The sequence below is a fragment of the Dictyobacter formicarum genome (assembly GCF_016587435.1).
In genome coordinates this window covers 1-57,671 of the sequence record NZ_BNJJ01000032.1, presented here as the reverse complement: position 1 = coordinate 57,671, position 57,671 = coordinate 1, and the positions used below count along the sequence as shown (strand labels likewise).

Sequence of the window (57,671 nt, the reverse complement as noted above, 5' to 3'; positions counted from 1 at the left end):
ACAGGATTCCATTGTAAGTCCGAAAAAAGTCAGGGTGAGGATTAATGTATGCTTTCCGTCATAACTGGCCTATCAGTGTGATTTTAACGAAAAAGGACGACGTACCATATAATCGTTAAGATCACACTGATAGGCCAACTGTAGAAAATTCTTAACGTAAGTTGAACATGCAGGGGATATGAACCTCCTCCATGTCGTCTACCAGGTCTGTATGGGGTCAAATGGCTTTGTCTGTTCTGCGGGCAACAGCAGATGCTCCGTACACACAGCACGATATCGATCATGCGGACGCAACCCTTCGGGCAGAAGATCAGGTAAGGTCTCCATGTCAAATGCTCTGTTGTCACGGACATCATAGATTTGACTATTGCGGGCGACACGTCCGCATTTTGGATCGCGTTCACCATTCACTGGATATGCACACTTGGCCGTACAAACGACCACTTTTGCGCCATATCTACGGGCATCTACCAGCAGGCCAAATTGATTGCCGCTTGCTCCTTGATCAAGTCCTGCCGCATACACTCGCTCAATACCAGCCAAAGCCCACCATCCCATGATTTCACGATAGAGACCTGATATGGGCCGCCGCTGATGATCAAAGCCAAACATGAACCACTCTTCCAGAAAAAGAGTCTTGATGCCGCGCAGCACAAGCGCCTCAACCGGAATATCACCAAGCGATTCGACCGTTGTACAATTTGGAGTGAGAGCCGCGTTGGCACTCACGACATAGCCACGAGGAGCTATAATCACGTCTCGAACATCTACTCCCGGCCTATATGCCTCATAAGGAATACCGAGGTGAGTAAGTTCGCCCATCTTGCCATAGAGTCGCGTCGTTTTACCAGCACCCATAGGCCCAGTATAAACGGTTACTTCCGGCAATACCCTCATCATTGATAAGAACCTGACTACTCAAAATTCAGAGCTTTCGCATCTGTTATCTGCAAAATGGCGAAGTCTTTACAGTATAAGCATAAGAAAATGCAGCTCTACCAATGTTGCGATCCGTCAGGCTGCCTCTTTCTCCATGATAAACGTCGCTACTGATCAAAACCCGCACGCGTAGTATATCACCTCAAAGATGAAATGCCTACCTGTGCTGACTATTTCGGTTATCCTTTCAAAAACATGTCCATCTTTGCTCACGTCAAGCAAAATAGTATAATCTGGATAATCCAGAAACAGCAGTATGAGCGCATTAAACGAGCACCTACTATTTTCGAACTTACACTGGAATCGCTCACTTTTTTCGGAGCTAGTATGGAATATTTCGGAGTTTTCAAGGGCTTTCTGGGTACTGCGTGCTCATTTCATTTCGGAGTTATGGTGGAATGCTTACTATGGCTCGCAGGTGGCTTTCCACAATCATTCAGGACGCTAATTATAGGAACACAGATAATTCCTTTCGGACATTTCTTCGGACACTCCATATGAGAAACTCCCATGAGTATGCTAGAATTGGTCTACACGAGTCTGCAATAGATCAGAATGGAGGCATTATGGGTAAATTGAGTGATACAGAAATCAGGAGGATTGTGAAGGGTGGCGAGACGAATAAGATTGAGCTCAAATTAGCGGCTCCTCGTGCTGTTGATCTGGCGGAAAGACTGTGTGGAATGGCCAATGCCAAAGGAGGGATTGCGATTATTGGGGTGGAAGATGCGACCCACAAGGTGGTAGGAGTCCCCGACGAGCGGATTAGGGAAACCATGGATGTTATTTTATGCGCGGCTCGTCAGGTGATCAAGCCAGAGCTAGTACTTGATCCGCCCGAGCCGGAAGTCTATGACTTAGCGGGGAAAAACTGCTTATGGCCACTATCGCCCCAACCTCCGGGCCTGTTTATCAGGCAGGAGGTATTTTTTGGTTACGCCAGGGAACGCAAACCAGAGCGTTAAATATGGTCGAGTTATTAGAAATGATTTATGACCGGGGTCTGCGTGATTGGGAACTGGAACCTGCCTTTAATGCAACCATGGAAGACCTTGATCCCGAACGAGTACAGGCATTCCTCGCCAGGCGAGCGAATTCAGGTCGAAATCCAGGTCGTTTCAAGGATACTGAGCGTGTCTTGATCGGAATGCGGTGCGCTGTAAAGGTCGGTGAAACTGTTGTTCCGACGAATGCGGGTATGCTCTTTTTCGGCCGGAACCCACAAGATCATATCCCTCAGAGTGAGGTGACGTGCGTCCTATTTCGGGAGACCGTTGGGGCCAGCCGCTATGCTGATCGCAAGGTTGCCACAGGAACGCTCCAGGAAATCATAGATACCACAGAAGCATTTCTCAATCGCTATATTGCGGCCGGGGCACGTATTGAAGGGTGGAAGCGGATTGATATTCCGGAGTATTCCATCGAAGTGCTTCGAGAGGCTGTCATTAACGCCGTTGTTCACCGCGATTACAGCCGGCGCGGCGAGATGGTTCGTGTCTTTTATTATCCCGATCGCGTTGAGGTCCATAGCCCCGGTCTCCTGCTACCAGGGATAACAGTTGAGCAAATGCAGCGAGGCGAGGTGCAGTCGAAGCTGCGGAACCCCGTCATTGCGGACCTATTGAGGAGTATCCCTGGCTACATGGAGCAAATCGGTAGCGGGGTCAGATTTATGATCGATGAGACGAAGCGATTAGGACTTCCTACACCTCACTTTTGCGAGATGAATGAAGTGATTGTAACTTTCCAAAAGGCACCCGCTTTGCGCGCTCCTGAGCCGCGATTGCCATACCAAGGAGAAACACTCTGGGGCGAACAGCAGGAAGTTTCCCAGGAAATAGTGGTGCAAGATCGCCGCGCTGAACTGGTAAATAGCGCGAAGGTTCGACGATTTTTGATGCGAATAATTATCAAATGAATCAAAAAGGATAGTATATAATATTCACATGTTTGTATCGAAAATACACTTGAGGAGAGCATAATCATCATGGGCTTAAACACCCACCTGCAAACCTTTCCAACCTTAGAAACAGAACGCCTGATCTTACGGCAACTCGCAGCAACGGATGCGCAGGATTCCTTTCTCTTTCTGTCCGATGAAGAGAATATGCGCTACTACGATCCAGCGCCGATGACACAGCTCGAACAAGCAGAAAAGAGTATTGAACGTCATCGAAGGCGTTTTGCTCAACATGAAGCACTACGCTGGGGCATCATATTGAAGGGAGAGAACAGGGTCATCGGCAACTGTGGATATTCATGGGATGTCGATAATCGACTTGCAGTTCTGAGCTATATTCTCTCAAAACACTACTGGAATAAAGGGATCATGACAGAGGCCCTGAGCGCGATTATTCAGTTCGGCTTCGAACACATCCACTTGCATCGCATTGAAGCTCAGGTTGCGTATCCCAATCTCGCTTCCGCACGCCTGCTCGAAAAGCTCGGCTTTCAGGAAGAGGGACGCCTCCGCGATCGTCAATATGCCAACAACCAGTTCGTTGACGAAAGAATATTTGCGCTCATCAATACCAACAACGTGGACGGATAAATTTTCCCTTGATAGCCTGGACAATTAACCAAAATTACTCACCATACTCTGGTAGTAATTATCATTTTCCCTCTTAGGGGTGACAAGACAGCTGTCTGAAGGTTCGACAATTGGCATGCGTATTCAATCCTTCGGCCCTTCTTCTGTTAGAAAAGGCGGGAATTTCCCGATCATCAAGCCCATGAATTTACAAATGACGAGTGCTGTGATCCGCTGCTGGAGTCATGTATTCAGGCGACCAATGCTTGATTCCCAACATTCGCGCCGAATTCCCACATTTCGGCTTAAAAATCGTCGAACATTCAGCCAAATTACCATGAACAGGTCGAGAAGCGGCTGATTCAAGCGTTAAGCTACGTTCAGGAGCATGGATTTATCACGAATGGGATCTATCGGCAACTGATCGGTGTTACTACAGAACGGCACACAGGAATTTGGAACGATTGGTTGAACGGGGAAGGTTAAAAGGTAGCGGTCAAAGAGCTGCGCAGCGATATGTCCTGGCATAGAGAGATGGGAATTCCCTTGAGGGAGAAAAGCGTTGCCCACTTGGGCAATTGCCAAGGAGGAGATAGTAGCGCGCAACGGGTTGGGAGCAAGCGCAGATTGTAACTGCCGCCGCAAGAAATGAGTAGTATAAGCATAGCATTATAGATGTCATTTATATGTTTTTGAAGGGATTCACATCATGGAAACTGCTCTTGCTGTACCCCTATTGAGATCTCAGATTGATGTGGCAAATAGACTGCATCAGCAATTACGGCAATGGAAGGATACAGATCAAGCACTTGAAGCGTTGCACATTCGCTTTCCTGGATTCGACATGGACTCCACCCTGTTAAAGGTTGTTGCTATAAATCAACTATATGGGACGCAGATCTATATGGTGGTCCCTATGGCCAGACACGTTACTGAGGTCATGCGTGCGGCAGATGGGCTAGAGGATACTGAACTCGTAGAGCAGATCGCCGCGTTTTCAGGCCGCAAACATCTCAGTTTTGCCTCCAAGTTTGCTCACTTTTTCATACATATGGAACGTTTCCCTATCTATGATTCCTTTGCGAGAAAAATGGTTGCCCACCATCTGGGAGCATATGGGCGAGCTATTGGAACAACTTCACCGTATAAGGCTTTTGTTGAAAACATAGAGAGATTAAAGCAACGTGCCGCCTTATCGTGTTCAAACAAAGAACTCGACCGTTATCTGTGGCTGGCTGGCCTCTATCTTCTGTGGAAGAGATATATGGATGAGAAGGATGTAAATAAGAAGAAAAAACTGAGAATGAATGCAGAGGTTGAAGCACTCTTCAATGATTTGTCATCGCTGAATTCAGCAGAGCTAGCTCAATTGTATCCCCAGCATCCAGAGGAATGATATACAATCAGGGATTCTTCGTGTAAGATGTGGACATGAATACCAATGAAATTCGCGCTGAGTATGACAGCAGGTCGATCACGGTCTATCAGGCCTATGCGAAGGCGATCGCCTTGCCTGCGATACAACACAATCGCTTTGTGCCCCCGTTTTCGGTGCATCGTATGACCTGGATCAAACCATCTTTTTTATGGCTCATGGAACGCAGCAACTGGGGACTCAAATCTGGCCAGGAAATGATCCTGGCCATTCGCATGACACGACAAGGTTGGGAGGAGGCGCTCTCTCAGGCTGTGTTGACCGCGTACAATCCATCCATCTACCGCAATTATGACGAGTGGGCGACGCAATTTGAGCAGGCACGTGTCCACGTGCAATGGGATCCCGAACGAACGCTCCGGGGCAAAAGCCTTCCTTTCAACAGCATTCAAGTGGGCCTGAGCCGCCATATTATTGAGCAGTACGTCAATGAATGGACTATGGAGATTCGAGACGCAACCCCATTGGTGAGAAAGATCTATGCACTTTTGCAAGAGGGTAAGGAAGCGCAAGCGAAGACCTTGCTGCCTGGCGAACGTGTTTATCTGGTATCCCCAACCGTTGCCCGGCGCATTGGTATGAGGTAACACGTATTGTGATGTTGATATGATCAAGGGTATGGAAAGGTTGTTGCATGGTAGATGTATACCTGCCGCTTTGTGCAAACTATTGAAGATGCAGCCTTGAGGCTAGATGCGATGCATCTCGGGGATGTCCCACGTGGGCTTGGAACCCCATCACACTATTGCCTGGTGGAGAAAAACGGAGATCCTGTGATGAGGATCGATGTGTATGGAGAAACGGGAGGATTCGCTGATGTACAGATTTGGCACAACTGGTTGGTCATCGGTTTTGCGGAGATGGTTCATTTTGTCTCTCTTGAGACACGACAGCACCATTCTCATCCCTTGAGCGGATACTTTGGGCATCTCTATCCGCTTCAAGAGACGCTTCTTGTCGCATCGGCCTCGGATCTGCTGTGCTTTGATGCGCAGGCCCAATTGCAATGGATCGCAGAACATCTGGGGATTGATGGAGTAGTAATCATTCGTGTCGCAGACAACATCATATATGGAGAAGGCGAGTGGGATCCACCGGGGGGATGGCGATCATTTAAGCTCGCGCTATGCAATGGACATATCGTTGCAGAACAATAAATCCTTTTTATGATGGAGGGCATGCAACGGTGTTGTGCTGTGAATGCTCTACATCTCCGCCTAAAAAGGAAGTAAATCCTGTGTCAGATAGCGTTGTTGTTCTTGTGATACAAATGGATGCTGTTCTAATCCCGGGAAGCCGCCCCATTGCAGAATGCATAACCGTAAATAATTGACGAACGTAAGCTGGTGTGGTTCTCCAACAAAAAGCGTATCGATTGCCTGGCATGGAAGGAGCACATCATAGGTTCCCCCGCCACTGTAGCCATATTTGAAAAAACAATCACCGGAGAGAAGCAAGCGAGAGTCTTCCTTCCAGCTTTCACCGGACATCGTGACTTGTATGAGCGCAATATCCAGAGAAAAGACACAAAGCGGATCTAACAAATATCCATCTTTGGGGTCCATTGAGGAAAATGCGCCGACCAGGTGAATGGATCCGACTTCTTGATAAAAGAAGCGCAGCGAGAGGGGCAGCGATCCAGCGAGGTGATCCAACAACGCGATTTGCTCTTGCACATTCTGTGCCGGGAGTTGGAATAGAGGCATTTCCTTTTCGTATGCCTCCTGTTCTTGTTGCGTAGTAAACGTCCTACTTAACCCTTTATGATGCACATATCCAATATCGGGAAGGCGCTGAAGAATCGTCTCGATATTGACGCGTACCCGCTGCATCATTGGGCGCATGACGGCCGATGCATCTTCATTGAGAGATGGTTCGTGAACGCGATCGTGCATGGCGAGCAAGGCATCATAGACCTCTTGATGATGACCCTGTTGGTAACGTTCATAAAAGTGTAGCATAGGTTTCCTTGATCCAGTAAAAAAGAAGGTAACGAAAAAGAATAAGATCTTTACAATACACGTATCATATATTGTATCTCAAGCATTGACGATCTGATGCATGCTTATCGTGCAGATGGATCAATCACTATGTGTCTGATGTGGTGCTGCTTTGGCGGGGATATGGCCAGTATTCTTGAGGTTACGTGATCTTCTACCAGAAAAGAGAATACCCTATGCTTTTGTATCTTCATCCCACGCGGCGCGAGGCTATCACGGCCGGCGGAACGATGCTCACGCGCTGGTCGCTTACCACCAATCCTGCAGCCATGCTGGCTCAGGTTTCTACAGCTCCGGCAATTTTCTTTGCACATCGCTATGATCAAGGTGGCCGTCTACACACCTATGGCGGGATTACGTGTACTCCAGATGGAGAATTGTTTGCGCTGCAACAGCCCTGGCCGTCAGATTCTTATCCTCAGAACCCCGGTGTGATCGAATGGCGTCGTTGGGACGATCTTTTGCCAGCCCGAACTGCCACCATTCCAAATACGGCATGCCCGATTATGAGCATGGATTGCTCTCTCGATAGCAGTTGGCTGGTCATAGACAATGATGATTATATTTCTCTCCTCGACTGGCACACGGGCGAGGTGATTAGTCGCCACTTCGCTGGCGGCTATGCGACCAGTGGGCTTGCGTTTGATCCCACGTCTACATTTGTCGCCGGATTATCTTTTTCTGATGGTGGAGGGTGTTTGAAACTCTGGCGACTCGATCCTGTGGAACGATTTGTCGCACGACCGGCCCGCGAGGAGTGGCCTTCTCGCACGCTTGTACCGCAGGATGTGGTGAGCGGAAACGTGGCGTTGACCCTGGTGCATGAGGATCTGGACCGAACGCAGATCGCCTGGACATATCGGGATCTCGCGGATACGGAGTGCCTCACGGTATTTAGCCCAGATAGCCGCACGGTGGTATTCAGCCTCAGGCATTCCTACAGTCAGTGCGGTATGGAACTGGTGGCCTATGATGTACCATCTGGCAGGCGCCGATGGTGTACACGCAGCGAAGAGGAGCACTGGGGAAGAGGTGCCTTCGCTCCTGATGGTCGTAGCCTGATAGTTCCTATGCAGAGCAACGAACTCTTCGTCTATCGCGTTGAGGACGGTGCCTTGCTCCAGCGCTTGCCCTTAGCACTCGATGAACCTGTTCAGGCGTTGGCCTTCGATCACGACGGCCGGACGCTCTGGTTGGCCACAGAAGAGGCGTTGGTCCAGTATCCAGGTTATATATGTGAATAAGTTTCCCGTCAATAATTTACTCCCATTTTTGAGGATCTTACGCACTATTGGATTTTTATTCACAGGCTGAACAGCACAAGGAGGAGAAACTGTGGCGAACAAAGAGCATGTCTCTCACTTTTTCCACTTAAAGAAGTGGGTCGATTGGCGTCGATCACATCCAGATGTAGTACCAGACCTGAGCGCCATGGAATTTGACGATGATTTCATTCCCGCTGACGTCCATCATGTCAATTTTAGCTGGACGCAATGGAAAAATATCAATTTGTGCGGGCATGATTTTCGAGGATGTCTGTTCCCATATGCTGTATTTCGCCATTGTGACATGAGTGGAGCCTCTTTCGAAGAGGCTGATCTTTGTGATGCTGATTTTTGTTTTATTGGGTGTGAAGGGGCGAATCTTTCTCATGTGAATGCTCAAAAAGCGCTCTTTATCAGTACTATTGCTAGTGATACGCGCTGTACTGGTGCGAATTTAGCTTATGCCACATTGAGAAAAGCATCGTTTAGTTATGCTGATTTAAGCCATGCCAATTTGAGAGAGGTTGAAGCCAGTCGCAGCATGTTTGTCCGTGCTGATGTTCGCGGAGCCAATCTTACAGGAATCGATTTTCGCTATGCGGATCTTCGTGGAGCAAATCTGTTGGAAACATTGAGCGGCAATGATCTCACTGGGATGAAGTTACGTGGAGCGATCTTCGGTGATGCATTTGTAACGACAGATTTGCAAGGCGCCAATCTTCGGGGGGCAGATCTGCAAAATGTGGGTTTGACTGGCGTAGATTTGCGGCATGCTGATCTGAGGGGAGCGGATCTACGAGGCGCAACGTTTTACCATACGTGGGTGACTGATACGCTGTTTGAAGATGCGCTTCTCGATCAAGAAGCGTTGCTCTTTCATGATGGAATGCTCAGTTTGCGTGAACTGCTAGAGAACAGGCAAGATTCTGAAGATAACGCTTGATGAAGGCGCGTGTGAAACAAGGTGACATGGTAAATGCGTGTGGCTGGTTCATTAAGAGTGGTATGGAGGATTTCCGGCACTCTATAACGATGGCAACGTATGTATCGCTCTACTCCTTTGCAACCAATGCTTATTGTGCGTGATTCACCGATCAGTGAGAGATTAGGTTTGCTTCAGGTCGAGATTAAAGCTCCAATAACGTTGCAGGAGAGGTTCGAGTGGATTATGTTCTTCATTGGAAAATCCTCCCGCGCAAAAAGACGAGAGCGTGAAAAAATAAGAGGCAGGGTAGTTAATCAAGGGGTGCGCTGTTGTATCGAGCACATCCATAAAGTCGATGACATATGGTTGGGTCAGTGCGTAGAGCACTGCTCCGCAGTCCCACCCGCAGTCATGAGAAAGAGCATCGCTCAGGAATGGAAAACAGAAACAGACATCTTTTTCGCGCCACGGAAGACGGTGCAAAGCTTGTAGAAAGGCAGACACATCGTCTCCACAATACCAGAGCGTTTCAGCATGCTTCTCTTTTCCATCTATAACATTCCTGGCAAGCCGAAGCATTGTCTCTGGCGCATTCGGAATGACATGCTGAGAAGCTTGTATGAGCATGCCTCCATGCGCGGCTCTATCATATGCCTCTCCCCGCACTTCATTTTGTGCGCTCCCGACAAAGATGGCCGCCGGCAAGCGGATATGCTGTTCCCGCAATAAAGCGAGAATGAGTGCTTCTATCTCTTTTTCTGTGAGCTTGTTCTTCGACGGTGATGTCGCCAAAAAGAATGTGAGTGCAGCCATATTTCCTCCTGAAAAAGAGCACCACAGCGACCAGAGCTTGACGCACTTCTAGCAAACTTATTCAACATCCTATCTGACTTTGAGTGCATCGAGTAAGCGGTTGAATGCTGTTTGATAGACGTTTGGGTCTTTCCATCCGGCAAAATCCAGTGGAGGTCGCTCTTCTAGGACCACGAGTGTGCTGCCCAGTCGTTGTTTGAGCACATGTTTGAGCCATTCTGGGGCATCCATTTCCTCCCAGGATGATTGATCAAGGCACTGTTTCCAATCTGGCATCTGCGCTCCCTGAGACTGATCGAGGCACAGTATGATAAGGTTCTGAAGGTTTAGACGCTTCGCTACTTGCAGCCTGAGGAGCAAGTCCTGGCCCATATGATCCCATTTCTCTGGAGTGAGTTCTGGCAGTACGAGCAAGAGTTTGTCATGAGGATCCAGAGCGTCTAGCCAGGGATTGTGATTCGTTGTCGCTCCATGATACATCATACCTTCATCCTCCTCATAATCAACACAAGCTAACCAGCAGCGGACACCTGCATGTTGCAAGTCAGCATGTAATTGGCTGGCGAACTTCTGATCGTGACTTTCATAGATGAGAATGCAGGTCGCGGCGGGGAAAGGAGTCCCTTTGAGAGCCTGTGCATACTCGATCCCTTTTCAGAGATGCCTACCCCTTTAAGAAAGATGTCGGGGATAGCGCCCTGAGAGCGCAGCAGGGTCTGCATATCAACATAGGAGCGCCCGCCATGCCAGACGCTTTCCAGACCCTTGACCTGGCTCAGGTCGACATTGCCCAGGTTGGTCCCCTGTAAAAGCGCCCGCGAGAAATTCGCACCGGTCAACACCGCCTCATTCAGGGTAGCCTCTCTGAGGTGTGCCCCTGTAAGATCGGCCTCTCTGAGCGACGCTCGCTCCAGCACGGCTCTTAACAGGCTGGCTTTGACGAGCCTGGCTCCATCCAATCTGGCGTCCCGCAGATTTGCGTCATCGCAGTCCGCTTTTTCCATGTTGGCCTGCGTGAAATCTGAGCCCTTGAGATTGGCGCCAGCCAGGCTGGCGAAGTAGAGATTAGCTTGTGCCAGGTTCGCGTACACGAGCTCGGTATGGCGCAGGTCAACTTTTGAGAGGTCGCTGTGGTGGAAATCCGCCCCGTTCAGATGGGCTTCGATGAATTCGACTTCATGCAGGGTTGCGCCCGAAAAATCGGCCTTCGTCAGATGAGCACGAACCAGGCTCATGTGCGAAAGATGCGCTCCTCGAAACGAAGCGCCTCTAAGGTCAATATTGCTGAGATATATGTTTTCAAGTTGAGCATGATCGAAGTCGGGCTTGATCTGAGGATGTTTACGTTTCCAGCTATTCCATGCTTCCACCCCTTGGTGTAGTACCGTAAGATGTTCCTGATTGGCCATAGACGTTGCTCCTTCATTCGTCATCAGGCGTTATCTGTTCGACTCCGTAATCGAAGAGATGCATGATATTGGGGTGGTCTCACTGACTGAGAACGCGCGCCTCGCGCTGGAAGGCAGTGTAAACCGTTCCTGCGTCAGGCTGGCTCGCAGCAACTTGAGCGCCACTTGGGTCTCCCGTCCAACGTGCTCGGCCAGGTAGACTTCGCTAAAACCGCCTTTGGCGATCCTCTTCTTGAGTTGATAATCCCCGAATTGTTGTCCTGAACGATCTGGCACTTTCTCACACTCCCGACTGAGCAATAATCTGGCCGCGATGGGATGCTTGCTCGATTCGTATTGTAGAGTATAAGTAATAATACCGTCAAGGAGAAGTATTTAGTAGGACACGCTCATCATCCGCCTGCAATCCGCCATCCACACGCGCCAGCTCGTCCCCGACGTTCTCCTCTGGCACTATACAACGGAGCGTGATATTTTCAGTTATCCGTTGTATAAAAGTATTGTATAATAAACACAAAATATACAACGGAGTGAGCTATTTTTCACCATCCGTTGCATATATATCTGATGGAAAGAGGATGATACCAGGTGAGTAGGCAGCAGAAGCCGATCATGGACGCGAGGTTGGCGACGCGTCTCCAACAGAAAAAGGCCATCGTCGATGGATACCGGCCGCTACCAGCCGGGACCGTTGCCAGACTCAATGAAGATTTGAAGATCATGTTGACCCACCATAGTACAGCGATTGAAGGAAACACTCTGACCCTGAACGAGACAGCAATGGTGATTGAGTACGGAATGACCGTTGGTGGTCATTCGCTCAGAGAGTATAAAGAGACGGAGAACCACGCCAGCGCCTATGAGTATGTCGTGTCTCTGGTTACTGGCAGCCAGGAGCCGATCACGCAGGAAACCATCTTAATCTTGCACCAGCAGGTAATGCGTGGCATTCTCGACGAAACTCAAACAGGGACATGGCGTACGGTTCCGGTCTATATACGAGGAAGCAACATGACACCACCGCCAGCCCGCGATGTTCCCCGACGGATGCGCGAGTGGGAGCAGTGGGTCAACGGGAAGCAAGGCCAGCAGTACGACCCTGTCACACGTGCTGCCATCGCCCATCACGGCTTTGAAGCGGTGCACCCATTTCCCGATGGAAACGGCAGGGTCGGCCGTCTCCTGCTCAATCTCATGCTGATGCGTGAGGGCTACCCACCCGCCCTTGTGTTGAAAGATTGGCGTATACGCTATATTCATGCGCTTGATACTGGCAACACTGGCAACTATGGCCCGCTGGTGAATGTGATAGGCCAGGCTGTTGAGGGGAGCCTTGACCTTTATGTAGAGGCATGCGCGACCATCCCTGCAACCGAGGAGGAGGACACCTTGCCTCTTCCAGAGTTAGCGCGGGAGTTTGGGTACGACCCAGAGGCTTTGAGTTGGGCTGCCCGTTATGGTCGCTTAGAGGCACGCAAGCAGGGGCGCAACTGGTACGCAGCTCGCGCTGCCGTGGCCGCATACCAGCGCCGCGCCCAGGAGTACCGCCGACAGCACGGGCGTGCTCAGGATGAGGAGGAAGCATGACGAAGCAGATTGAAAGCGATCAGCCGATGTGGTCCACTGCGCACAACCTTTTATCCCTGGGTCCCACGCGATCCTTAGCGATTTTCTGTTGTATCTGATTTCTGCACGATAAACACTGGAGGGGCATCAGAGCAGATGCGTCGTACAACCTCCTGGATAATTGCGCGCAGCAGCGATTCACGCTGGCGGATAAGGCCATCACTGAAGCGTTCCCCGCGGCAGGAAAGAAAGACGACATCTAACAGGTCCTGTGTTGAGAGTCCCTCATAGGAAGTTCTTGTCTCGACTTGACGCAAGATGGGATTGGCCCATTTCCAGGCCTGGCCCATGTTGCCATGGCGGTTATATGCACCATCTACGCACATTGCCAGCCCCATAAAATCCTGAGCTTGGTCCCCAAGCTTTGGATCATCAACATAACCGATGCCCAGAGCATAAGTGGGCGGCCCCCATGGAAGCGGGCTGGCAAGGAGCGCTTCAGCTCGTTCAACTGGCCAGCGCTTTACCCCCTTGCCTAAAAGCACTTCGTCTTGTCTTTCTCCCATCAGTTTCTTCCCTTCGTCGATGTATATAGCAGGGCCTCTTCAGAGCAGTAAATAGCCTCCCGATTCTAAAAACGTGAAAATAACTCTATATAGATAAATAGTAACGCAATAGCAGAAAATAATCTACTGTTGTGCTTTCATAGTATTCGAATCTTCCGGGCAGTAGGGCGATTGCGTTGGATCTGGAACCTGCCTTGCGATTTGAGGTGAAGAAGCTTTTTTCCGGCTTCCACCAAAGAGTGCTCATCCTCCTTTTCCAGGATGAGGCCTTATGGTTGATTGAAACTGAACAAGTTACAGCTTTTTGCCCTCAGCGCAACTCGCGACGTAGTAGTAGCGTTGTGTTCCTCAAATGCTTGAATAAAGCTCAAGGTTCATGGCCAAAGCAAGTATATTCTATCCATATGTCTCTCATAGAGGCATGATGGCTCCAATGGGAAACAGAGCATTAACATAGAACATTACTTAAGTAGACTACTATACCAGGTAAATCACGAACCGATGGGAGAAACATACATGAAAGAAAAGCCATTTTTCTCGACTGACACTGGTCGCTTGCCGCATACACGCCCACCCAGGAGCAATCAATCCAATCGGAGAAGAGGTCGGACCTTGTTCATAACGAGTCTTGCCCTTCTCGTAGTGTTGATCATTGTACTTAGTTGGGTTGCCTTCCAACTGTATGCCGGGAAGCTATCCACTCAGAACGCCTCTTCCCCTCATCTCACCCCTACCAAGCAGACTGATGCCCCTACATCTACTGTCATCAATGCGGCGCCTGTTCCTCAGGTGACTCCTCCACGCAGAGATAGTACCATGGCCTATGATCCTCTCCATCACGTGGTTCTCCTGTTTGGTGGCACCACTACCGAAGCCGCGGATGCGCAACAGACCAATGAGACGTGGGCCTGGAATGGTCATGGCTGGAAACAACTGCATCCCGAGTCATCACCACCAGCGCTTCAGGGAACGATGGTCTATGACGCCGCTAGCCAACGTGTTATCCTCTTCCTATATCAGGTTCAGAGTGCAGGGAAGGTAGCTAATGAAATGTGGTCGTGGGATGGCACGACCTGGCAGCAACTGTATCCAGCGACGATGCCCGCAGTGATTGGGGCTAGTATGGCCTATGACGAGGCACGGCACGAGATCGTCCTCTTCGGTGGTGGAGTACCCTCTATGAGAACTGTTACGATGGTAAATACTACCTGGACGTGGGATGGTATGAACTGGCATCAGCAATATCCAGCGACATCTCCCTCTCCCCGCTCAGGGGCTGCGATGACGTATGACGCGGCGCATCAGCAGATCATACTGTATGGGGGAACTGGTGATGGATCAGGTGTTTCTTCTGTTGCTTCTGAAACCTGGACATGGGATGGTACAACCTGGCAGCAGCGCCAGGGTACGGGTGTTCCCTTTCAAGACCAGAATGTACGCTTGATCTACGATAGCGTCATCCGACAAACGCTGTTGTTCGGCGCTACAAACTCAGATGCGACCTGGACCTGGAATGGAAATACATGGGTTAGCGTTGCTACTCATGGTGCCCCCACTGCTCCTTACCTTAGTGCCTCCACGTATGATGACGCGGCACAGAGCGTGATAGTCTATGCCGCACAGGGCAATAGCAAAACGGGGGCCACACCTGTACCCCAGACATGGATCTGGAATGGGACAGCGTGGAAACTGCAGCCGTGATATCCAACGCCATGAAATTGGTGTTGGTTGATATATTTTCTTAACTGTCGAAAGGGAAATCGTTCTTGTCACGTCATCACATTGAACATCTAGCTCAAGAGCTTTACTCTTCGAGCGAAAGAAGACGCAGGAAAGCGGCAGAGGCGCTGCGCCAGCTTGGAGAACCAGGAGGGCGAGTCTCGCTCGAGTCGTTCATTACCATGATGCTGCATGATACTACGCCCCTGCGGGTAGCTGCGGCAGACATCTTGCGCGAGTGGCGTGAATATGTCCCGCTCGAGCCATTGTTCCTGGCGATGCAGGATACCAATGAGCGGGTTCGATCTGCCGCACAGTGGGCACTAGTAGATATTGGGACGTATGCTCCGCAGGAGGCCCTGCTCCCGCATCTCACCGATCCTGATGCAACCGTGCGCGAAGCCGTCCTTCGCGCACTCGGCAAGCGTGCTCCCGTGGCCGTGGTGCTGGAGACGCTCGAGGCTCCAGAGCAGGGACTGTGCGAGGCGGCAACCTATCTGATTGGTCTCCTGGGGGAGCACGTGCCTGTCGAGACACTCATCAACATGTTGCAGCGCAAAGAGACTCATATTCGCGTTGCGGCAGCCAGATTACTCGGGAATATTGAGCAGCACATTCCTCTTGAACCGTTGATCGAGGCACTGCATGATCCAGAGAAAAACGTGCGCCTGGAAGCCATCTGGGCACTTGCCAATGCGGGCGAACGGATGCCACAAGCTGCGCTACGCGCCTTGCTTGATGACGCCGATCCATTGATTCAGCGCGAGGCGACGAAAGCGCTGGCCAGTGTCGGTGACCCTGCGGCTCTCTCAATCATTGTGGGCTGGCTGCATGTAGACCATGAATGGGCACGCGAGAACGCCCTGGTCTGGTTACGCACACCACTTGGTGCCGTGCGCAATGGAATTGCCCGGCGCCTTCCTGTTGAAGAACTGCTGCACCTGCTCAAGGATGCGTGGTGGCCGGTAGGATATATGGCAGCGGGGATGATTGCGACGCTGGGCGAGGACGCGCCATTTGCAGAACTGCTTGAGTTGCTGTCTGATCCCTTACCTCAAACACGCCAGGCGGCGTTGCACGCGCTGGTCTTTTTAGGGGATGATATCCCTTTGAGTCAGTATATTCCCATCGAATCTGTGCTGATCGCTCTGGAAACCGAAGAGAGCGAGACGCGTCGACGGGCAGCCGAGGTGCTCAGTTATTTCGATGTCTCGGTCCCGGTAGAGAGGTTGTTGCCCCGCCTCGATGATGAGAATGTAGAGCTTGCAGGTCTCATCGCCAGGCAAGGACGGCAAGAGGGGATAGATATCCTTGTTGCCAATCTTCGCACGCGCTTTCGCGTCGATCATGCTCTTGTAGTTCTCGGAGAATTAGGTGAGCGAGTTCCAGCAGAGCCTTTGCTGGCTGAACTCCATACGAGCGATGCATCCGTGCGCCAGGGAATGGCCGCAACCCTCTATGAGACCCATCCTGAACAGCTTCCACATCTCGCGCCAGAGCTCGTAGAAACGCTCTGCACCGGAAAGGTGGGGCCTCTACTGGAGCCACTACAAGACATCTTGATTGCCCAGGCTCTGGCCGCGCTGCGCAGTTCACATCCGACTCTGCTCGCATGGTTTGATCAAACCCTGGCCAGTCCCTATTGGGAAGTTCGCATGTGGGCTATCATTGGGTCGAGTCAGATGGCACCACATGTTCTTGAGACAACCATTGGGAAGCTCCAGCGTTTGCTTGATGACCCGGAAGCCGCGAGTGTACGCGAAGCCGCACTCGGTGCACTTGAAACTATTGCACTACGTGCTGCAACGGATGGGTATCGCGGGTGAGTTACAGTCAGTCTCATTTGAGCTTAGGCTTACCTCGGTTGAGGGTTTCTATTGTGTCTCTGCGGAGCCATCCAGATCTGGTACAAGTCTGGGATTGCTCCGGCGCTTCTAGTCCTCCCTGGATTGGATTACCTGATTGCTATTGTGCCATTCGAGGTGGGAACCACTCTGCGTTCGCGAATATACAGCCGCCATGTCGTACGCTGTCAGTTATCTCAGATATAACTTTTTCTCTATCCTTTTTGAGTGCAGCTTCAAGAGTCGCACTCCGGCCGATGTACGCTGGCCCAAATACATTGCTCCATGACTGAAGGTCGAGCAGTAACGGAATAAGCGCTAAACCTTCCTCAGTTAAAGAAAAGATCTCGCGGCGTTTATCCTTTGGATCGGCAGCCTTCGTGAGAATTCCCTGACATTCAAGCCGTGCTAAACGGTCGGCCAGGATATTTGTCGCAATATGCTCGTCTGATTTCAAGAATTCCCCGTGCGTCCTTTTGCCAGCATAGACAATGTCGCGCACAATAAGCAGCGTCCACTTATCGCCGAAGATCTCAAGCGCGAAGTTAATAGGGCAGGCCGACCTGGGTTGACTCTTTTGCATTTGGGCTCCTGTTTTGTTGGGTGCAGAGCTCTCATCCCTATTGTTCCTTTGTTACGGTTTAGAAGTATGGAAACACTCGATTCCACTGAAGAATCAACCCTACTAAAATAGGGCTGATTCTGGCATATCAAACCTCATGGTTGATGTTATGCGTGAGCAATTTGAGTACCCTTAAATACTTCCACATTCTGCGCTACAAATTCGGCAAATGGAGTTGGCTGGATACCAAATAGTTTATGTGTCTCAAGGAGTACTTTCGATTCAGAGCCCTTGCGTCGCTCACTATAAAGTTCGTTCACAGCATCCGCCAACTGCTCCGGCATACCAAATGAGACGAGTTGCTGTCGCTCCTGTTCTGGTGTGACGTTGACGTAGTGGATCGTTCTCCCAAGTGCCCTGGAAAGCTGCGCAGCAATATCGTTCATCATCATCGAGTCAGGCCCGCTTAGTTCATAAATCTTGCCTTCATGACCTTCAGTTGTCAGCACGGCATGGAATACTTTGACGATATCGTGCACATCAGTTGGTGCGATGAACGCGTCCCCTATAGGGATGAATAATGAGTCCTGCGCGATAACCGTCGGGGAATCGAGCATATACATTTGCATGAAGTGGGCCGGACGAATATGCGTCCATGCTATGCCGGAATCCTCGAGGTGTTTCTCGATCTCGGCATGCATGCGTAAAAAGCGGGCTGGGCTCTTTTTATCTGGATTCAGGCAGGACAACTTAACGATGTGTCGTACACCTGCCTTTTTGGCAGCATTGATCAATGATATCTGCGTTTCGGCCATTGCTAGCGGGTCCGCCGTCGATAGAAGCGCGACTTTGTCTACGCCTTTGAGTGCGTCATCAAGTGTCTCTGGGTTGAGCATATCGCCGACTACAATTTCAATATTTGGATCATCTTCAAACATTTTCGCGTTCTGAGTATCCCTCGTGAGTATGCGTACTCGCGCATTGTGTTTTCGGAATTCGTTCACGAGTGCTGTACCGGTCAGGCCAGTTGCTCCAGTAATGAGAATCATGCTGTTCTCCTATCTTTTCGTTTGGTGCACTCACTGTCGCATTATTAGTTTGCATTTTGCAAACATATTATAGCGTTATTATGGCGGAAATACAACAGAAAATGCTCCAATTTGGAGTATGTAGCCCCCGAATTTGCTGGTCTAATGGCGGATAGTGTGTAGATGGCGCATCATCGCCTGGGCTTCCTACCACCCAACTTGACAAAAACAGGGTGAAGCGATCCGCTCCAGAAGCTGGTTTTCAGGTAGTCAATGGCGACTCTGCTCAACATTGGGGGCAATTTCCCACTTTTGGGATCTGTCCCACTTTTGAGGGCAAAACTGACTGGTAGGTCATTTACCACTTACAGGTGCTTGGCTGAAACAGGATAAAGCTATTCGATCTTCTGTTCGTGCGAAATTAGTGCCTTTAGAGCAGAAATTGCTTGTTCATGGTGGAACTGCGATGGATAATAGATATGAGCCAGATTTAGCGTTACTGTTGCAGTATGGACAGATCATCGAGGGAACTGTAGAGTTGGTACCGGGAGAATCTCGCCAATGTCATTATAATACGGCTCGACTGTGGAACCAGCACAAAGATACGCTGGCTATCATCACTGGCTATGCTCTTTTTTCAGAGGAAAATCAACAATGGAGACAACACAGCTGGTTGATACGTAAACATCCGACTGCCGAGCAACCTCGTATTATCGAAACCACACTAGCGTGCATCAAATATTTTGGCGTCATTCTCACCGATGACCAGGCTCATGTCTTTGCTAAAAGAGAGCTCCACCTATGAATATGTCCGGTATTGTATCTCTTTGATTGATTCTGATGGTTGCATGAATAGATGTGATAAAGGGACAGTACATCGGTCTCCGCGTGGCTGCTTATGCTCATCTTATTCTGATCTCGTTTCATCCATTACTGTGCACGTCCATGTCTAAATATCTGCATGAATCAATTAGGTGCCCTGGAAAACATGTCAGTTTTTTTGTCTATGTATACACGTAGAGGTGAAAAATACATGCCTGGCAATTCCAAAGATGTTTCATCTTTTAAGGTGGTGGCTAGCTTATATCAAACATTGCAGGGTCATAATCATGCTGTGCTTGGTGCTTCCTTTTCCAATGACGGCCATGTGATCGTCTCCCATGATCCTTGCACAATTCGTGTCTGGAAGTGGCATGATCAACAGCAGTATGTTTCTCACTGTGTTATTGAAACTGAGGCAACTGCTATCGCGACTTCTCATGATGGGTGTTTCATTGCATCTATTTACGAAGATAGAATCTTAGGGGAAAAAGTACGCCTTTGGTCATCTGATGGGAAATGGGTGACTGATTTGTCTTCTCAGCATGATGCATGCCATATGATTTTTACTCCTGATGATAGGCAGCTTGCTGTTGTAGATCATTCAGGTTGTGTCTCACTTTGGGATGTAACGACATGGACGCTCCTTTGTGAATCTGATCTTCCTCCAAACGCTATCAAAACGAGGCTTAATAATAGGATACGGTTTTTAGCTTTTGCGCCTGATGGGCAACGCCTGGCTATTGAGTGGTATACCCAGAATGGGGCCGTACAAATCTACGAAATAGAAGAAATATTGCATGGAGGAGAGATACAGTGGCAAATAAGCTGGAGCGGTGCGGTTGCCCCGGCGATGGTACAGGCACATTCAATTGTGAGAGGACTCTCCTATTCTCCCGATTGGCAATATTTAGCCGTTGCCTCAGATATGGAGTGCATCGTATGGATATTTGATGCCTTCTCCTTACATCTCATAGGATCCTTTAATCTCCCGAGGTCTATCTATGGCATTGCAGATATTGCGTATTCATCTGATGGAACGTACTTAGCGCTTGCTCATGGTGATGGAACGGTGTGGGTATGGGACGTAGCGTATCAGAATCCAATATTGACATTTTCTGCTCATTTGGGTGATATAGGTCCCTATAGTACTGTTATTGGTTCAATTGACTGGTCCCCAAATGATAGATTGATCATGACAACTGGGGTAGGGCTGTATAAGAACTGGGATGCAGATACTGAGAAGAGTACTCTTGATAAAATTGACTCTTCCGTGAAATTATGGAAAATACAAAAAATCCCCAATCCAAGGATCTCATAAAACTGCCAGGATAAACAGCAGAGCCGATCTTTGGAGATACTTTCTGAAGCTACTCCGGCAACTATAAAAACTTCGCATTGATAGGCAAGGAGGGGTATATGCATGGCTGTAATGTAACTGAAAAGGAAGATGCAATTATACGCCAACTTCTCAAGATAAATAGTAACGCCAGCGTCATTTGGGAAATTTAAAAGGGCCATTGAACGACCAGAAGCAGCGTGTGAAGGCAGTGCTCAGGAGGTATCAGATCATTTCTCCCATGTGAGCGATATGATCGAAACTGGCAAGGGAGCGCGTCGCCGCCCTGAAGACATTCATCTTTCACGATACGCTTGCTATTTGCTGGTGCAGAATGCTGATCCCGAAAAACCGATTGTGGTACTTGGCCAGACCTATTTTGCAGTGCAGACGAGGCGGCAGGAACTGGCTGATGTGGATGCATTAGCAGGGTTCACTGAAGATCAGAGACGGCTACTCATGCGCGATCAGGTCACGCTTCAGAATCGGCAACTCGCTGAGACCGTGAGCCAGGCGGGTGTGATTACATCTAGGGATTTTGCGATCTTCCAGGACCACGGCTGCCGGGAGCTCTACGGGGGGCTCGGCGCACAGGACATTCATGTACGGAAAGGATTGAAGAAAAGTCAGAAGATTCTAGATTACATGGGCGGGACAGAGCTTGCTGCAAACTTTTTCGTATCATGCAGACAGATGAAAGTATCAAGCGTAAAGGAATTAAAGAGAAGCAGCAAGCCAATAATGAACATCATCGTATGGGGCGCCAGGTGCGCGAGTTTATGATTCAGGAAAGCAGCACGGCTCCAGAAGATCTTCCCACTCCAACGAAGTCAATCAAGCAACTCCAGCGAGAGGAGCAAAGGCGTCTGGAAAGTGGAAGACAACCATCACTCTTTGAGGAACCCGAGATATAGTAACTGAAGCAGACGCTGGAATTATTCCTTCTCCTTTTCCTATTCATGTTGGGGGCAAAGAGGGTTTCCGATATCTTACGTTAAAAATTCCACAGAATAGTAATCAGTCCAGTTGATTTTTTGAGGAAAGATAAAGATTATATATTGTTGGCACTGGTAAAACGTCAATGGATAGGAGCCTGCACAACATTCCGTTCGGTAGCTAATGTTTCAGCGATCGTCGAAAGGAGACCACAACGAAAACAACTTTTTCGTTATGGTCTCCTTCTTTGTCTGCTAGCTGATAGCTGGCCGTGTTCTTACCTTAATTTACGCACGTCTCACGCTCCGAATCCTGACAGGAAAGTTGATAAGAAAAGGGGGAGGCGAGCAGGGACTTTTGTGGAAACCAGTAGAATTTGGGAGGAGATTTGAGCACAGGATAGATCTCGATGGACTCCAGAAGCGGGGTTATGCCGATAGACATGTTCTGTATACCATCTTGATTAGTGTAGTGTTGACGCATTACCTCCGATGAACTAAATAGCTTCATTGTGCTAGAAATGATGGGAGCCGAAAAGAGAAAGAACTTTTTTGAGAAGCCTGCCTTCAACGCTATTCTGATACGTTTATCCTTCCCGTTGTCTGGTAGAGTTGGAGCATGTCAAACAAGGTGTCTGCATCTGGGGCAATACCATCGAGTGGGACCCGGATCATTGGATTGAGTTTTGAACCCAGGAAAGCTGCTCGGCTGTCAGTCTGTAAGCCAAGCAGCAATTTCCGGCTGTGCTGGAGTGTTCTTTGGCAATAGGCTATACCAAGCTCCACGCATGCTCCTTCATCGGGTACCCGGCCATCAAGTACAAACAAAAAGATATCGCAGGCTAGAATCTGCTGTATGTCGAGGTGGAAAAGTGCTTGTCGACGTTCTTCTGGTGCCATGGCGTCGTAGGGTGGTTTGTTTTTCTCGACACCATCTCGTTGGGGCAAGAAAACAGTGAAGCCGTGCGCTTCCAGGCACTGTGCCAAGTCATCATTGAACAGGCGCTCCGCACGTGAAAAGAGGGGAGCTGCAAAGTAAAGAAGCATTCTATTTTCCTTTTTCGTGAATGTATCAGAAGCCCTGCAAGGTCATGACTGGCGGCATGACCTTTCCGTGGGCGACACGACAGCCGCAGTAGAATGGCGGAAAACTATTCTTCAGATGTCTGCTCAAGGCCAAAATGGTGCGCAAAGAAGTGCTTGGATTGGACCAGTCCTTCCTGGGTGAACTCGATAGATTTTGCTTTATTTCTGGGATTTTCAATCCATCCCTTCTCGTAGAGTCTATTGAGGACATCCCAGTCAAATCCTTTCCAGGCGCGGTAGGAATCATGGAGCGTCAGTTGCAGTAGGGCGAGGACCACTTCGTCTATTTTGTCCTGGTTGTAGGTATCCATGGGTGTGACTCCTCTCATCTTGAACCTATGGTGAGAACGTTGATACGTTCATGCTAATGCTCTCAATAGAGGCAATAATTTCGACTTGTGTTGATGCCGCTCTATCAGATCCGCGAGGTAGACGTGCCATGTGTCATCTTGTCCTAACAGGTGATAGGCTGTACGTGCTTTCGTGAGCCAGTTTGCTGCGGCCTGATAGTAGGATGCTTTGGCTCCGTTCATAATATGTTCGGCTTGCTGGCGGCACGCCTGGACAACCCATTCCAGGACGGCCTGCTCTTTAAGTGCGGCGTCTACGACCAATGCAACCAAAGTGTGTCTCCTATCCGTTTGCAGCACAGCAATGGCATCCTCAAAAAGATGCTCGTGCAAAAAGATCTGCAGTAAGTTGTGGGCATCGGTGGTAGAAGGAGCCTGACGCGCACTATCCAGGAGCCTGGCACGGTATTCGGGCCAGTGTGTTCCGGCAATACGGGCGAGGGAGAGATAGTGCTTCAGCGTAGGCTCACCCTGAAAGGCCACCTCGCCTGCTCTCATCGCTTGCGTCTGCTCTCCCATACGCCAGGATTGATCACGCAGCCAGATGGCAAGTGGGACGTGGTCGCCATCAAGGGTGATGCCAAGATCGGCGATCTGAAGACCTGCTGATTGCGCGCCATGCGCCCACAACGCCTGAGCCACTGCCAGTGCGTCCTTGGCTGTTGTCAGATGGTGCTGTCCATAAGCGATCGCTTCAGGGATCTGTCCCTGTCGCACAAGCATGGTCACATATGCTCTGGTCTGGTCTTCTGCTTTGGCCAGATGCAGGTATTCCTGAAACTTCCCTTGTTGCTCCAACACGGTGAGGCGAGCCTGTGTGAGCAGAGGCGCATAGGCAGGAATCTCGCCTTCCCAGGGTCGCTGTTGGAGCTCTATCCCTTGTAAAATACGTTGGAGGGGACCATAATCCCAGCCTTCACGAAGAGCAGCCTGCGGAACCGCAAATGCTTCGTGTATGCTATGCCAGTCAGCAAGTCGTGTCTGCCAGATCGTTATCTGTTTTGCCCAACGTTTGTGTTCGGTAGCTGTCAAATCAACCTGGAGCACTGTCTCGGTCCACACCCTGGTGAGATCCTGAAAGAAAGCGCTCACCTCACCATGGATATCGTTGAGATGCATCCATTGCTCGGTCAAGACATCAGTGACAGCCTTGAGAGTCAGGAGTGCCTGCTTCTGTTTATGTGCTTGTAGCTGTATGGACGCAAATGTTACGAATTGCCAGATCTCATTGAGCACCGCATGGGTTTGACGGGTTGCCTCTTGTGGATGCAGGCGATACTGGTGGCGAATCAGTGCGCGAATGTGCTGGCGTATCGCCTTTGGCTCAAGTGGTATCGTTGTGTGTGCAGAAGGAGGCACCGGATCTTTTCTCCTTACCTGGTAGCGTCTTTATGGGAGCAACAATATGCTCTGTTGCTGCCTCAATGATCCCCTGGCGTTTCTGTTCTTCCATTCCTTTTGTCTCTGATGCTCATTGTATCACCTACATGAACTGGATGATACACTTGGGCATTGTAAGCTCGCGGTGCTCATCAATACTGCGAGAAATCGCGTCAACGGGTAATGCACAAATATGAGGTAGGACCCTCACTTCTTCTTTATTTTCGATTTGGCTCGTATGTGAGTACCACGACACCAGAGCCGAATGTTTGCGATTGAACAAGTTTGAATTCCTTTTGCTGGCTCTCACCATGAAAAAGCCGCTTCCCGTTTCCTACGACAATGGGGAAGACCATGAGACGGTATTCATCAATGAGATCCTCTTGCATGAGCGAGTGAATGAGCTCAAGGCTACCAAAGATCAATATGTCCTGACCAGACTCCTGTTTCAATCTGGTAACTTCCTCTACAACATTGTCCTTGATAAGGGTGGCATTCCACTCAGCTTCCTGCAAAGTGGTGGTTGGAACATACTTGGGCATACTGTTTATTCTTTCTCCATATGCACCAGTAGCACCAGGCCAGGCGGCTGCAAAGTCTTGATAGGTGATGCGCCCCAGAAGGAGTGCATCACTGGCAAAAAGCTCATCGAATTTATATGTTTGTGATTCTTCACTCCGAAATTGAACAGTCCACATCTGTGGATTTTCAACAACACCATCCATAGCCATGAGCATCGAAGCAACTATTTTTCTCACGTTTTTCTCCTTAAAAGGAATGTCGCAGTAATTTACTTGCAAATTGCAAGTATCATCAACAAGCTATTCTCACGTAGCCAATCAAAAACGGTAAAGCTGTTGCAGATAGTATTGGAAGGAAAATTGACCCGATATTTCCACGTATTCATTACCTGAATTGGTCTGCAGGCGAACATGATGGCGTTCTGGCTATACCGTTTAGTTGGGTTGGGCGAAGGGACTACATCTTGTTCCTGTTCAAAAACTCAATGATAATGCGCCAGTGCTTGGCTCCAGATATTCATCATCCACAGAGTGTCCTTCCTCGCTCTCGTCGATCAACCGTTGACCTTAAGGAAGGTCTCTTGCGCAAGCTGTTGAAATGTATATGCTCGCTGCAATGACCCCACAATATCAAAAGGCCCTTTGAGGATCTCCTGGAGACGCTGAGTGAAATCTTGGCATCATCAAAGTTAAATGTTATATACCTCAAAGGTATCAATGGCACATTTTACTCATCTTCTTTACGCATTTTTTGCTCAAGCTTATCAATAGTAAACGATAAGTCCCTATATTCTGCATATTTTTCGTCGATTGTGGATCTTAATGCTTTCAACGGTTCTAGCACAACCTCTGGAGGGGCCTCCTTGAGTGCATCGATAAACAGCTCATCTAAATATATTTGGACCACAGCTAATATTCGTTCTGCCTCAAATTGGATTGAGGAATACCTTTGAAGCAAAAAAGAGCTGCTTCACGTAAGTAGTATTCTTTCGCAGCAATGTGGTTCCGAGCGATGGTAATCCCTCTATCAATCTCTTCAGGAGTTCGGATCAGTCGAGCTACCATGTATAACGCATCTGAGTAATCTTTCTAAGCGAACAGAAAGAGTTGAGGAAGAACGGCGTAGGTGTATATACCCCATAGTGCTTCAATCGCTTCTTTTCTCAGCGCTTTCTGCTTCATGGCGATCCCCACTAAATCCAACGAGAGTACGTTGTCTTTTATACCAAGCGATGAAAGTAATAGTATCGCACCTACACAGACCTCGTGATTCTCATCTTGAAGTAGCTTGGCACTCAACATTCGAAAATGCCTGCGATCTTCTTGGGCCAACCTCTCAATGCGTCGATACCACTCTGGAACCTCAGGGCTCCAGGAAAACCGCGGATCGATACGTGCAATAGCTTCCAGGATGGCCTGCCGAAAAAAGGTCACTTCTTGTTCGATGTCTTCTTCAGTCATTTCTCTTTCTTTCCCCTATTTTGAGAGTAATGAGGAAGGCTGTCTCTTCTGCTGTGGGCTTGTTCTTCGACGGCGATGTCGCCAAAAACAGGCTCATATGCGAAAAAGAATGTGCTATTATACTCTCTTTGTTTTTGTCCTGACCTATGTCCATGGGCTCTATAAAGTCGTTTCTCAATCGAAGTTGATGACGAGATCGCGTTTCAAGGTGCGGTAGCCGAGTGTCTCATAGAAATAGAGCGGCCCCTCGGCGAACTCCCAGGTCTCGACTCGCATCTCTGTTGCCTGCTGTTCTTTGGCCCACTGATGCGCTGCTGCAACGAGTTGTTTTCCCAGTCCGCCTTTTCTGAATGGTTCAGCAATCAAAAGACTTTGCAGATACCCATAGCGGTGAGCGATCGAGAGTGGATGTGGTTCATCCTGGCGCACATACACTTCGGCGAGCCCTATCAGTTTCCCTGCATCTCCCTCAACAACAAAAATTTGAGCATCCTGGCGCTGTATCAACTCACGCAAGGTATTTCGTAGCGTTGTCTCGTCATAGGCATCGGGCTTATGTAATCGATCGGGGACTCCTCGTACATGGAACTCATGAAAATCGATGTACAGAGAAACCAGTTCATCAATGTCCTTTTCCGTTGCTGACCGAATAGTAGATCTCTTCATGGTTTACCACCTTCCAGATGACAACCCTATTTAGGACGAGTAAAAATGCGCATGCGTTAATTGTATAGAACGTAATAAGGGTGCTGCAAATCCTGCTCATTCATATGCTGCGAAAGACTGCTACGCCATTGCTATATACGTCAACTTTGAGGAGCTTTACCCATTTGTGATATATAATGCATATATGCATTTTTATGTATTAATCCGTAGTATCTGTAACAGAGAGTAGAAGAGAAGACTATGCCTGAGCCGTCAACGCTGACCTACAAACGCTATGCTATTTGTGTCGGGATCAACACCTATGCACCATCCTCCGAACTCCACTCGTTGCGTTTTGCCGAACACGATGCCCAGGCTATGGATGAAGCGTTCGGCACGCTGGGCTTTGAGCAGGATAATCGGGTGCTCTTACTGGGCGAACAAGCGACATTGGCGGCGATTAACGAGGCGCTCAACGAGATGACTGATCGGGCTGAGGAGAACGACCTGGTGGTCTTCTACTTCGCAGGCCATGGCGTTCCCCTCTATTTTGAGAAAGATGACACCCGTGATGTCTTCCTGGCTAGCTATGATTTTGACCCTCAGCAATTAGAGCAGCGACGCTCACTGCGCACGCGTGATGCGTTGGGGATGGAGCGACTGCGACGCGAGTATTTCGAGGGCCAGGGATCGCGCAAGCGCCTCTTCCTCTTTGATAGCTGCTATAGCGGCGAGTTCGCAGGCTTCCGCTCAGGTGGTGAACAGGCTGTCCAGCAGCACATGCAGAAGATGCTGGATAGCAAGAGCACCGGACGCGTCGCCTTGCTCAGTTGCCTGCCTGAACAGGTTGCGGTCGAAACCGTAAAACATGGCCATGGCCGCTTCACCTATTATCTGTTGCAGGCCCTGCAAGGAAAGGCACCGCAAGCGCTGCGGCGTGATGGCTGGCTGATCGTTAATACTCTGTTTGAGTATCTCTCCCAGCAGTTGCCCGAGGCGCAGCGTCCCGTACTCAGTGGTATCCAGCATGACGTCTTTGAGATCGTTTGCTATCCCGAGTTTGTCAGGCCCTTATCGGAGCAGACATCAGCCCTGCCTCGGACGTCACCGACCCTTGAAAAAGAAGCCTATGTCCGGGCTATGCTGGCTGATCATAGCGACTTTCTCCGCGATCGTCTGGAGAGCTTTGTGGGTCGCGAACAGGAAGTCGCCGAACTGCAACAGCGTATCGCTGACAAGATGCCAACGGGCGGCTATGTTATCATCACGAGCCAGGCGGGACAGGGGAAGAGCAGCATCATGGCCAAACTGGTCGATGGCTATGGCCGAGAACAGGTGCCCTTTCATTTTATCCCCTTCAATCCTGGTCCGGATCATCAGGTAGGATTGCTGCGTAATCTCATGGCTCGTCTGGTCCTGAAATATCAACTCTCGGACATCTATGTCTCGGCGGAAAATCGGGCGATGCTACGCGATTATTTCCCCAATGTGTTGCGCGAAGTGGCGGCCAAAGGGGGACAGGAAATCATCTTCATAGATGGCCTGGATCAGATCGAGGAGGATATGAATGGCGTGCGCGATCTCTCCTTCTTGCCCACCAATCCCCCAGCGGGCATTGTTTTTGTCCTGGCTACGCGACCCGATGACGCCTTACGTCCCCTGGTCTTATTGAAGCCCCACGAGCAGTATCAACTTCCCAATTTGCAGCGCGAGGACTTTGACCTGATTCTGCAGCACCGCAGCGTTATCCTTGAGCGTCACATGGTAGATCGGTTCTATCAGGCGATGGATGAGAACGCCTTGTATCTGGATCTGGTGGCCAAAGAACTGCATGGGAATCCAGGCCTTTCCCCTCAAGAGCTTATGGTGAACATTGCGAACAATCCAGATAATGTTTTTACCCTCGCTATCACCCGCTTCAAACAGCAACCGCTAGAGTGGCGTGAAGTGATTAAGCCTATGCTAGGTGTCTTGTTCGCATCTCGAGAGCCGCTAGCAGTGTGGCACCTTCAGCACATACTGGACCTGGATGGGGATCGTGTGCGCGATGGTATCATGCGCTTAGGTGGTCTTTTACGTGAAAGCGAGCAACATTGTTATAGCCTGTTTCATTTGAAATTACAGGAATATCTGTGCCAGGATGAGCGGCGACCTGAAAAAGATTTTGTGTTTACTGCTGATGATGTAGAGCAGTGGCATGATACGTTTGTGACGTGGTGTGAGCACGGATCACTTACGCATATATGGGAAGATACTCAGAATACACGGGAGCAAGGGCGGCGTGCGTATGCCAGATATCATTATATCGAACATCTCTATGCAGCCCGTCAATATGAAAAGCTCTTTCAGGTGCTTGATGATGGGATCTATGGCAAAGAAAAAGGCAGGTATGATCAGACCAATCGGTTGTATATGCAAGATCTTATTTTAGGACAGTGGGCTGCTATCAATTATGGGAAAGAGATTGATAATGATATTACAGCCTTTCCGTTTCTATGGAAGTATACATTATTGCGAGGGAGCTTGAGAATCCGAGTCGATCATTATCCAGAAAGTCTTTTTCGTGCAATGCTGCATTTGCACCGTGAAAAGGAGGTGATTGGCTTAATAGAGCTCATCACGGATCATCAGAAGCGTATTACCATAGTAAATTTGCTTGGGCTTCATTATGTGGAAGATTCAAAGCAAGCCGAAGGCATGCAAATGTTTCTGTGGGCGATAAGTATTGCTCAACATATGGAGCATACATCTGCTCGTGCAAGTGCTTTGTGTGCAATAGCCGAAGCGCTGGCGCAGGCCCAGCAGTGGGAGCAAGCGGCAGAAATAGCTGGACAGGCCATAGTGGTAGCCAGGGAGATTGACGATGCCTATTATCATGCAAAAGCTATGATTGGCATGGCAAAGGTGTTGGCGCAGGCCCAGCGGTGGAAACAGATGGTCGTAGTCGTCAGAGAGTTCAAAGGGGCATATGATCGTACAATCGTCTTGTGTTGGATTGCGGAAGCATTGGTGCAGATGCAACAACGCGACCAGGCGGTAGCGCTAGCCAGGCAGGCAGTAGCGCTAGCCAGGCGGATCGATGATGTATCTGCTCGTGCCAGAGTTTTACGTGGAATAGCCAAGGTGTTGGCGCGGGCGCAACAGTGGGAGCAAGCAGCAACGATCGCCGGACAGGTTATAGCAGAAGCCAGAGAGATCAAGAGTGTGTCTGATCGCTCACATACCTTGCGTGAAATAGCAGAAGTATTGGTGCTGGTCCAGCAGTGGGAACAAGCAGTAGTGGTAGCTAGACAGGCTGTAGGGGTAGCCAGGGAGATCGAGGACCCATATGACTGTGTATACGCTTTGTGTGGGATAGCAGAAGCGTTGGTGCAGGCGCAGCAGTGGGAGCAAGCAGCGAAAATAGCCGGGCAGACCATAGCGGTGGCCAGGGAGATCGATGATGCATCTGATCGTGTAGGAGCTTTAAGTGAAATAGCAAAAGTGATGGTGCAGGCGCAACAGTGGGAGCAAGCAACAGCGATAGCTGGGCAGGCAGCAGAGATAGCTCGAAAGATCAAGGATCCGTATGCTCGCGCAGGAGCCTTGAATGGAATGGCAGAAGTGATGGTGCAGGTGCAGCAGTGGGAGCAAGCAGCAATAGTAATGAAACAAACAGAAGCGGCAATCATGAGAATGAGGAACGCATCTAATCATGCAAGAGCCTTGAATGGAATAGCAAAAGTGATGGCGCAGGCGCAGCAGTGGGAGCAAGCAACAGAGATGGCCGGGCAGGCGACAGAGATAGCCAGAGAGATCGAGGATGTATCTGCTCGTATAAGAGCTTTGCGTAGGATAGCGGAAGTATCGGTACAAGCGCAGCAGAGGAAGCAAGCAACAGCGATAGCCGGGGAGGCAGCAGAGGTAGCTCGAAAGATCAAGGATCCATACAACTATGTAGAAACTTTGAGTGGAATAGCAAAGGTGTTAGCGCAGGCGCAGCAGTGGGAGCAAGCGGCAGCGATAGCAGAACAGACTAGAGCAGTAGCCTGGGAGATCGAGAATACATCAAATCGAGCAGAAGCTTTGAGTGAAGTCGCGAAAACGTTCGTGCAGGCGCAGCAGTGGGAGCAAGCCACGATGCTAGCTAAGCAGGCTGCGGATGTATATAGGGAGATAGATGATTTATATAACCTTACTAGATCGTTACGTGAAATAGCCGAAGATATGCTCCTTGAGCAGCAAGGCGACCAGGCGATAGCGCTAGTCAAGCAGGCAGCAACGGTAGCCAGATGGATCGAGGATGCATCTGATCGCGTAAGAGCTTTGAGTGAAATAGCAAAGATGTTGGCGCGGGTGCAACAGTGGGAGCAAGCAGTGAAAATAGCCGGGCAGACTATAGTGGTGGCCAGGGAAATCGAGGATGCATCTGCTCGTGCAGGAGCTTTACGTGAAATAGCAGAAGTGTGGGCGCTCGTCCAGCAGTGGGAGCAAGCAGTTGCGGTAACTGAAGAGATCAAGAGTGCATATCATCGTGTATACGCCTTGTGTGGGATAGCAAGGGTATTGGCACAGGTCCAGCAATGGGAGCAAGCGGCAGCGATAGCAGGACAGGCTACAGTAGTAGTTGGAGAGATTGAGCGTGCATCTGATCGTGCATACGCCTTGAGTAGGATAGCGGAAGCATTGGTACAGGCACAGCAGTGGGAACAAGCAGTCGCGATAGCAGGACAGGCTGCAGTGGTAGCTGGGGAGATCAAGGATGCATCTGCTCGTGCAAGAGTTTTGAGTGGAATAGTAGAAATGTTGGTGCAGGTGCAGCAATGGGAACAAGCAGCAGCCCTGGCCGGGCAAACTGAAGCAGTAACCTGGGAGATTGAGCGTGCATCTACTCGTGTAGATGTTTTGCTTGTAATTGCCAATGCATTCGCACATATGAACGACCTGCATGCCCTCATCGCATTAATACAGCGAGCCTGGCTGACTGTGGAAACACGGGAATATGCATTTAAGCTTTTCCCACTTATACATGGGCTGATTGAAAAAAACCCTCATTTGGGAATATCCCTGGCTGAAACCTTCGCGCAAGTCGATACTTTTCTTCATGAGTAAACACCCACTAATTTTGCCGCTGAATAGGTGAATTAAATTCCTGTAGTGGGGCTATGGACAGAAACAACATGGATATGGCGCAAAGCAGACCATAACGAGAAAAAACTCTTCTCGTTATGGTCTGCTTTTTTGTCTGCTAGCTGGTAGCGGGCTGTGTTCTTACCTTAATTTATGCACGTCTCAAGCTCCGAATCCTGACAGGAAAGTTGACAGGAAAAGGGGGAGACGACCAGGGATTTTCGTGGAAACCAGTAGAATTTGAGTGGGAAATTGAGCACAGGATAGATCTCGATGGACTCCAGAAGCGGGGTTATGCCGGTGGAGAGATTCGAACCCTCAACCCTTGCGGGACTTGTTTTTGAGACAAGCGCGTATACCGTTCCGCCACACCGGCTTGTTGTTGACGGAATGTATAATACCGCATCTATATGCGGAAGTCAATAGTTTTTTTGATTTTTTTTGTGGTTGATCATTTTTGGGCCAGGTCAGTTTTAGCTGTGGTGGTGGGTGTTGTGTGGTACTATATGGTAGTTTTTTGACGATCTTTATGCGTATAGGTAAGTATTACTATATATGAGTGGGCGATTATTGCGGGCTTGTTTTTGTGTCGTGCATGAGTGACTTTCCTGGGGAAATAGGCGGCAGGCATTCCTGGCTGCATGGGCGGCATATGCCACTCTTGCGCTTTGGGAAAAAGTTCTGTTATACTTTCCAATATCATTTGAGTGAATGGCATAGATGGTTGTTTTCTCTACTTTAGGTAGCTGCGGCGGAGCTTTGTGGTTCGAGCGTGGCTTTGTTTCAAGACTTTAGTTGTAGCGCGGAGGAATTCCATGCTTGATAATATTACCCCGAACACTCCGACTTTGTCTCAGCCCAGTAGCAAGTCGTTGGCTTCTCTGGATGCCGATATCATTATTAAGAATGCGCCTGATCCGATTTTTATTTCGGATCTGGAGGGGAAGATTCTGTCGGCTAACGATGCGGTCTATGAACTGTTGGGCTTTCGCAATGATGAGGTTCTGGAACAGTCCCTGTCGCGCTTTATTAGCCCCGATGAGACGCGTGAGTTCCTGGCAGCCCTCAAGGAGGTAATCGAGCGTGGATCAACCAGAAATGCGCGCTTGAATCCTCGTACGGCTTCTAATGAGGTGATCCCGACGACCTTGAATGCTTCGGCCTTGCGCGATACCGATGGGAAGGCCATTGGCGCCATTGGTATACTGCGCGATATGCGTGAGCTGGATAAGGCGCGAGCACTGGCGGATAGTTTGATTAAGAATGCGCCCGATCCGATCTTTGTGTCGGATCTGGAGGGGAAGATTTTGTCGGCTAATGACGCGGTCTATGAACTGCTTGGTTTCCGACCCGATGAGGTTCTGGAACAGTCCCTGTCGCGCTTTATTAGCCCCGATGAGACGCGTGAGTTCCTGGCGGCCCTTAAGGAAGTAATTGAGCGCGGTACAACCCGCAATGCGCGCTTGAATCCTCGCTCGGCCTCTAATGAGGTGATCCCGACGACCTTGAATGCTTCGGCCCTGCGCGATCCAGATGGGAAGACCATTGGTGCTATTGGCATCCTGCGCGATATGCGCGCGTATGAGAAGATCTTGCAGGATTTGCAGGAGTCTAAGTCCGAGCTGCAGGAGAAGATTCTGGACCTGGAGAAGTTTGAGGAAGTGGTGGTGGGCCGCGAGTTGAAAATGATTGCTCTGGAGAAAGAGATTGAGAATTTAAGGCGCGAGTTGGAAAAAGCGCGGGGTCAGAGTAAATGGACGTAGTGCTTTCGCATGCGTCAGCCCCTTCGGATTATCAAGAGCTGAGCTTTGAGCAATTGAACGACGCTTATCAGCAACTTCTGGAGGAAAATGCTGCTCTTGAGCTGCGGCTCGTTAAGAGCGAGGAGCGGCGACGCGCGTTTATGCATATTTTGAGTGATTTGAATATGGTTAATCGCAAGCTGAATGATCAGCGTAAGGCGATGATCCATATTCTGGCCGATTATGAGCACGATCGCAGTCGCCTGGCTAAGCAGACGGAGCGCCTGCATAATTCGCGCCGCGCCTTGATGCATATTCTTCAGGATGCTCATCAGTCTAATTTGCGCCTTGAGAAAAGTCGTAAAGCGATGATCCACATTATGAGCGATCTCAAGGAGACCTCAGAGGAAGTGCAGCGGCGTGAGTTGGAACTGCGTGAGAAGCAGGAACAACTAGTTCAGGCGGGCAAGCTGGCGACACTGGGAGAGCTAACGACTGGCGTCGCTCATGAGCTGAATAATCCATTGAATAATATTGGTTTATTCGTGGGGAATGCCATCGATTTAATTGAGCTGGGTATGGCGGATACCGAACCTGAACGTATCTTGCAGGAACTGCATAGCACGATGCAGCAGGTGCGCAAGGCGACTGAGATTATTTCTCATTTGCGTACTTTCGGGCGCGCCGCGTCTGTGAGTCGTGAGCCGGTGGTGATCACTGAAGTAATCGAGAGTTCGATCTCTTTGATGCAAGAGCAGCTGCGCCTGCGCCAGATTGAGATCATTATCGACTTTCCACCACAAGATGTGATTGTGATCGGTAATGCGATTCAGCTGGAGCAGGTTTTTATTAATTTATTGACTAATGCTCGCGATGCTCTTACCGATATGCCCCGCAAGGTGATTACCATTACTTGTTCGCTGAACGAGCAATGGGTTAATATTTGTATCAGTGATACTGGCCCTGGTATATCGGAAGGTCTTGAGCAACGTATCTTCGATCCATTTTTTACCACTAAAGATGTAGGTGCTGGAACTGGCCTGGGGTTATCAATTACATACGGCATTATTAAAGAGCATCAGGGAACTATCCTGGTGGAGAACCATCCGGGCAGTGGAGCTACGTTCTTGATCCAACTGCCACTACATGTGGATGAGACGTCAAGTGAGTGATTTGCTGTTATGACTGAAGAAGCCTATATTCTCATTGTTGATGATGATACAGCTTTGCTACAGGCGCTTCCTCAGGCATTGTATTTGCGTATGCCTGGGGCAAAAGTTGATACTACTGATACCGCGGTCAAGGCGTTGGAGCTTTTAAAAGCCAACGATTATGATGCTATTGTCAGCGATATCAAGATGCCTGGTATGGATGGCCTGGCGCTTCTGTCAAGAATACAGGGAATCCGGCCTGAGACGCCGACTCTTATGATTACTGGTCACGGGGACCATAATCTGGCGATCCAGGCTCTGCGCGGTGGGGCTTACGATTTTATTCAGAAACCGATTGATCGAGAGTACTTTATTGCGGCCCTACGCCGGGCGACCCAGTCACGGCATCTGCGACGGCAGGTCTATGCTCAGCAACAGGCTTTAGAGCAGCATGCCAGGTCGCTTGAGCTGACTGTTCTGGAGCGAACACGCGAGCTGGTGGAGGCTAACGCGGTCAAAGATGAGTTTATTAGTATTGCTTCACATGAGTTGAAGACGCCGCTTTCCAGCCTGAAGGGGATGGCGCAGTTGCTGCATCGCCGCCTGTTACGTTCTAGCTCGCCTGAAGTCGCCAGCCTGGTGAGTATGGAGAATTCTATTCGTCGCATCGAAGTGCTGGTCAATGATCTCTTGAATATTTCTTCGCTTGAGACAGGCCTGTTTGACTTGCGTTGCCAGCGCCGCCATGTTGCTGAGCTCACACAATGCCTGATTGATGAGTATGTGTCGGGGACGAATCCACAGCCGGTGATTCATACCCATTTCCCGGAGGAGGATTTTGAGGCGGAAATAGATGTGGAGCGATTGGGGCAGGTGGTAATAAACTTACTATCAAATGCGCGCAAATATTCTGTTACCGGCTCGCCAATTAAGGTGACATTGACGAAGCAGGAGCAGACCTATACCCTCAGCGTCAGTGATAAGGGATCGGGCATACCACCTGAAATGCTGCCTTTTATCTTTGAACGCTTTTACCGTGTACCTGGTATTGAGGTGCAGACCGGCTCAAGCGTGGGCTTTGGCCTGGGATTGTATATTTCGCGCCAGATCGTTGAGCGCCATGGTGGTCGCATCGAAGTGGAAAGTACTCCAGGTAAGGGGAGCACGTTTTCGCTGGTATTACCTCTTCCTTCCGCTTCAACTTCGTCTGATACTAGCGTTGAAGATGCATCTCTGCACCAATCCTGATCTTTTCGTCTCAAAAAGGGTTTGAGAAGCATGTGTTTCGTGCCTGCGGCCCCTGACGCTATGCGCCTGCTGCGCTCAAAAAGTTTTATTCAGACAATGGTGCAAAAAAGCACGCTCAGCGTGCTTTTTTGCACCATTGTCTGAATAAAAAAATGCGGCCGCGCATGCGGACGCCCGTATGGGGGCGCCTGGCTTCCCATGGTGATGGACTTCAGACACACTTTCTGCAACAACCTATAAAAAAGGGATGGGGGTATTAGCGTCCCCAGGCTGACCGCGCTCGATGCGACCATCGACCAATTGCCAGATTTCTCCACCGAAGCGCTGGATAAACCAGCGATCATGTGAAATGACGATGATCGGGCCATCAAAGTGCAGGAGCGCTGACTCGAAGGCTTCGAGCACATCCAGGCTGATGTAGTTGGTGGGCTCATCCAGCAGCAGCACGTTGGGCTGCGCCGCCAGCAGGCAGGCCAGTTCTAGTTTCCTCTTCTGTCCCACACTGAGTTGCCCGACTTGCTTGTGCATGTCTTCTAGACGAAAGAAACCATATCCCAGCAGCCGTCCAATAAATTCTCCTTCATAACCAATTTGCCCGTATTTGTACGTTTCAATGACCGTCTTTTCTCTGTCCAGCGAGGCGGGCTCCTGGGCCAGGTAGCCGATCCGTGCGCCCTCTACTACCTGTAGAGAGCCACTGTCGGGGACCTCATCACCATTAATGAGCCTGAGCAGCGTCGTTTTTCCTGTTCCATTGGGACCTGTCAGCATTATCCGCGTTTGCGGGGTAATGGTTAGATTGAGCTGCTCAAAGAGCTTGCGCTGCCCAAAACTTTTGGTGATCTGTTCCAGCCGGACAATGATCTGTGATTGGATCGGCTCGGTCTGGAACTGCGACTGTACGCGTAGCAGCTCGGGTGGCTTTGGGATGGGATTCTCCTCGATCCGCTCTAGCTGCATCTGGGCGGCTCGTACGTTGCGGGCGACCGCGCTTTGTACGTTCTGGCTGAAGAAGTATTTGGCGTATTTGTCGTTATCCCGCGTTGGACGGTTGCTGTGCCCTACTTGCCGACCGTTGATACGGATCTGCTTCTGCAGCTCCTTTATCTCTTCCTGTTGTTGTTCATAGGCATCCTCCCAGCGCTTGCGCTCGGCCTGCTTGGCTTCGATATAGGCATCATAGTTGCCGCTGTACGTGTGCAGTTGATGGCTATGCTCATCAATTTCAAACACCTTACTGACGGTTTTGTTTAAGAATTGGCGATCATGCGAAACCATGACAACCGCTCCTTGATAGGTGGAGAGGTAACTCTCCAGCCATTCCAGGCTGGCAAAGTCCAGGTGGTTGGTCGGCTCATCCAGGAGCAAAATCTCGGGTGAGCGCAGGAGCAGGGTGGCCAGGCCCACACGCGCTTTTTCTCCGCCGGAGAGCGTTTCGACCGCGCGACTGCGTTCAAGATAGGTCAGGTGTAGACCTTCCAGAATCGAGTCTATCTTATAGTCTAGTTCATAGCCTCCACGATCCTGGAAGCGGGTGGTTAGCGCTGCGTATTCTTCCATCAGGGAAGGGAGCTGGTTCGCGCCAGCGCCGGCCATCGCTGCTTCCAGGGTATGCATCTGCTCCTCCAGGAGTTTGAGATTGCCAACCGAGGCCAGGATCAAATCCTGGATGCTTTGCCCGTAGAAGTCCGGCGTGGTCTGGGGCAGATAGCCGAACTCGATGTTCGGTGCATAGGTTATCGTTCCACTATCAAGCTCTTCCTGTTTAACGAGCAGGCGCAATAAGGTCGATTTGCCGACACCATTGGGGCCGACGATGCCGATGCGCTCAGTGGCGTTGACGACGAATGATATCGCATCTAAAACGGTATGCATACCATAGGATTTGGTGAGTTCTTTGCATGTTAATAACATATGGAGTGAGCACCTCACTTCTGCCGCTGGAGTAGCAAGAGGGGATCATGAATGAGCCTCTCGCGCCGAAGAAGATAGCAGTTGCTCATGTAATTCGCGACACTTCATTCATATGATGTTGCAGTTTGGCGGCAGGCAGAAGCTTGATAGCGCAAAAAAAGCTACAAGTATGCAACTAGCTGAAAGAGGGCGATTGGTACATGAGCACTGAAGGCTGATAGCAAAGAGAGTCAGGAGCAGCAAAAGCTAATGATATTGAATGGAAATGCGGCCCGCTGAATTGCTACCAGAGGTGTAGAATGCTCATGTTACACGTGGGAATCTCCTTGAGGAATTTAATACAAATCAATTATACCCGAAAAAACCCCAAAAATCAAGCCCGAATCACCCAAACCGCACAACCCATAGGTTCGGGGCTTGCCCCCGATTGTCGCCCGCCGCAGCGTGGCGACCCGGTTCCCGCACCGCTCGGTACCTATTACATCGACACCTTGGCCCACGCGGTGCCCAAATGAAACCTCCCCTCCAAACGATATCGCATTAAAATCGACGTCATCGTGGGGGGAGGGGGAATCGGGGCAAGGAGATGATGTCCCCGACATCCTCGCCCGAACCTATGAGTTATGGCGTTGCGCGGGCGACGACGATGTCGTTTTTGGCGGCCCACAGGTTGAGGTCTTGTCGCTGGATGGCGGCGGCCATCAGGTCGGGAAACAGCTCTGGCGTGCAGGCAAAGGTTGGAATGCCCATCTGGGCCAGGGCGGCGGCATTGGTTTTGTCATATATGGGTGCTCCCTGATCGCTCAGGGCGAGCAGGCAGACGACCTGTACCCCTGAACTGACCAGTTCGGCGGCCCGGCGCAGCATGCGCTGTCTATCCCCGCCTTCGTAGAGATCGGTAATCAGGACCAGGATGGTCTGGGAGGGACGGGTGATGACTTGCTGGCAGTAGGTCAAGGCTCGATTGATGTCGGTGCCTCCTCCTAGTTGGGTACCAAACAGGAGATCGACGGGATCTTGCAGATCGTCGGTCAGGTCGACGACAGAGGTGTCGAAGACGACCATACGTGTACTGACGGCTTTGAGGGTGGCTAGCACGGCGCCAAAGATGCTTGAGTAGACGACCGACGCAGCCATGGAGCCGCTTTGGTCCACGCACAGCACGATGTCGCGCAGCGAAGAGCGTTTATGGCCGTGACCTACCAGACGCTCGGCAATTACTGTCCGTTGTTCGGGCAGATAGTTTTTGAGGTTGAGGCGGATGGTGCGGTCCCAATCGATTTCGTTCTGGCGCGGCCGGTAGCTGCGGGTGGCCCGGTTTAAACTGCCTCGCACTGCCTGCAGCAAGGGGTTGGCCAGTTTGCGTTCCAGCTCATTGACGACTTTGCGCACAACCTGGCGCGCCGTGTCTTTGGTCTTCTCTGGAATGACGCGCCTGAGCGAGAGCAGCGTGGCGACCAGGTGGACATCGGCATCGACCTGCTCAAGCATTTCTGGCTCTAGCAGCATCTGCTTGAGATTGAGGCGCTGCAGGGCGTCCTGCTGCATGATGCGCACGGTTGAGGTTGGGAAGTAGCTGCGGATATCTCCCAGCCAGCGGGCCACTTGTGGGGCCGAAGCTCCCAGACCTCCTGAGCGTTCTTCCGAATTTTCTGAATTTGCATTATAGAGCGCCTCCAGGGCCTGATCGATATCTATATCGCTGCCTTCCAGGAGGCTGTCAACTGTCCCACCTCCTTGATCGGCATCCTGTTTGCCCAGAATAAGTCGCCAGCGACGCAGTTGTTCTTTCTCATCAATTGCCATATTTCACCCCCATTAATTGTGCCAGCATTGGTAAGACGTGGGCTGCATGCTCATGATTGATTGGTGTTTGACTATCCTTCCCACTGTATCCATCGGCCTGTAGCGGCCGATGAAGCTGTTTGACCTTTTCCCCCATCTGCCGACGCTCTGGTGCCTGGAAATTGGCGAAGGCGCGCCGCAGGATGGGGAGGAGCTGGATAAAGTTGTCGGTGTTGAGCGCGCTCAGCCATTGGTCGAGGGCGCGCCAGAGATGATCCTGATGCAGGAGCAGGAGTCCGCTACCGCGCACGACTCCTTCGATCCAGGCTGCGGCTTGCGTAACGGGTACGGCCGGTGAGAGCGCCAGCTGGATGAGTTCTTGCATCTCGCTTTCGGTCAGAGCTTGCTGGTCCAGGAGCAGGCGGCAGCTGCGTCCGCGCACCAGTCCGTGTATGCTGTCGCGTCCGGCCAGATTTTTCAGGCATGCTTGCCAGGCCTGGCGCTGCTCTGGACGATCCAATAGTTGGACGCTGTCCTGCACATGGTCGATGCTGTTTAGCATTCCCTGGGCTGCGTCGTCATCCAGCGCGAAGCATGCTCCTGGCAGTCCAATCAGGCTGCGTTCAAACAGGCCGTCGATAATGGGCAAGATGTGCTCAGCCCTGGTTTGACGTACGTCGCTGTAGCGCGCGACCCGCGCCAGCGGTGGAAGCGCATCCATCAGATGGCGTACGTCGGTTGAGACGGCCGCCTGCTTCTGAAGTAGAGAGAGGAGCTGATCGATGGCGGTGGGCAGTTCAGCCAGGATGACGCGCTGCAGTAGCTCGGTCAGCTCGGGCAGTTCGTTTAGTTTGCTGGCTGTATCTGTGACATAGCTGGTGGACGCGCTCGCGATGGTGTTGCCCCACACATTAGCCTCGATGATGGCGACGGCGAAATTGACCTTCCATTGTAGTTGCCAGTGCTCGTGAAACGTACCGGCTTTGCCTCTCACATTGACCTGTTTGCCCCAGGGAATTGAGAGCAATTGCAGACGATGGAGCAGTTGGCTACGCGCCCGGTCGTTCTCTTTACGCAGGTCGAGCTCCAGCTTTGTTTTTTCAATGGATGGCTTGAGCCTCAGGCGCTGCTGCCAGTTTTCCAGGTCACGTTGCAGCGGTACCGTTGGCGTCTCTTTGGGCACTTCTCCCAGTTTGTCTCCGATCTCCAACTGGTCGCGAATAAGCTGCATCGGGGCCATGTCGCCATGGCATAGAACGGTCAGGATCGCTTCGTTATGTTCCGCCAGCCCTGGCTGGGTAAGATCGCGCATGGCGGCCAGGGCCTCAGTCAGGCGCACCGCCTCGATGATGCTGGCCGATGAGGCATCCAATCCTTTCTCGCGCAGTAAGTGGGCTGCCCGGGTGACCCAGCGCGTGGTCAGCTGGTTGCGGGCCGACCACAGGTGAGCATACCAGCCGGGAGCATCCATACCGGCTCCGTAGCCGCTGCGCGAAGAGAGTCGCGAATATGTCCAGGGAATCCAGGTGGCCGTGGTTTTGATCTGCGCCAGCCCTTTGAGCAGCTCGCTATCCTCTTTAGCGGGACCCGGATTGGTCAGAACGGGAGCATGCCAGGCGCCACAGACGACGGCGATGCGCTGAAACTGTTCTTTCTGGGCCGCTCGAATGGTCTGGCGCATATATGCCTCGCGCTGAGCCTCTTCTGCTTTGGGCGGTCTTGCATCTGCGCGTAGCGCCGTCATGGCTTCCAGGATACTTTCAAACAGATCGACGACGTTGTGCCGCTGCTCGATCTGGCGCTCCCACCAGAGCTCATGATCGGTATAGCCGGCGGCCTGGGCCAGTAGCGTCAGTGGATCCTCCTCCAACAGCGTCTGCTCGTCTGCCTCAGGGGCCACAACTGTGGCAAGGCTGCCCTGCCGCAGCGCCTTTTTGACCTTGCTACGCGTGGTCGGCGCGCTCGGCTCGACCTCCGCGCTTTCCTCTCCCTCCTGGGCGCGTGCTAGTTGAATGGACTGAGGCAGATCCATGAAGCGGGCCGGGATATGCTCTTTCTGGGCGTACTTGAGCGCTTGCCATTCTGGTGAAAACTGGGTAAAGGGATAATAGATGGCTTTTTTGGGTTGTTCTGGCGCGTAAATGAGCAGGGCGACCGGCGGCTTCATCTTTGGCTGCTCCATAAATGGCAGCACCTCTTGCGCATCGGGCGGACCTTCGATCAGCAGGATATCTGGCTTGAGCTTTTCCAGGGCGGCGCGTAAGCTACGCGCGCACCCCGGACCATGATGGCGAATGCCAAAGACATGTATACTCATCTTATAACACCTCGTTGCAAGCTCGATATAAGTCTTTCCAGCCCTCGCGCTCTTTGACGACGGTTTGTAGGTACTCCAGCCAGACCACGCGGTCCTGCACCGGGTCTTTAACGATTGCGCCCGTCAGTCCGGCAGCCAGGTCGCCGGCGTGCAGTTCTCCGTCTCCATAGTAGCCAGCCATGGCCAGTCCATTGTTGATGACCGAGATCGCTTCGGCGGTCGAGAGGGTGCCGCTGGGCGATTTGATCTTTGTTTTGCCATCAATGGTGATGCCTGAACGCAGCTCACGGAAGATGGTAACCACGCGGCGAATCTCTTCTAGCGCTGGTTTCTCGGCCGGCAGTTCTAGCGCCTTGCCCAGACTGCTCACGCGGCGATCGACGATCTGAATCTCCTCATCGATCGTGTTTGGCAGTGGCAGGATAACGGTGTTGAAGCGGCGCGTGAGCGCACTGGAGAGTTCGTTGACGCCTTTGTCGCGATTATTGGCGGTGGCGATGACGTTGAACCCCTTTTTGGCCTGGACCTCTGTGTTCAGTTCCGGCACCGGCAGCGTCTTTTCGGACAGGATGGTAATCAGGGTATCCTGTACCTCGCTGGCGATACGTGTCAATTCTTCGATGCGGGCGATCTTGCCGTCTTGCATTGCCTGCATCATTGGGCTGACGACCAGCGCGGCCTCCGATGGTCCTTCGACCAGCAAACGGGCGTAGTTCCAGCCATAGCGAATCGCATTTTCGTCGGTGCCTGCTGTGCCCTGAATCAGCAGAGTGGAGTCGCCAGAGATGGCGGCGGCCAGGTGCTCGCTCACCCAGGATTTCGCGGTACCAGGAACTCCATAGAGGAGGAGGGCGCGGTCGGTGGCCAGCGTGGCGATGGCGATCTCCATCAGACGCGCATTACCGACATATTTGGGCGTGACGACAAAGCCGTTGTCGAGTTTCCCACCCATCAGATAGGTGCGAACTGCCCATGGCGAGAGCTTCCAGTTGGGTGGTCGCTGACGGGTATCGACTTTGCTCAACTCAGCCAGCTCTTCGGCGAATTGTTGTTCCGCGTGCTGCCGCAGAACGGCTTCAATTTTTGTCTCGATGGCCGTGGTGGTGCTACTCTGGCTTGTAGTCATATTAAGCGATCTCCTCTAAAATTTGTTTTCGTATTTCAATAAGTTCTTGCAATGTGGCAATCTGTTGCTTATAGTGTTGCGTATACCAGGAGGCGTCGTCTTCGGCGATTTCCCATGGTTGCAGGGCCAGTTCAAAGCAGGCGGGATGGATGGCGCTGGCCACGATCGCGAATGTACTCGTCTGGACATTGTAGTAGGTTACGTTGACATCCTTTTTCTTGTAGTATAGGCGCATCTGTTGCAGACAGAGCTGGCTGAATGACTGGCTCCAGGATGTTGGCAGCATCATGATGGCGCTCTGCCAGAAATGTTTGTCCTGTATCAGCGGCCCTACCAGCGTCTCGGCTAGTTCCTGCGGCAGTGCGGCCAGCATCTTTTGGCAGTAGTGGATATCAAAGCGTTTGCTGGCATCCAGTTCGTAGCGTATGCAGCGCTCTAGCAGCGGCTTATACCATGAAACTGCCTGGTAGCGTAGGGCTGCCTGTTGTATGTCCGTGATGAGATCTTTTCCGTGCTGGCTCTCCTCGACCAGATCAAGAAATGCGTCGGCTGAGAGCGAGAAGCGCTCGCTCCAATGTTGGGGCGGCGTCTTTTTGAAAGCGTGGTGTAGCCAGTCTTCTGGCTGCCATTTCTCTAAGAAGTGAGGACTTAGCGCCAGCGCCTCTTTGTTGGCGGTGTTTAGCGTGTCTGGTAACTTGATTGCCAGCTTGTGCTGTGCGTGCGTAGGCTCATAACTGATAAATTGATCTGCCGCAGCCAGGAAGCGCTCTGTAAGAGAGGTGGATGGCAGTGAGAGTATGAGGTCGGCGGCTTGCTGGCGTACGCCCTCGCTGCGATCGAGTAGGGCTTGCTCCAGAAAGCCTTGATCATCGAGCGATAGTCCGCTGTGTAGTTGTGTCAGAAAGGCCTCGCGTACCTCGGCTTTCTCCTGCTTCCAGACCGCCTGCACCCATTCGCGCGCGCGGGCGGGATCTTGCAGTCGTAGCTGCCACAAGACCTGCTGCCGCTGTTGTGGTGTCCCCTCCTGCCAGATTGTTTCGATGTCTCCTTGTCCCTGCCCCTGTTGTGCGATCCAGTTCCACTCAGGCACAAACTGGCTCAGCCAGTAGCCTCGCTCGCCCAGCAAGGGGGCTATAGCCTCTCGGGCCTCATGGTGGCTGGTGGCGTAGCTGATGAACTGCGGCAATACCTCATGCGGCAGGCGCAGCTGCAGGTGCTGGAGAAGCTGCAGTGCTTCGGGCAGCAGAATATTGGCCGGTTGCTGGAATAGTCCCTCGATCAGATTCGCTATGCGCATTGAACAGGCGAGCAGCGTGTCTGGTTCGGCGACGGGCAGAGGCACCGGCGCCTCTGGAGAGATCATGCCGGCCTGAGCATAAATAGCCTGGGCTCCGGCCGCCAGCAGGAAGGAGCGTTCTCCTGTTTCGGTGGGCAGCTGTTGTGTCAACGGATCGATTGCGCTAGCGGTCGTCGGGATGTGCGCTCCCTGCTGAGCAGTACCGACCACGGCCGTCTTTAGAAATGCGTCCATGATATTCTGCTTTCTACAACAAGTGATAGCTATGGTCAATCAAGACACCAAGCGGCATGAGCGTTTCTCCGTTCCACTCAGCGGCCAGATCAAGTGTGTGGCCACCCGATAGTGCCAGGAGCTTCCAGTGTTCATCTTGAGTGCGAGCCAGGGGTAGGGCCTGGCCTTTTTGATCGCGCACCCACCAGGTTTTGCTTTCCTGGTCATAGATGGGCAGGCTATTTTGTATCAGGCACAGGAAGCGTTCCTGCCAGGGGTTACGCGCCAGCTGTTGCGCCACGCCTTCCAGAAAATTCTCAAAGTCAGCGACGCCTGGTAGCTTCTCTTGAATTGGCTGACCCAGTCCATGGCGTTGCGCGAATAAAGCGCGCTGCGGCACGACGCCGGGCCAGTAGACCAGCTCGGCGCTCTGATGGGTGCCCAGCGGATAGTTCTCGCCAAATGGTGCGCCCATGTATGAAAATTGCAGCACGAAAGTTGCATGTCCAGTGGCTGTGCCATACAGCCAGGTGCGCTGGGCGCGCCCACGTTCGACGGCTTCGCGCGTCTGCCCTAGAAAAAGCCAATCATCGGTGATATGGGTACCCCGCTCCAGCACCTCCGGCTCTTTCAGGGTCCAGCCAACCAGCTGGCGAATATTTTCTTGCGCCTCTGCTGCAAAGCGCTCCTGGTGTTGGTAGGCTTCTATGAGTAGCGCCAGCTTGCCCATCTGAGCAAGCAGTTTGCTGGTCCAGTTTTTTGAGGCATTGGGGATGGCAGCCAGTGCGCGAATGCGGTTCGCCAGTCCTGCTGCCTGAGCATCAACCATCTGGGCCGCCTGGTGTTCCCAGAAAGAGCTCGGCTGCGCCTCCAGGCTGCCCAGGCCATTGCGGATCAGATCGTTGAGCCAGAGATCGAGCTGATTGATCCCCTGCTGAATCTTTTCCTCACGTTTTTCTATCGTTTTCTTCTGCTTACCCTCATCTGGCTGCTGGGTAGATTTAGATGCGCGTGTCTCCTGGCGTTTCTGCTGGGCTTCGCGCTTGCTCAACCAACTGCTCACCCATTCCAATGGTTCGCTTTCCGGCAGGGCGGTAGGGATTGAAGCGGCCAGAAAGAGTAGGCCGAGGCTATGTTTACAGGGAAGCTTACGGCTAGGACAACTGCATTGGGTTGTGAACGTCGAGCGCTCAACGCGCACCTGATAGAGGCTGCTTCCCTGACATTCTCCCCAGATCGCTTGCCCGTTGTATCCCAGGTTGCTCCAGAATTTCTCCAGTGCGAGCTTTTTGCCTGCTTTTGCCGCGCTGGCGTCGGGTGCCATCTGGCTGACCTGGTCAGTTGTGATATGTAATTCCACGAGTGCGATTCCCCCGAAGAAGTTTTTTTGTTCTACCATTATATTCTTTTCATGCCTTGCCATTGCGGAAAGTCCTGCTTCCTGGTACCATGCGTCCTATGATGATCGTTTGCGCTACTCGTATCCATGCTCTGGTTGAAACTTGTGCCCCCACCTTGTACGTGAGAGTGGTAGTACTTACTTAGCATAAATTGCTGATTTCCAGGTATATTCACCCTGATCCGGCGTGGAATGGGTGACATATGTTTTTCTGGTAAGAATGGAGGCACCAATGAGCGCTCATCATGAGCAAGAATATAAAACTGAACATGATAACCGCAAAAAACATGCCGAAGAATTGAATGCTGAAGCTATTGATAAAGGCACAACCCCGGAAAAAATTCAGAAACATTCTTCTTCCACTTCATCAGACGCCGCTATTCCAGGTCAGAAGGCGGGGCATAAGCTGATGGATGGTTATGCGATGACTCAGGGTGGGGAGACGGCGGAACCTCAGCGCGATGAGCGCGAAGGCTATGATCCCGCGCATAGTGGGGTGCGTCATGCGCAAAATAAGCCGGGCGCGCCAACTCAGACGCCGGGCCGTGATGAAGGAACAGCCTGGTCTTCTCAAGAACAGATGGGCAGCTTGAAAGATACTTTTGACGAGAAGAACCCTGCCGAGTAGTCTAGCTGATCTTGTGGTTGCCAGGTCGAAGATGTCGTTGTGATGATACTAAAGAAGAGAGGCGTGAGGTATGCAAGAGAAAGCCAAGATTCAACACATACCGGTAAAAGTTTATCGTACGGCTGATCGTCTGATGGTCGCTGCTCCAATGCCTGGTTTGCAGCCAGAAGATATTACGGCCCAGGTGACTGAGGATGGCCACCTGGTCATTCAGGGTGATTTGCGTGGTGTGCTCAAGGATATCAAAGAACTGCTGGTTGATGAATGGAGCGTTGGAGGCTATTATCGCGACATCGAGCTACCCGACCGAGTGGATGGGGTGCATGCCAACATGAACTACGGCAACGGGGTTCTGGTGATTGCCTTTCCTTTAAGTCAGCAGATGCAACCTATAACGCTAAAATTACAAAAGACGGCTACCGATCGCGGTGGACGTAGTGGTAATGCCGGCCACGCATTTTCGTAAAGCAGCCACGCCCTTTTTTAACCACATACCGTGTGCCTGACTCCCATCTCTGTTGGGATTGTCGGGCATGGAGTGAGAAATCGGGGGAAAGCCCCGAACCTATGGATATCCTTTCATTGCTGGTGCAGCAGGCGCGCATTCGCGCGCCTGCTGCACCAGCAATGAAAAAGAGATTGGGAACGCCTGCGTTCCCAAGACCCAGGGGTGCTCAGATTCCCAGTATGTTGGGAATCTGACGCCCTCCTTAGTGGAGATATAAGCTGCACAGCGATTACTGTGCAGCTTATATCTCCACTTTTTGATTTATGCATCAGGTTAAGAAAGACGCGTGGCGGTAAAGTTTTCTTAAGATTTTATAAAACCACTGTTCTTTTTAATTATTATATGTTTCAATATAATAATAATAAGAGGATCGTTATGCAAACATAACGATGGACATGTACTAATATTGTTAATGAGTGAATGTGGTTTCGTGTATTGATAATGTATGTACGTGGTTTTGTGTTATGTCGGAGGTCGTATTTCTTCATAGTATAGGTCTCTATATTGAATAATAAAAGAGGTGAATGTGTGTCAATACAAAATGTAGCGGCACCTGCTGAATTACCCCCACCAGTTCTAACTCCCAGTTTTACATCGATGGTCAGTTCAATGAGTCTGCTAGAATTGGTGCGCTATTGCAAAGAGGAGATGAGCAATTATTGTCGTGGTGAGGTGGGCGATGATTGTTATGCCTTAGAAATTTTCCGACGCGCCATGAAGTTGCATGATCCCCAGGCCTGGGATGCGTTGCAACAATGTTTTTCAGGTATTGTGCATACCTGGATGCGCCGTCACTCCAAGCGCGAACGCGCCTACGCTCTGGATAGTGAAGAGAACTATGTTGCCCAGGCGTTTACGCGTTTCTGGCAGGCCAGCGTCAATAATTCTGAGCTCAAATTTACTTCGTTGGCCTCGGCTTTAAACTATTTGCGCGCCAGTTTGAATGGAGCTATTATGGATACCTTGCGTGTATACATACATCCAAACGAGGTACCCCTGCCAGATGTGAATGACCCGACCTATAATTATGATCTGGCGGCTGAAGAGCCAGAAGATTATGAAGAATTGTGGCGTGTCGTACGTTCCTTGCTGAGTGGAGAGCGCGAGATCCGGCTGGCATATTTACATTTCCACTGTGGTTTAAAGGCGCGCGAGATTATCCAGTTCTGCCCCGATGAATTTAATGACGTCCAGGAAGTTTACCGTTTGCGCCACAACATTTTTAAGCGCCTGACGCGTAACTCTGACCAGATCCGCTGGCGTCTCAGTTGTATCGCGTAAAAACTGTGAGCAGACACCAACTTACGTCCTGGCCTGAATGGGGCAGAATAAATTCCAGGGCTTTCCCTTCTCTCTGCGCGGCAGCGGTGGCGAATAGAGAGAATTGGAAAGTCCTGGAGGAAGTACTAGTGGGGCAGTTGACAGAATTTTTGGCTCGTATATGTTATCATAGTAGAAGAAAAATATATTAATCCAACTGGTGATGGAGCTCACCAGGTCAACGTATCGCGTTGACTAAACTGCAGAGAAGCTGATGGCTCCTGATGATGCGAATGAAGAGTAGCTCATCAGGAGTTTTTGTGTATGTAGCAGCATAAGAAGTAGGTAAAACAAGCAGTATGAATGTGCCTTTTCTAGTGCAACTGGTAAGTATCGGATGTGCGGGCGCCCTGGGAGCCGTGGCACGTTATATGTTGGGATATGTGATTACGCGCCGCACCGGCTCTACATTTCCCTTTGGGACGCTGGTGATTAACGTTAGTGGTTCATTTTTTATTGGTCTCGTCTTTGCATTGACCGCGCGGCACGTGGTGAGTCCGGCCGTCCAATTGATTCTGGCCACCGGTTTTTTAGGCGGCTATACTACGTTCAGCACCATGTCCTGGGAAGGGGTGCAACTGGCTCGTGGTGGAAGACTGTGGGCAAGCGTGTTGTATCTGGGCGAAAATGTGGTGCTGGGTATACTGGCCGTGGCCCTGGGCATTGCAGCGGGATGGTGGCTCTAAATGATAAAAAAACACTTTAATCTACAGGGACTATCGATTGTTTTTTGTGGTGGATTTTTCGGTACGATTGTCCGTTATCTTCTCAGCCATGCTATTCAAACCGACCTGGGAAATAACTGGCCCTATGACATCCTATTGATCAATATCACTGGCGCTTTCGCGTTGGCCTTGATTTCTACGCTGGCCGATGAGTCGCTCTACATCAATCCTGCGCGCCGTCTCTTCTTGAACGTTGGCTTCATGGGCGCCTATACCACCTTTAGCAGTCTGGCACTGGGCGATCTCACGCTACTGACCGGCCAGAAGGCTATGCTGGCCCTCCTCTACCTGCTTTGCAGCATCTGTGGCGGCATTGTTGCTGTCGTGCTAGGACAAATCCTCGGCCTGCGCATCATCCAGCGCCACGCCTCTGCAGCCCCAGAATTGGTGGACACGGCGCCCGATGAAATCCTTGAAGAAGAATACCCATAGGTTCGGGCCTTGCGCCCGATTTATCACTCGATGCACGAAAACGTCCACGGGCCTTGCGCCCGATTTGTCGTTCGGTGCACGAAAATGTCCATGCGGGTTCGGGCCTTGCGTCTAATTTGTCGCTCGGTGCACGAAAACATTAATACATTCCTGCGTCCGGGCTCACATACAGTGCAAAGAGACAGATTTTAGCGTACAATCACAATAACAACAATCGTATTGATAAAGGAGCATTGTATGCAAACCTTGCTTGGTATCGATCTAGGTACAACTGGCGTTAAAGCTGCCCTCTTCGCGGTCGATGATGGGCGTGTGATAGCTGATTCCTTCATTGAGTATCCATTATTTCATCCTCACCCTGGCTGGGCTGAACAAAATCCTTCCGATTGGTGGGAGGCTACTATTTCTGCGATTCGTTTGTGTCTAAAGGCTGGTGCCAGTCAAGGTGCGGCGGCCGAGGATGTGCGCGGCCTTGGTTTGTCGGGTCAGATGCATGGTGTGGTCCTGTTGGACGCGAACCAGCAAGTGTTGCGGCCCTGCATTATCTGGGCGGACCAGCGCAGTGATGAGCAATGTCGCTGGATTACTGAGAAGGTGGGCGCCAGCCAGTTGATCCAATATGTGAGCAATCCCGCCTTAACAGGTTTTTCGGCCCCCAAACTGCTCTGGGTGCGCGATCATGAGCCAGAGATATTTGCGCAGGCCCGGACCATGCTGCTGCCGAAAGACTATATTCGCTATCGTTTGACGGGCGTGCTGGCCATGGAGATTTCAGATGCGGCCGGTACCTGTCTGTTAGATGTGAAACATGGGGCGTGGTCGCAGGAAGTGCTGGCGGCCCTGGAGCTTGATCCCTCCCTCCTTCCTCCTGTGGTTCCGGCGGATGCTGCTAGTGGCTCAATCACGGCTGAAGTGGCCGGACTGACAGGCTTGTCGGTCGGGATGCCGGTAGCTGGTGGCGGAGCCGATAACGCCTGTGGCGCTGTTGGCAATGGTGTGGTTGAGCCAGGTCTGGCCCTGGTATCAGTTGGTACTAGCGGCATCGTGCTGGCCCATTCCAACTCTCCGCAGGTGGATACCTCGGGTCCGGTGCCGCGTGTGCATACCTTTAACCATGCCGTTCCCAATGCTTGGTATCTGATGGGCGTCACCCAGGGCGCTGGCCTCTCGTTGCGCTGGTTGCGCGACAACATTGGTCTGCCCGAGCGGGCGCTGGAGCGCTGGACCGGTATCGAGCCTTATGAATTATTGGCCAGAGAAGCTGAAAGCGTTCCGGCCGGCAGTGAGGGGCTGATCTTCCTGCCATACCTGCAGGGTGAGCGTACCCCCCACCTGGACGCCTATGCCCGTGGTGGATGGATCGGACTGACGGCCAGCCACGATCGTCGCCACCTGGTTCGTTCGGTGCTAGAGGGAGTGGCCTTTAGCCTGAAGGACTGCTATGCTATCATTCGTGAGCAGGGTCTGCAGTTGAGCCAGGTGCGCGCCACCGGCGGCGGAGCCAAGAGTTCTCTCTGGCGGCAAATTATTGCCGATGTGCTGGGCGTCGAACTAGTGGTCACCAATGCCTCAGAGGGACCCGCCTTTGGCGCGGCCTTGCTGGCTGGCGTTGCTGGTGGCGTCTATTCCTCGGTACAGGAGGCCTGCGCTCAGACGGTGCGTGTGGTGCAGCGTACCGCACCCGATACGGCGGCTGCGCCAGCTTACGAGCAGGCCTACGAAGTCTACAAAGCCCTCTATCCAGCTTTGAAGCCAATCATCAGCCGCCCTCTTTAACCCTTTATCAACATACCCCCCGTAGATGCGCCCCTTGCGGGCGCTTCTACTCTTCGCGCTCGAAAACACACATCGTTATTATTGTGGTTTTACCACTGTTTTGTAGTAGTCGCATAGATCGGTTATAGCGCATTTGCCGCAGCGGGGACGCTCGTAGACACAGATCCGCTGGCCATGGCGCAGCAGCGCTTTGTGGAAGTTGTAGATGCTCCGGGCGTCCTGGGGGAGCAGCGCCTGTAACAGGGTATGAGCCGCGTCAGCGGTCACTTTTTTGCCGATCAGTCCCAGGCGGATCGAGACGCGATGCACGTGTACATCTACTGGCAGCAGCAGGAGGCGGCAGCTAAAGAGGAGGACGCAGGCTGTTGTCTTGGGTCCGACTCCCTCGAAGCGATTGAGCCAGGCGGCCGCTTCTTCGACTGGTAGATCGCGCAGGAAGTTGAGATCAAGATTGCCACGCTCCTCTGTGATCTGGCGCATAATGGTTTGCAGACGCGGTGCCTTGACCTCGGGCCAGTTGACGTTAGCGATGGTATCCTGCACCTTGTTGGTAGGAGCATCGCGCACAGCCTCCCAGGAGCCAAACGTCTTCAATAAGTTATCATAGGCGGCTGCCGTCTGCTCATCTTTTGTGCGATGCGATAGGATAATATCGACCAGCATGCTCATCGGATCTTTCTTTGACCACTCGGATACGCCGTAAGCTTCGGTCAGGCGTTGCGTGACTTCCAACGCTTTGGCGGATAGCGCCATCATGTCTGGCGAGGGATAACCATAGTCTGCTCTGTTTTTTTCAGGTTGTGCAGGTTTTTTCACCATACTTCCCATCTTTCTACTATACATGTCTAGAATTGATGATATACTCGTATACACGAGCCTGTGGGGTAAGACGTTCCAATCTTGTGTGTTGGTGTGAGGCGAGGTGGGAAGCGCCCGCAAGGGGCGCACCTACGGGTGTTGGTGTGAGGCGAGGTTGGGAGCGCCCGCAGGGGGCGCACCTACACCAATTGGAAAGCGTTGATTTCGTTGTTGGTGATGATAACCCAGCCATTGGCCACGCATGGACGACTTATTTTGTCGCCATGCAATTTAAGTGGATGAATAAGCTTGCCGTTCTGGGCGTCTAGCATATAAAGCTCCGCGCTTTTGGTGGTGAGATAGACAATACCACCAACTACCAGCGGGGTTGCATCAACTTCATTTTTGAGGTAGACGCTCCATACCTGCTTGCCGGTGGCCAGCTCAATAGCGAATAGCCCTGTTCTGGCCGTGCTATTGCCAAAGACGCCCTGGGTGATGATATAGGCGATGCCATGTGCGATCTCTATCTCGTAGGCGATACTGTTTTCCAGTGGAATAGACCAGTAGGTTTCGCCCGTCTGCATATCCAGTGCATAGAGTTGCTCATTGTAGGCGCAGATACAGACAACATGCTCATCAAAGGGAATGGCCGCATGCACCCTGCCCACATCGGCATAACTGGCCAGCTTTTGACCACGTTCCGCGTCAACGGCGTAGCAATGTCCTCGTCCGGTCGCGATGTAGACGACATTGTTGGCGATCATCGGTCGTCCCTGTTGCGGCGCCTTAAGCGTCACATCCCAGTATTGTTGTCCGGTGGCCGCGTTCAAGGCATACACTGCGTGCCTGGAATAGGCATACACGATATCGTTGGAGACAATTGGCGTGGCCTTGAGATTATCCTCTGTCTCGACGGTCCAGTAAAGTTCGCCAGTATCTGCATCCAGAGCCGAGACTTTGCCGCCGTCCTCGATGTTGCCCGAGGCAAAGTAGATCAGGCCGTCCGCGACCACCGGGGCCTCGGAGATACCGTATTGCGTCTTGTAGGACCAGAGGTGCTCGCCGGTTGAGACATCTAAGGCGCGTAGGTGGCGGGGACTCATGGTATGCAGGTTGGCGGCACTATACGTGCCGGCATACACGATGCCGTTGGCAATCGTGGGCTCTGAATAGTATACATGATTGAGCCCACTGGTGGTGCTCCAGATGGGTCTCAACTGGCTGGCCTGCCGGATGGTATGCTGAGAGGTTTGCGTTGTTGAGGCACGCTTTTTCAGAAACGCTGGCGGCGTGACTGGCTCATCACGTCTTCCCCGTCTGCCATCGGCCGCCGTTGGATCGGTCTCGATAAAACTGCGATTGCCATTTTTTGTCTGTCTCGTTGGCTGTACAGGTTCCTTGACTTTTGTATTGTTGGCTGTCTCTGCAGCCTGATCCTGTATGGCTTGCTCCTGCGAGCTCGTTGCTTTTGTTGAGGTAGGACGGGACTTCTTCGGCTTCGGCGCGCTTGCCGTCGTCGCATCAACCAGGGCCTGTGTGAAGTCGGCGACGCTTTCATAGCGATCGTCGCGCTCCTTCGACAGCGCCTTGAGGATTGCCTTTTCAATGGCATCTGGAATGTCCGGATTAAGCTCACGCGGTTCGATGGGCGCCTCATAGATGTGTTTATAACCAATGGTATAGGGATCGTCGGCTATAAAAATCTGTTGACCCGTAAATATCTCATAAGCGATGCAGCCCAGGGCATATTGATCGCTTTTTTTTGCTGATCTTGCCTTTGAACTGTTCCGGGGACATATAGGCCGGCGTGCCTATTTCATCTACGCGGCGTGTTTTCTGAATTTGCAGGGCGATCCCAAAATCGGCCAGCAAGGCATCGCCTTGCGCGTTGAAGAGTATATTGGCCGGCTTAAGGTCCCGGTGCACAACATCCATGTCATGCGCGTGCTGGAGGCCGCGCCCAATTTGCTGCAAAATGCGTACAGCCTCATCTGTATCGATTGGATTGCCATTCAGTTGATCCAGGCGATCTCTTAACGAGCCTCCTGGCGCATATTCAGCTACAAAGAATGGATAACCCTCATATAAATTGGCATCCAATACCTGCAGAATATTGGGATGAGTCAATTCATCTAGAATCACAGCCTCCTGAAAAAAGCGATCAAATTCCTCTTGTGAGTTCAATGCTGTGTTCAGCACTTTGATCGCCACTGGCGGCTTCTGAGACAGGAGGAAGTGCTTGCCCAGGTATACACTTCCGAAGGCTCCTTGCCCTAATGATTCCATGAGAATATAACTGGCTAATTGCTTTCCTAATAATTCGTCCTTCACCATACGCATCCTTTGCACCGCGAAAATAACTGCTAATGTTGAATAGAATTATATACGATTTATCTTATATAAAGAAGAGTATCATACTCGAGGGTGCCGTTACACCATTCCTCATGAGATGTGATACTGATGAGGTAGTGTTACAGATAGTTATAGCACGTACCAGCTGAAAAAACTTCAGCTTAAATATCAACCAGCATAATCCATCGAAAGATGGATGACTAGCTATAGTCGCGCTCATTATACTATGCTCAACACTATCATCCGCTTCTGCTAACTACCAGTTAGCTGGTCTTTTTTTCCTGGTGGGAAATGTACGATGGTTGGTATAGTGTCATGTTCATGATACGTGAAAAAGCTATTGGATTGGCTGGTTTCTTTCCTATGACGGGGGAGGTATTCTATGCAGAACGCTACCGCTCCTCATTCGACGAAGAAGTTATCGGTCTACTTCATTACCAGCGTTGCCGCTTTAGGAGGTTTGCTTTTCGGCTACGATACCGGTGTTATCTCCGGTGCGCAGCTCTTTCTCGTAAAGACGTTCTCGCTGAGCCCTCAGCAGCAGGAGCTAGCTGTTAGCGCCGTTCTCATCGGTGCTATCATTGGTGCGCTTGTTGCTGGGAAGGTAAATGATGCCATCGGACGCAAAAAGACGCTTCTGTCGCTGGCTGTGATCTTCACGATAGGTGCACTTCTGACAGCCATATCGCCGAATTACACGCTCTTTCTTATCTTCCGAGCCATCGTTGGTATCGGTATTGGTGCGGCAGCCAGTGTCGTACCTGTCTACATCTCCGAGATGTCTCCTTTCCAGATGCGTGGCAAGTTAGTCACTTTCAACCAGTTGGCCATCACGATTGGTATCGCGGTCTCCTACTGGGTGGACCTGGCTTTTGCTCGCGCCGGAATGGGATGGCCTCCGATGTTCGCGACGGCTGCCATTCCTGGCCTCCTGCTCTTTTTTGGTATGCTTATGAGTCCCGAGACTCCGCGCTGGTATGCTGCTCGAGGACGCTGGGATAATGCACGCGGGGTTTTGGAGCGCATTGAAGGGGCCGATCCGGATTTTGAGCTAATGGAGATCCACACCTCTCTAAGTGTCGAGCAGAAACAGGGGAGGATTCGCGATCTGTTTGCGCCTGGTATACGTATGGCCCTGGTGGTTGGTGTTGGACTGGCGGTATTCCAGCAGTTCGTTGGTATCAATACCGTAATCTACTATGCGCCGACCATCTTCCAGTCGGCAGGAGTCGCTTCAGCGAGCAGCGCTATCCTGGCCACCAGTGTCGTTGGTGTCGTTAATGTGCTGGCCACTATTGCCGCTTTGTTGTTGCTCGATAAGGCTGGCCGACGTGTCCTCCTGATCACTGGTTGTATTGGTATGATCATAGGGTTAACCTTGTTGGGAGCCGTTTTCGCCACCGGTGTTGCTCATGCTGGAACCATGACATTGCTGGCGTTGATGGTCTATATCATCTCGTTTGCTATCAGCATGGGCCCGGTCTTCTGGCTGATGAGTGCCGAGGTCTTCCCGACCAATGTACGTGGTGCCGGCGCCAGTGTCTGTTCGTTTGCCAACTGGTTGTCGAATTTCATTGTCAGTGTCACGTTTTTGAGCCTGATTGGAGCCCTTGGAACTGCCCGCACCTTCTGGCTGTATGCCGTTATCGGTGTGCTGGCCCTGATCTTCTGCTGGCGCCTGGTGCCTGAAACCAAAGGCAAGACATTGGAGCAGATCGAGGCCTATTGGCTCAACGGACGTCGTTGGGTAGCCGCTATCGGACAGCCCAAAGTTAAGCCAACATCCTAGCTCACAAGCGAACCTTGCATTTGTACAGCTAACACCCCGCCGTCCGGCAACACTTGCCGGACGGCGCTATTCGCCCTGGAAATCCCGCATTATATGGTATATTCCTCTTTTCGCGACACAGCTATGAAGGCTGTGCACAATAACCAAAAACTGCATTGACGCGATTACAGATTGGTCCATATACTGATACAGTGAGCAAAATATCCATGGCGGGCACCTATGCAGCTGCCAATGGGTCCGCTTGCTTATAGTGCGGCTAAGTTCTCCTCGGAGCACGATGAAGTGTTGAGTCGCACGTGCTCACAATTTCCTGTTGATTCCTCTTTTTCTCTATGCCCTCGATGCTTAATTCCTAACTTTTTAATACCCATGCATGCTGATTTTGTTTGCCCATTGAAACCTCTTTTTTATAACCCATTGACTATATTTTAGTTGTATGATAAACTATTTTTTAGTAAGGTAAAAAATTACTTTAAGGAGAAGGAAATTGCAGAAGCCTATTCAGGAACTTGCTCCGCGCATCAGCGATTGCCTCAAGCTTATCTATAGCATGCAAGAGCATAATCAGAAGGTATCTACCTCTGCTGTTAGCGAGAGGCTAGGGGTGAGTGATGCGACCGCAACAATGCTGTTTAAAGACTTTGCCGCTGCTGGCTGGGTCGAGCATGTCCCTTATCATGGTGTGCGTTTGACTCCCCTTGGTGAGCAGAAGGCGATGGAGATTATTCGTCACCATCGTTTGCTCGAATTGTACCTGGCGCGCGAGCTGGGCTACAGTTGGGATAAAGTGCATGACGAGGCTGACAGGCTAGAGCACGTGATTTCCGAAGAGTTCGAAGCTAAGCTCGATCAATTGTTGGGCTATCCGACGATCGATCCTCATGGCGATCCTATCCCCAGTA

General features: G+C 51.2%; 50 protein-coding genes, 1 tRNA gene, 1 pseudogene and 1 riboswitch. Of the genes and pseudogenes, 26 read left to right on the top strand and 26 right to left on the bottom strand.

Going from position 1 to position 57,671, the window contains the following annotated elements:
• Positions 1–198 precede the first annotated feature (198 nt).
• Positions 199–900 carry a hypothetical protein gene (locus JMI88_RS35140; protein WP_201366697.1) on the bottom strand — a complete coding sequence of 234 codons (702 nt, stop codon included), beginning with the start codon at positions 898–900 and terminating at the stop codon, positions 199–201.
• Between the two features lie 605 nt (positions 901–1,505).
• Between JMI88_RS35140 and JMI88_RS35135 the strand changes: the two genes are divergently transcribed.
• The 3 genes from JMI88_RS35135 to JMI88_RS35125 all read left to right on the top strand — a co-directional run bounded on the left by JMI88_RS35135 (position 1,506) and on the right by JMI88_RS35125 (position 3,490).
• Positions 1,506–1,904: an AlbA family DNA-binding domain-containing protein gene (locus tag JMI88_RS35135; RefSeq protein ID WP_201366696.1), complete on the top strand. Its 399-nt coding sequence runs from the start codon at positions 1,506–1,508 to the stop codon at positions 1,902–1,904.
• Positions 1,817–2,857 carry an ATP-binding protein gene (locus JMI88_RS35130; RefSeq protein WP_201366695.1) on the top strand — a complete coding sequence of 347 codons (1,041 nt, stop codon included), beginning with the start codon at positions 1,817–1,819 and terminating at the stop codon, positions 2,855–2,857. Before JMI88_RS35135 ends, JMI88_RS35130 begins: the two co-directional genes overlap by 88 nt.
• 69 nt (positions 2,858–2,926) lie before the next feature.
• A complete protein-coding gene (locus JMI88_RS35125) occupies positions 2,927–3,490 on the top strand; it encodes a GNAT family N-acetyltransferase (protein ID WP_201366694.1) in 564 nt (187 codons plus the stop codon).
• A gap of 348 nt (positions 3,491–3,838) precedes the next feature.
• Here the strand turns inward: JMI88_RS35125 and JMI88_RS35120 are convergent, their stop codons facing one another.
• Positions 3,839–3,997, bottom strand: a complete 159-nt coding sequence (locus tag JMI88_RS35120; RefSeq protein WP_201366693.1) for a hypothetical protein — start codon at positions 3,995–3,997, stop codon at positions 3,839–3,841.
• A gap of 181 nt (positions 3,998–4,178) precedes the next feature.
• Between JMI88_RS35120 and JMI88_RS35115 the strand changes: the two genes are divergently transcribed.
• The 3 genes from JMI88_RS35115 to JMI88_RS35105 are packed head-to-tail and all read left to right on the top strand — an operon-like array spanning position 4,179 to position 6,061.
• Positions 4,179–4,865: an HI_0787 family protein gene (locus JMI88_RS35115; protein ID WP_201366692.1), complete on the top strand. Its 687-nt coding sequence runs from the start codon at positions 4,179–4,181 to the stop codon at positions 4,863–4,865.
• Between the two features lie 35 nt (positions 4,866–4,900).
• Positions 4,901–5,491 carry a DUF4291 domain-containing protein gene (locus JMI88_RS35110; RefSeq protein ID WP_201366691.1) on the top strand — a complete coding sequence of 197 codons (591 nt, stop codon included), beginning with the start codon at positions 4,901–4,903 and terminating at the stop codon, positions 5,489–5,491.
• Positions 5,492–5,545: 54 nt separating this feature from the next.
• Complete coding sequence (locus JMI88_RS35105) at positions 5,546–6,061, top strand: hypothetical protein (RefSeq protein WP_201366690.1); 516 nt, start codon at positions 5,546–5,548, stop codon at positions 6,059–6,061.
• A gap of 60 nt (positions 6,062–6,121) precedes the next feature.
• On the opposite strand, the gene JMI88_RS35100 is transcribed toward JMI88_RS35105, so the two are convergent.
• Positions 6,122–6,865 (bottom strand): hypothetical protein, encoded by a 744-nt coding sequence (locus tag JMI88_RS35100; RefSeq protein WP_201366689.1) that lies wholly within the window; start codon positions 6,863–6,865, stop codon positions 6,122–6,124.
• A gap of 215 nt (positions 6,866–7,080) precedes the next feature.
• On the opposite strand from JMI88_RS35100, the gene JMI88_RS35095 reads away from it, so the two are divergent.
• Both JMI88_RS35095 and JMI88_RS35090 read left to right on the top strand, forming a co-directional pair.
• Positions 7,081–8,148, top strand: coding sequence for a WD40 repeat domain-containing protein (locus JMI88_RS35095; RefSeq protein WP_201366688.1), 1,068 nt, complete (start codon positions 7,081–7,083; stop codon positions 8,146–8,148).
• A 187-nt stretch (positions 8,149–8,335) separates the two neighbouring features.
• A complete protein-coding gene (locus JMI88_RS35090) occupies positions 8,336–9,112 on the top strand; it encodes a pentapeptide repeat-containing protein (protein WP_201366687.1) in 777 nt (258 codons plus the stop codon).
• Between the two features lie 162 nt (positions 9,113–9,274).
• On the opposite strand, the gene JMI88_RS35085 is transcribed toward JMI88_RS35090, so the two are convergent.
• The 4 genes from JMI88_RS35085 to JMI88_RS35070 form a co-directional block, all read right to left on the bottom strand.
• Positions 9,275–9,907: a hypothetical protein gene (locus JMI88_RS35085; RefSeq protein WP_201366686.1), complete on the bottom strand. Its 633-nt coding sequence runs from the start codon at positions 9,905–9,907 to the stop codon at positions 9,275–9,277.
• 69 nt (positions 9,908–9,976) lie between these two features.
• A complete protein-coding gene (locus JMI88_RS35080) occupies positions 9,977–10,390 on the bottom strand; it encodes a hypothetical protein (protein WP_201366685.1) in 414 nt (137 codons plus the stop codon).
• Positions 10,391–10,419: 29 nt separating this feature from the next.
• Entirely contained in the window at positions 10,420–11,316 is an 897-nt protein-coding gene (locus JMI88_RS35075) for a pentapeptide repeat-containing protein (protein ID WP_201366684.1), read from the bottom strand.
• 30 nt (positions 11,317–11,346) lie between these two features.
• Positions 11,347–11,592 (bottom strand): hypothetical protein, encoded by a 246-nt coding sequence (locus tag JMI88_RS35070; protein ID WP_201366683.1) that lies wholly within the window; start codon positions 11,590–11,592, stop codon positions 11,347–11,349.
• A 312-nt stretch (positions 11,593–11,904) separates the two neighbouring features.
• Between JMI88_RS35070 and JMI88_RS35065 the strand changes: the two genes are divergently transcribed.
• On the top strand, positions 11,905–12,903 hold the full coding sequence (locus JMI88_RS35065) for a Fic family protein (protein WP_201366682.1): 999 nt from the start codon (positions 11,905–11,907) through the stop codon (positions 12,901–12,903).
• Between the two features lie 74 nt (positions 12,904–12,977).
• Here the strand turns inward: JMI88_RS35065 and JMI88_RS35060 are convergent, their stop codons facing one another.
• Positions 12,978–13,448, bottom strand: a complete 471-nt coding sequence (locus tag JMI88_RS35060; RefSeq protein ID WP_201366681.1) for a hypothetical protein — start codon at positions 13,446–13,448, stop codon at positions 12,978–12,980.
• 516 nt (positions 13,449–13,964) lie between these two features.
• Between JMI88_RS35060 and JMI88_RS35055 the strand changes: the two genes are divergently transcribed.
• Both JMI88_RS35055 and JMI88_RS35050 read left to right on the top strand, forming a co-directional pair.
• Positions 13,965–15,149 (top strand): kelch repeat-containing protein, encoded by a 1,185-nt coding sequence (locus JMI88_RS35055; RefSeq protein WP_201366680.1) that lies wholly within the window; start codon positions 13,965–13,967, stop codon positions 15,147–15,149.
• Positions 15,150–15,214: 65 nt separating this feature from the next.
• On the top strand, positions 15,215–16,993 hold the full coding sequence (locus JMI88_RS35050) for a HEAT repeat domain-containing protein (RefSeq protein ID WP_201366679.1): 1,779 nt from the start codon (positions 15,215–15,217) through the stop codon (positions 16,991–16,993).
• A gap of 139 nt (positions 16,994–17,132) precedes the next feature.
• Here the strand turns inward: JMI88_RS35050 and JMI88_RS35045 are convergent, their stop codons facing one another.
• Positions 17,133–17,594 (bottom strand): winged helix-turn-helix transcriptional regulator, encoded by a 462-nt coding sequence (locus JMI88_RS35045; RefSeq protein ID WP_201366678.1) that lies wholly within the window; start codon positions 17,592–17,594, stop codon positions 17,133–17,135.
• A 146-nt stretch (positions 17,595–17,740) separates the two neighbouring features.
• On the bottom strand, positions 17,741–18,622 hold the full coding sequence (locus JMI88_RS35040) for an SDR family oxidoreductase (RefSeq protein ID WP_201366677.1): 882 nt from the start codon (positions 18,620–18,622) through the stop codon (positions 17,741–17,743).
• A gap of 445 nt (positions 18,623–19,067) precedes the next feature.
• On the opposite strand from JMI88_RS35040, the gene JMI88_RS35035 reads away from it, so the two are divergent.
• The 3 genes and pseudogenes from JMI88_RS35035 to dinD all read left to right on the top strand — a co-directional run bounded on the left by JMI88_RS35035 (position 19,068) and on the right by dinD (position 21,673).
• On the top strand, positions 19,068–19,406 hold the full coding sequence (locus tag JMI88_RS35035; protein WP_201366676.1) for a hypothetical protein: 339 nt from the start codon (positions 19,068–19,070) through the stop codon (positions 19,404–19,406).
• 228 nt (positions 19,407–19,634) lie between these two features.
• Positions 19,635–20,741 (top strand): WD40 repeat domain-containing protein, encoded by a 1,107-nt coding sequence (locus JMI88_RS35030; protein WP_201366675.1) that lies wholly within the window; start codon positions 19,635–19,637, stop codon positions 20,739–20,741.
• 159 nt (positions 20,742–20,900) lie between these two features.
• Positions 20,901–21,673: pseudogene (gene dinD / locus JMI88_RS35025) on the top strand (DNA damage-inducible protein D).
• Positions 21,674–22,267: 594 nt separating this feature from the next.
• Here dinD and JMI88_RS35020 read toward each other — a convergent pair.
• From JMI88_RS35020 to JMI88_RS34995, 6 genes are all read right to left on the bottom strand, one after another.
• Positions 22,268–22,741, bottom strand: coding sequence for a nucleoside 2-deoxyribosyltransferase (locus tag JMI88_RS35020; protein ID WP_201366674.1), 474 nt, complete (start codon positions 22,739–22,741; stop codon positions 22,268–22,270).
• A gap of 104 nt (positions 22,742–22,845) precedes the next feature.
• Positions 22,846–23,091: a DUF6429 family protein gene (locus JMI88_RS35015; RefSeq protein ID WP_201366673.1), complete on the bottom strand. Its 246-nt coding sequence runs from the start codon at positions 23,089–23,091 to the stop codon at positions 22,846–22,848.
• 48 nt (positions 23,092–23,139) lie between these two features.
• Positions 23,140–24,489: a hypothetical protein gene (locus JMI88_RS35010; RefSeq protein ID WP_201366672.1), complete on the bottom strand. Its 1,350-nt coding sequence runs from the start codon at positions 24,487–24,489 to the stop codon at positions 23,140–23,142.
• 239 nt (positions 24,490–24,728) lie between these two features.
• The gene (locus JMI88_RS35005) at positions 24,729–25,268 is read right to left on the bottom strand and encodes a dihydrofolate reductase family protein (RefSeq protein ID WP_201366671.1); all 540 of its coding nucleotides are present in this window, start codon (positions 25,266–25,268) and stop codon (positions 24,729–24,731) included.
• A gap of 852 nt (positions 25,269–26,120) precedes the next feature.
• Entirely contained in the window at positions 26,121–26,492 is a 372-nt protein-coding gene (locus tag JMI88_RS35000) for a hypothetical protein (protein ID WP_201366670.1), read from the bottom strand.
• 174 nt (positions 26,493–26,666) lie between these two features.
• Complete coding sequence (locus JMI88_RS34995; protein WP_201366669.1) at positions 26,667–27,158, bottom strand: GNAT family N-acetyltransferase; 492 nt, start codon at positions 27,156–27,158, stop codon at positions 26,667–26,669.
• A gap of 240 nt (positions 27,159–27,398) precedes the next feature.
• Between JMI88_RS34995 and JMI88_RS34990 the strand changes: the two genes are divergently transcribed.
• Positions 27,399–32,228, top strand: coding sequence for a caspase family protein (locus tag JMI88_RS34990; RefSeq protein WP_201366668.1), 4,830 nt, complete (start codon positions 27,399–27,401; stop codon positions 32,226–32,228).
• Positions 32,229–32,541: 313 nt separating this feature from the next.
• Here the strand turns inward: JMI88_RS34990 and JMI88_RS34985 are convergent.
• Positions 32,542–32,622 (bottom strand) — tRNA-Leu (locus JMI88_RS34985).
• A 439-nt stretch (positions 32,623–33,061) separates the two neighbouring features.
• On the opposite strand from JMI88_RS34985, the gene JMI88_RS34980 reads away from it, so the two are divergent.
• From JMI88_RS34980 to JMI88_RS34970, 3 genes are read left to right on the top strand one after another with little or no spacing between them, the layout of a single operon-like run.
• The gene (locus JMI88_RS34980) at positions 33,062–34,009 is read left to right on the top strand and encodes a PAS domain-containing protein (RefSeq protein ID WP_236023199.1); all 948 of its coding nucleotides are present in this window, start codon (positions 33,062–33,064) and stop codon (positions 34,007–34,009) included.
• On the top strand, positions 34,000–35,160 hold the full coding sequence (locus JMI88_RS34975) for a sensor histidine kinase (RefSeq protein WP_201366667.1): 1,161 nt from the start codon (positions 34,000–34,002) through the stop codon (positions 35,158–35,160). Before JMI88_RS34980 ends, JMI88_RS34975 begins: the two co-directional genes overlap by 10 nt.
• 9 nt (positions 35,161–35,169) lie before the next feature.
• Positions 35,170–36,387, top strand: coding sequence for a hybrid sensor histidine kinase/response regulator (locus JMI88_RS34970; RefSeq protein ID WP_201366666.1), 1,218 nt, complete (start codon positions 35,170–35,172; stop codon positions 36,385–36,387).
• A gap of 234 nt (positions 36,388–36,621) precedes the next feature.
• On the opposite strand, the gene abc-f is transcribed toward JMI88_RS34970, so the two are convergent.
• The 6 genes from abc-f to JMI88_RS34940 form a co-directional block, all read right to left on the bottom strand.
• Entirely contained in the window at positions 36,622–38,301 is a 1,680-nt protein-coding gene (abc-f, locus tag JMI88_RS34965) for a ribosomal protection-like ABC-F family protein (protein ID WP_201366665.1), read from the bottom strand.
• Positions 38,302–38,922: 621 nt separating this feature from the next.
• Complete coding sequence (locus JMI88_RS34960) at positions 38,923–40,107, bottom strand: VWA domain-containing protein (protein WP_201366664.1); 1,185 nt, start codon at positions 40,105–40,107, stop codon at positions 38,923–38,925.
• Positions 40,097–42,403 carry a DUF5682 family protein gene (locus tag JMI88_RS34955; RefSeq protein WP_201366663.1) on the bottom strand — a complete coding sequence of 769 codons (2,307 nt, stop codon included), beginning with the start codon at positions 42,401–42,403 and terminating at the stop codon, positions 40,097–40,099. The genes JMI88_RS34960 and JMI88_RS34955 overlap by 11 nt, the downstream gene beginning before the upstream one ends.
• Position 42,404: 1 nt before the next feature.
• The gene (locus JMI88_RS34950; protein WP_236023198.1) at positions 42,405–43,529 is read right to left on the bottom strand and encodes an ATP-binding protein; all 1,125 of its coding nucleotides are present in this window, start codon (positions 43,527–43,529) and stop codon (positions 42,405–42,407) included.
• A gap of 1 nt (position 43,530) precedes the next feature.
• Positions 43,531–45,060 carry a DUF5691 domain-containing protein gene (locus JMI88_RS34945; protein WP_201366662.1) on the bottom strand — a complete coding sequence of 510 codons (1,530 nt, stop codon included), beginning with the start codon at positions 45,058–45,060 and terminating at the stop codon, positions 43,531–43,533.
• 13 nt (positions 45,061–45,073) lie between these two features.
• On the bottom strand, positions 45,074–46,438 hold the full coding sequence (locus JMI88_RS34940; protein ID WP_201366661.1) for an SWIM zinc finger family protein: 1,365 nt from the start codon (positions 46,436–46,438) through the stop codon (positions 45,074–45,076).
• 232 nt (positions 46,439–46,670) lie between these two features.
• On the opposite strand from JMI88_RS34940, the gene JMI88_RS34935 reads away from it, so the two are divergent.
• The 6 genes from JMI88_RS34935 (at position 46,671) to xylB (ending at position 51,827) form a co-directional block, all read left to right on the top strand.
• Complete coding sequence (locus JMI88_RS34935) at positions 46,671–47,066, top strand: hypothetical protein (RefSeq protein WP_201366660.1); 396 nt, start codon at positions 46,671–46,673, stop codon at positions 47,064–47,066.
• A gap of 70 nt (positions 47,067–47,136) precedes the next feature.
• Positions 47,137–47,532 (top strand): Hsp20/alpha crystallin family protein, encoded by a 396-nt coding sequence (locus JMI88_RS34930; protein WP_201366659.1) that lies wholly within the window; start codon positions 47,137–47,139, stop codon positions 47,530–47,532.
• A gap of 570 nt (positions 47,533–48,102) precedes the next feature.
• Positions 48,103–48,855: a hypothetical protein gene (locus JMI88_RS34925; RefSeq protein ID WP_201366658.1), complete on the top strand. Its 753-nt coding sequence runs from the start codon at positions 48,103–48,105 to the stop codon at positions 48,853–48,855.
• Between the two features lie 189 nt (positions 48,856–49,044).
• Positions 49,045–49,125: riboswitch (Fluoride riboswitch) on the top strand.
• A 74-nt stretch (positions 49,126–49,199) separates the two neighbouring features.
• Positions 49,200–49,580: a fluoride efflux transporter CrcB gene (gene crcB, locus JMI88_RS34920; protein WP_201366657.1), complete on the top strand. Its 381-nt coding sequence runs from the start codon at positions 49,200–49,202 to the stop codon at positions 49,578–49,580.
• Entirely contained in the window at positions 49,581–50,051 is a 471-nt protein-coding gene (crcB, locus tag JMI88_RS34915) for a fluoride efflux transporter CrcB (protein ID WP_201366656.1), read from the top strand.
• Between the two features lie 237 nt (positions 50,052–50,288).
• Positions 50,289–51,827, top strand: coding sequence for a xylulokinase (gene xylB, locus JMI88_RS34910; RefSeq protein ID WP_201366655.1), 1,539 nt, complete (start codon positions 50,289–50,291; stop codon positions 51,825–51,827).
• 78 nt (positions 51,828–51,905) lie between these two features.
• On the opposite strand, the gene JMI88_RS34905 is transcribed toward xylB, so the two are convergent.
• From JMI88_RS34905 to JMI88_RS34895, 3 genes are all read right to left on the bottom strand, one after another.
• Complete coding sequence (locus JMI88_RS34905; RefSeq protein ID WP_236023197.1) at positions 51,906–52,646, bottom strand: endonuclease III domain-containing protein; 741 nt, start codon at positions 52,644–52,646, stop codon at positions 51,906–51,908.
• Positions 52,647–52,825: 179 nt separating this feature from the next.
• Positions 52,826–53,845, bottom strand: a complete 1,020-nt coding sequence (locus tag JMI88_RS34900) for an outer membrane protein assembly factor BamB family protein (protein ID WP_201366654.1) — start codon at positions 53,843–53,845, stop codon at positions 52,826–52,828.
• Positions 53,846–54,350: 505 nt separating this feature from the next.
• The gene (locus JMI88_RS34895; RefSeq protein WP_201366653.1) at positions 54,351–54,962 is read right to left on the bottom strand and encodes a serine/threonine protein kinase; all 612 of its coding nucleotides are present in this window, start codon (positions 54,960–54,962) and stop codon (positions 54,351–54,353) included.
• Between the two features lie 400 nt (positions 54,963–55,362).
• Here JMI88_RS34895 and JMI88_RS34890 point away from each other — a divergent pair, with 400 nt between their 5' ends.
• Together JMI88_RS34890 and JMI88_RS34885 are read left to right on the top strand one after the other, a co-directional pair.
• Positions 55,363–56,769, top strand: coding sequence for a sugar porter family MFS transporter (locus JMI88_RS34890; protein ID WP_201366652.1), 1,407 nt, complete (start codon positions 55,363–55,365; stop codon positions 56,767–56,769).
• Between the two features lie 487 nt (positions 56,770–57,256).
• On the top strand, positions 57,257–57,671 hold a 415-nt coding region (locus JMI88_RS34885; RefSeq protein WP_201366651.1), incomplete at its 3' end, for a metal-dependent transcriptional regulator.

Bases quoted from the DNA above. Each gene is read 5' to 3' on its own strand.
- JMI88_RS35140 (WP_201366697.1), bottom strand. From the start codon at position 900: ATGATGAGGGTATTGCCGGAAGTAACCGTTTATACTGGGCCTATGGGT.
- JMI88_RS35135 (WP_201366696.1), top strand. From the start codon at position 1,506: ATGGGTAAATTGAGTGATACAGAAATCAGGAGGATTGTGAAGGGTGGC.
- JMI88_RS35130 (WP_201366695.1), top strand. From the start codon at position 1,817: ATGGCCACTATCGCCCCAACCTCCGGGCCTGTTTATCAGGCAGGAGGT.
- JMI88_RS35125 (WP_201366694.1), top strand. From the start codon at position 2,927: ATGGGCTTAAACACCCACCTGCAAACCTTTCCAACCTTAGAAACAGAA.
- JMI88_RS35120 (WP_201366693.1), bottom strand. From the start codon at position 3,997: ATGCCAGGACATATCGCTGCGCAGCTCTTTGACCGCTACCTTTTAACC.
- JMI88_RS35115 (WP_201366692.1), top strand. From the start codon at position 4,179: ATGGAAACTGCTCTTGCTGTACCCCTATTGAGATCTCAGATTGATGTG.
- JMI88_RS35110 (WP_201366691.1), top strand. From the start codon at position 4,901: ATGAATACCAATGAAATTCGCGCTGAGTATGACAGCAGGTCGATCACG.
- JMI88_RS35105 (WP_201366690.1), top strand. From the start codon at position 5,546: ATGTATACCTGCCGCTTTGTGCAAACTATTGAAGATGCAGCCTTGAGG.
- JMI88_RS35100 (WP_201366689.1), bottom strand. From the start codon at position 6,865: ATGCTACACTTTTATGAACGTTACCAACAGGGTCATCATCAAGAGGTC.
- JMI88_RS35095 (WP_201366688.1), top strand. From the start codon at position 7,081: ATGCTTTTGTATCTTCATCCCACGCGGCGCGAGGCTATCACGGCCGGC.
- JMI88_RS35090 (WP_201366687.1), top strand. From the start codon at position 8,336: ATGGAATTTGACGATGATTTCATTCCCGCTGACGTCCATCATGTCAAT.
- JMI88_RS35085 (WP_201366686.1), bottom strand. From the start codon at position 9,907: ATGGCTGCACTCACATTCTTTTTGGCGACATCACCGTCGAAGAACAAG.
- JMI88_RS35080 (WP_201366685.1), bottom strand. From the start codon at position 10,390: ATGATGTATCATGGAGCGACAACGAATCACAATCCCTGGCTAGACGCT.
- JMI88_RS35075 (WP_201366684.1), bottom strand. From the start codon at position 11,316: ATGGCCAATCAGGAACATCTTACGGTACTACACCAAGGGGTGGAAGCA.
- JMI88_RS35060 (WP_201366681.1), bottom strand. From the start codon at position 13,448: ATGGGAGAAAGACAAGACGAAGTGCTTTTAGGCAAGGGGGTAAAGCGC.
- JMI88_RS35055 (WP_201366680.1), top strand. From the start codon at position 13,965: ATGAAAGAAAAGCCATTTTTCTCGACTGACACTGGTCGCTTGCCGCAT.
- JMI88_RS35045 (WP_201366678.1), bottom strand. From the start codon at position 17,594: ATGCAAAAGAGTCAACCCAGGTCGGCCTGCCCTATTAACTTCGCGCTT.
- JMI88_RS35040 (WP_201366677.1), bottom strand. From the start codon at position 18,622: ATGATTCTCATTACTGGAGCAACTGGCCTGACCGGTACAGCACTCGTG.
- JMI88_RS35035 (WP_201366676.1), top strand. From the start codon at position 19,068: ATGGATAATAGATATGAGCCAGATTTAGCGTTACTGTTGCAGTATGGA.
- JMI88_RS35030 (WP_201366675.1), top strand. From the start codon at position 19,635: ATGCCTGGCAATTCCAAAGATGTTTCATCTTTTAAGGTGGTGGCTAGC.
- JMI88_RS35020 (WP_201366674.1), bottom strand. From the start codon at position 22,741: ATGCTTCTTTACTTTGCAGCTCCCCTCTTTTCACGTGCGGAGCGCCTG.
- JMI88_RS35015 (WP_201366673.1), bottom strand. From the start codon at position 23,091: ATGGATACCTACAACCAGGACAAAATAGACGAAGTGGTCCTCGCCCTA.
- JMI88_RS35000 (WP_201366670.1), bottom strand. From the start codon at position 26,492: ATGACTGAAGAAGACATCGAACAAGAAGTGACCTTTTTTCGGCAGGCC.
- JMI88_RS34995 (WP_201366669.1), bottom strand. From the start codon at position 27,158: ATGAAGAGATCTACTATTCGGTCAGCAACGGAAAAGGACATTGATGAA.
- JMI88_RS34990 (WP_201366668.1), top strand. From the start codon at position 27,399: ATGCCTGAGCCGTCAACGCTGACCTACAAACGCTATGCTATTTGTGTC.
- JMI88_RS34980 (WP_236023199.1), top strand. From the start codon at position 33,062: ATGCTTGATAATATTACCCCGAACACTCCGACTTTGTCTCAGCCCAGT.
- JMI88_RS34975 (WP_201366667.1), top strand. From the start codon at position 34,000: ATGGACGTAGTGCTTTCGCATGCGTCAGCCCCTTCGGATTATCAAGAG.
- JMI88_RS34970 (WP_201366666.1), top strand. From the start codon at position 35,170: ATGACTGAAGAAGCCTATATTCTCATTGTTGATGATGATACAGCTTTG.
- abc-f (WP_201366665.1), bottom strand. From the start codon at position 38,301: ATGTTATTAACATGCAAAGAACTCACCAAATCCTATGGTATGCATACC.
- JMI88_RS34960 (WP_201366664.1), bottom strand. From the start codon at position 40,107: ATGGCAATTGATGAGAAAGAACAACTGCGTCGCTGGCGACTTATTCTG.
- JMI88_RS34955 (WP_201366663.1), bottom strand. From the start codon at position 42,403: ATGAGTATACATGTCTTTGGCATTCGCCATCATGGTCCGGGGTGCGCG.
- JMI88_RS34950 (WP_236023198.1), bottom strand. From the start codon at position 43,529: ATGACTACAAGCCAGAGTAGCACCACCACGGCCATCGAGACAAAAATT.
- JMI88_RS34945 (WP_201366662.1), bottom strand. From the start codon at position 45,060: ATGGACGCATTTCTAAAGACGGCCGTGGTCGGTACTGCTCAGCAGGGA.
- JMI88_RS34940 (WP_201366661.1), bottom strand. From the start codon at position 46,438: ATGGTAGAACAAAAAAACTTCTTCGGGGGAATCGCACTCGTGGAATTA.
- JMI88_RS34935 (WP_201366660.1), top strand. From the start codon at position 46,671: ATGAGCGCTCATCATGAGCAAGAATATAAAACTGAACATGATAACCGC.
- JMI88_RS34930 (WP_201366659.1), top strand. From the start codon at position 47,137: ATGCAAGAGAAAGCCAAGATTCAACACATACCGGTAAAAGTTTATCGT.
- crcB (WP_201366656.1), top strand. From the start codon at position 49,581: ATGATAAAAAAACACTTTAATCTACAGGGACTATCGATTGTTTTTTGT.
- xylB (WP_201366655.1), top strand. From the start codon at position 50,289: ATGCAAACCTTGCTTGGTATCGATCTAGGTACAACTGGCGTTAAAGCT.
- JMI88_RS34905 (WP_236023197.1), bottom strand. From the start codon at position 52,646: ATGGTGAAAAAACCTGCACAACCTGAAAAAAACAGAGCAGACTATGGT.
- JMI88_RS34895 (WP_201366653.1), bottom strand. From the start codon at position 54,962: ATGGTGAAGGACGAATTATTAGGAAAGCAATTAGCCAGTTATATTCTC.
- JMI88_RS34890 (WP_201366652.1), top strand. From the start codon at position 55,363: ATGCAGAACGCTACCGCTCCTCATTCGACGAAGAAGTTATCGGTCTAC.